The organism is Phytopseudomonas flavescens, assembly GCF_900100535.1.
Classification (GTDB): Bacteria; Pseudomonadota; Gammaproteobacteria; order Pseudomonadales; family Pseudomonadaceae; genus Aquipseudomonas; species Aquipseudomonas flavescens.
Map to the genome: position 1 here is coordinate 57,385 of NZ_FNDG01000020.1, position 56,680 is coordinate 114,064.

The 56,680-nt window shown below is 64.0% G+C and carries 52 protein-coding genes (1 of these 52 cut by a window edge); 18 read left to right on the plus strand and 34 right to left on the minus strand.

The features are described 5' to 3' along the window. From BLR94_RS21425 to BLR94_RS21435, 3 genes are all read left to right on the plus strand, one after another. Window positions 1-288: the final stretch of an aspartate/glutamate racemase family protein gene (locus tag BLR94_RS21425; protein ID WP_084307941.1), read on the plus strand. Its footprint begins 414 nt before the window's first position; only the last 288 of its 702 coding nucleotides appear in the window; its start codon lies off the left edge, out of view; the stop codon is at window positions 286-288. Window positions 289-428: 140 nt separating this feature from the next. Next, a complete protein-coding gene (gene puuE / locus BLR94_RS21430) occupies window positions 429-1,361 on the plus strand; it encodes an allantoinase PuuE (protein ID WP_084307942.1) in 933 nt (310 codons plus the stop codon). Window positions 1,362-1,537: 176 nt separating this feature from the next. Beyond that, window positions 1,538-2,041, plus strand: coding sequence for a GNAT family N-acetyltransferase (locus BLR94_RS21435; RefSeq protein ID WP_084307943.1), 504 nt, complete (start codon window positions 1,538-1,540; stop codon window positions 2,039-2,041). An 8-nt stretch (window positions 2,042-2,049) separates the two neighbouring features. Here the strand turns inward: BLR94_RS21435 and BLR94_RS21440 are convergent, their stop codons facing one another. Then, complete coding sequence (locus BLR94_RS21440) at window positions 2,050-3,060, minus strand: GntR family transcriptional regulator (protein ID WP_084307944.1); 1,011 nt, start codon at window positions 3,058-3,060, stop codon at window positions 2,050-2,052. Window positions 3,061-3,329: 269 nt separating this feature from the next. Here BLR94_RS21440 and BLR94_RS21445 point away from each other — a divergent pair, with 269 nt between their 5' ends. The 9 genes from BLR94_RS21445 (at window position 3,330) to BLR94_RS21485 (ending at window position 11,881) form a co-directional block, all read left to right on the plus strand. After that, window positions 3,330-4,682, plus strand: a complete 1,353-nt coding sequence (locus BLR94_RS21445; RefSeq protein WP_084307945.1) for an amidase — start codon at window positions 3,330-3,332, stop codon at window positions 4,680-4,682. Window positions 4,683-4,755: 73 nt separating this feature from the next. Continuing rightward, window positions 4,756-5,637 carry a polysaccharide deacetylase family protein gene (locus BLR94_RS21450; RefSeq protein WP_084307946.1) on the plus strand — a complete coding sequence of 294 codons (882 nt, stop codon included), beginning with the start codon at window positions 4,756-4,758 and terminating at the stop codon, window positions 5,635-5,637. A 24-nt stretch (window positions 5,638-5,661) separates the two neighbouring features. Next, on the plus strand, window positions 5,662-7,020 hold the full coding sequence (locus BLR94_RS21455) for an MFS transporter (protein ID WP_084307947.1): 1,359 nt from the start codon (window positions 5,662-5,664) through the stop codon (window positions 7,018-7,020). Window positions 7,021-7,037: 17 nt separating this feature from the next. Then, complete coding sequence (locus BLR94_RS21460; protein WP_084307948.1) at window positions 7,038-7,799, plus strand: SDR family NAD(P)-dependent oxidoreductase; 762 nt, start codon at window positions 7,038-7,040, stop codon at window positions 7,797-7,799. Between the two features lie 249 nt (window positions 7,800-8,048). Then, complete coding sequence (locus BLR94_RS21465; RefSeq protein WP_084307949.1) at window positions 8,049-8,798, plus strand: SDR family NAD(P)-dependent oxidoreductase; 750 nt, start codon at window positions 8,049-8,051, stop codon at window positions 8,796-8,798. Window position 8,799: 1 nt separating this feature from the next. Next, window positions 8,800-9,099: a hypothetical protein gene (locus tag BLR94_RS21470; protein WP_042553480.1), complete on the plus strand. Its 300-nt coding sequence runs from the start codon at window positions 8,800-8,802 to the stop codon at window positions 9,097-9,099. Next, entirely contained in the window at window positions 9,096-10,085 is a 990-nt protein-coding gene (locus BLR94_RS21475; protein WP_084307950.1) for a CobW family GTP-binding protein, read from the plus strand. Before BLR94_RS21470 ends, BLR94_RS21475 begins: the two co-directional genes overlap by 4 nt. Next, complete coding sequence (locus BLR94_RS21480; RefSeq protein ID WP_084307951.1) at window positions 10,082-11,254, plus strand: ABC transporter substrate-binding protein; 1,173 nt, start codon at window positions 10,082-10,084, stop codon at window positions 11,252-11,254. Before BLR94_RS21475 ends, BLR94_RS21480 begins: the two co-directional genes overlap by 4 nt. A 96-nt stretch (window positions 11,255-11,350) precedes the next feature. After that, a complete protein-coding gene (locus tag BLR94_RS21485) occupies window positions 11,351-11,881 on the plus strand; it encodes a DUF3617 domain-containing protein (RefSeq protein ID WP_084307952.1) in 531 nt (176 codons plus the stop codon). Between the two features lie 21 nt (window positions 11,882-11,902). Here the strand turns inward: BLR94_RS21485 and BLR94_RS21490 are convergent, their stop codons facing one another. From BLR94_RS21490 to BLR94_RS21580, 19 genes are all read right to left on the minus strand, one after another. Further along, on the minus strand, window positions 11,903-12,670 hold the full coding sequence (locus BLR94_RS21490; RefSeq protein ID WP_084307953.1) for a DeoR/GlpR family DNA-binding transcription regulator: 768 nt from the start codon (window positions 12,668-12,670) through the stop codon (window positions 11,903-11,905). An 86-nt stretch (window positions 12,671-12,756) separates the two neighbouring features. Next, window positions 12,757-14,190 (minus strand): Nramp family divalent metal transporter, encoded by a 1,434-nt coding sequence (locus BLR94_RS21495; protein WP_084307954.1) that lies wholly within the window; start codon window positions 14,188-14,190, stop codon window positions 12,757-12,759. Between the two features lie 36 nt (window positions 14,191-14,226). Next, window positions 14,227-15,171 (minus strand): phosphoglycerate dehydrogenase, encoded by a 945-nt coding sequence (locus BLR94_RS21500; protein WP_084307955.1) that lies wholly within the window; start codon window positions 15,169-15,171, stop codon window positions 14,227-14,229. Window positions 15,172-15,214: 43 nt separating this feature from the next. Beyond that, window positions 15,215-16,228 carry a 4-hydroxythreonine-4-phosphate dehydrogenase PdxA gene (pdxA, locus tag BLR94_RS21505; protein WP_084307956.1) on the minus strand — a complete coding sequence of 338 codons (1,014 nt, stop codon included), beginning with the start codon at window positions 16,226-16,228 and terminating at the stop codon, window positions 15,215-15,217. Further along, the gene (locus tag BLR94_RS21510) at window positions 16,221-17,468 is read right to left on the minus strand and encodes a four-carbon acid sugar kinase family protein (RefSeq protein ID WP_084307957.1); all 1,248 of its coding nucleotides are present in this window, start codon (window positions 17,466-17,468) and stop codon (window positions 16,221-16,223) included. Before BLR94_RS21510 ends, pdxA begins: the two co-directional genes overlap by 8 nt. Beyond that, window positions 17,465-18,625: an iron-containing alcohol dehydrogenase gene (locus BLR94_RS21515; RefSeq protein ID WP_084307958.1), complete on the minus strand. Its 1,161-nt coding sequence runs from the start codon at window positions 18,623-18,625 to the stop codon at window positions 17,465-17,467. The genes BLR94_RS21510 and BLR94_RS21515 overlap by 4 nt, the downstream gene beginning before the upstream one ends. 14 nt (window positions 18,626-18,639) lie before the next feature. Then, window positions 18,640-19,515 carry a 4-hydroxy-tetrahydrodipicolinate synthase gene (gene dapA / locus BLR94_RS21520; protein WP_084307959.1) on the minus strand — a complete coding sequence of 292 codons (876 nt, stop codon included), beginning with the start codon at window positions 19,513-19,515 and terminating at the stop codon, window positions 18,640-18,642. A 569-nt stretch (window positions 19,516-20,084) separates the two neighbouring features. Further along, window positions 20,085-20,495, minus strand: coding sequence for a hypothetical protein (locus BLR94_RS21525; protein WP_084307960.1), 411 nt, complete (start codon window positions 20,493-20,495; stop codon window positions 20,085-20,087). A gap of 723 nt (window positions 20,496-21,218) precedes the next feature. After that, the gene (locus BLR94_RS27305) at window positions 21,219-21,848 is read right to left on the minus strand and encodes a hypothetical protein (RefSeq protein ID WP_139207488.1); all 630 of its coding nucleotides are present in this window, start codon (window positions 21,846-21,848) and stop codon (window positions 21,219-21,221) included. 3 nt (window positions 21,849-21,851) lie between these two features. Continuing rightward, complete coding sequence (locus BLR94_RS21535; protein WP_084307962.1) at window positions 21,852-22,802, minus strand: hypothetical protein; 951 nt, start codon at window positions 22,800-22,802, stop codon at window positions 21,852-21,854. 110 nt (window positions 22,803-22,912) lie between these two features. Continuing rightward, on the minus strand, window positions 22,913-24,352 hold the full coding sequence (gene cls, locus BLR94_RS21540) for a cardiolipin synthase (RefSeq protein WP_084307963.1): 1,440 nt from the start codon (window positions 24,350-24,352) through the stop codon (window positions 22,913-22,915). 313 nt (window positions 24,353-24,665) lie between these two features. Further along, a complete protein-coding gene (locus BLR94_RS21545; RefSeq protein WP_084307964.1) occupies window positions 24,666-25,454 on the minus strand; it encodes an IclR family transcriptional regulator in 789 nt (262 codons plus the stop codon). Window positions 25,455-25,735: 281 nt separating this feature from the next. Beyond that, a complete protein-coding gene (locus BLR94_RS21550; RefSeq protein ID WP_420492703.1) occupies window positions 25,736-26,413 on the minus strand; it encodes a sarcosine oxidase subunit gamma in 678 nt (225 codons plus the stop codon). Beyond that, on the minus strand, window positions 26,413-29,310 hold the full coding sequence (locus tag BLR94_RS21555) for a 2Fe-2S iron-sulfur cluster-binding protein (RefSeq protein ID WP_084307966.1): 2,898 nt from the start codon (window positions 29,308-29,310) through the stop codon (window positions 26,413-26,415). The genes BLR94_RS21550 and BLR94_RS21555 overlap by 1 nt, the downstream gene beginning before the upstream one ends. Further along, entirely contained in the window at window positions 29,307-29,603 is a 297-nt protein-coding gene (locus BLR94_RS21560) for a sarcosine oxidase subunit delta (protein WP_084307967.1), read from the minus strand. The genes BLR94_RS21555 and BLR94_RS21560 overlap by 4 nt, the downstream gene beginning before the upstream one ends. A 13-nt stretch (window positions 29,604-29,616) precedes the next feature. Next, window positions 29,617-30,858 carry an FAD-dependent oxidoreductase gene (locus BLR94_RS21565; RefSeq protein ID WP_042553470.1) on the minus strand — a complete coding sequence of 414 codons (1,242 nt, stop codon included), beginning with the start codon at window positions 30,856-30,858 and terminating at the stop codon, window positions 29,617-29,619. Then, window positions 30,858-31,736, minus strand: a complete 879-nt coding sequence (gene folD, locus BLR94_RS21570) for a bifunctional methylenetetrahydrofolate dehydrogenase/methenyltetrahydrofolate cyclohydrolase FolD (RefSeq protein WP_084307968.1) — start codon at window positions 31,734-31,736, stop codon at window positions 30,858-30,860. Before folD ends, BLR94_RS21565 begins: the two co-directional genes overlap by 1 nt. Further along, window positions 31,733-32,599 carry a formyltetrahydrofolate deformylase gene (gene purU / locus BLR94_RS21575; protein WP_084307969.1) on the minus strand — a complete coding sequence of 289 codons (867 nt, stop codon included), beginning with the start codon at window positions 32,597-32,599 and terminating at the stop codon, window positions 31,733-31,735. The genes folD and purU overlap by 4 nt, the downstream gene beginning before the upstream one ends. Window positions 32,600-33,126: 527 nt before the next feature. Continuing rightward, entirely contained in the window at window positions 33,127-33,726 is a 600-nt protein-coding gene (locus BLR94_RS21580) for a helix-turn-helix domain-containing protein (RefSeq protein ID WP_042553467.1), read from the minus strand. A 244-nt stretch (window positions 33,727-33,970) separates the two neighbouring features. Between BLR94_RS21580 and glnT the strand changes: the two genes are divergently transcribed. The 5 genes from glnT to BLR94_RS21605 all read left to right on the plus strand — a co-directional run bounded on the left by glnT (window position 33,971) and on the right by BLR94_RS21605 (window position 38,763). Then, window positions 33,971-35,305: a type III glutamate--ammonia ligase gene (gene glnT, locus BLR94_RS21585; RefSeq protein ID WP_084307970.1), complete on the plus strand. Its 1,335-nt coding sequence runs from the start codon at window positions 33,971-33,973 to the stop codon at window positions 35,303-35,305. Between the two features lie 72 nt (window positions 35,306-35,377). Beyond that, window positions 35,378-36,292 (plus strand): class II glutamine amidotransferase, encoded by a 915-nt coding sequence (locus BLR94_RS21590; protein WP_084307971.1) that lies wholly within the window; start codon window positions 35,378-35,380, stop codon window positions 36,290-36,292. Then, window positions 36,289-36,972 carry a GltB/FmdC/FwdC-like GXGXG domain-containing protein gene (locus tag BLR94_RS21595; RefSeq protein WP_084307972.1) on the plus strand — a complete coding sequence of 228 codons (684 nt, stop codon included), beginning with the start codon at window positions 36,289-36,291 and terminating at the stop codon, window positions 36,970-36,972. Before BLR94_RS21590 ends, BLR94_RS21595 begins: the two co-directional genes overlap by 4 nt. A gap of 14 nt (window positions 36,973-36,986) precedes the next feature. Next, entirely contained in the window at window positions 36,987-38,309 is a 1,323-nt protein-coding gene (locus BLR94_RS21600; protein ID WP_042553463.1) for an FMN-binding glutamate synthase family protein, read from the plus strand. Between the two features lie 118 nt (window positions 38,310-38,427). Further along, window positions 38,428-38,763 (plus strand): DMT family transporter, encoded by a 336-nt coding sequence (locus BLR94_RS21605; RefSeq protein ID WP_084307973.1) that lies wholly within the window; start codon window positions 38,428-38,430, stop codon window positions 38,761-38,763. Window positions 38,764-38,923: 160 nt separating this feature from the next. Here the strand turns inward: BLR94_RS21605 and BLR94_RS21610 are convergent, their stop codons facing one another. The 11 genes from BLR94_RS21610 to BLR94_RS21660 all read right to left on the minus strand — a co-directional run bounded on the left by BLR94_RS21610 (window position 38,924) and on the right by BLR94_RS21660 (window position 51,390). After that, window positions 38,924-39,262, minus strand: coding sequence for a P-II family nitrogen regulator (locus BLR94_RS21610; protein ID WP_084307974.1), 339 nt, complete (start codon window positions 39,260-39,262; stop codon window positions 38,924-38,926). A gap of 11 nt (window positions 39,263-39,273) precedes the next feature. Further along, window positions 39,274-40,593, minus strand: coding sequence for an ammonium transporter (locus BLR94_RS21615; RefSeq protein WP_084307975.1), 1,320 nt, complete (start codon window positions 40,591-40,593; stop codon window positions 39,274-39,276). 349 nt (window positions 40,594-40,942) lie between these two features. Next, window positions 40,943-41,122, minus strand: coding sequence for a hypothetical protein (locus tag BLR94_RS21620; RefSeq protein ID WP_042553459.1), 180 nt, complete (start codon window positions 41,120-41,122; stop codon window positions 40,943-40,945). 48 nt (window positions 41,123-41,170) lie between these two features. Next, window positions 41,171-42,541, minus strand: a complete 1,371-nt coding sequence (locus BLR94_RS21625; protein ID WP_084307976.1) for an ammonium transporter — start codon at window positions 42,539-42,541, stop codon at window positions 41,171-41,173. A 181-nt stretch (window positions 42,542-42,722) separates the two neighbouring features. Continuing rightward, window positions 42,723-43,742: a methyl-accepting chemotaxis protein gene (locus BLR94_RS28235; RefSeq protein WP_084307977.1), complete on the minus strand. Its 1,020-nt coding sequence runs from the start codon at window positions 43,740-43,742 to the stop codon at window positions 42,723-42,725. A 62-nt stretch (window positions 43,743-43,804) separates the two neighbouring features. Then, window positions 43,805-46,150 (minus strand): trimethylamine N-oxide demethylase, encoded by a 2,346-nt coding sequence (locus BLR94_RS21635; RefSeq protein ID WP_084307978.1) that lies wholly within the window; start codon window positions 46,148-46,150, stop codon window positions 43,805-43,807. 9 nt (window positions 46,151-46,159) lie between these two features. Next, on the minus strand, window positions 46,160-47,530 hold the full coding sequence (locus BLR94_RS21640; RefSeq protein ID WP_084307979.1) for a flavin-containing monooxygenase: 1,371 nt from the start codon (window positions 47,528-47,530) through the stop codon (window positions 46,160-46,162). Between the two features lie 220 nt (window positions 47,531-47,750). Beyond that, window positions 47,751-48,881, minus strand: coding sequence for an aminomethyl transferase family protein (locus BLR94_RS21645; protein WP_084307980.1), 1,131 nt, complete (start codon window positions 48,879-48,881; stop codon window positions 47,751-47,753). A gap of 26 nt (window positions 48,882-48,907) precedes the next feature. After that, entirely contained in the window at window positions 48,908-49,924 is a 1,017-nt protein-coding gene (locus BLR94_RS21650) for a heme-dependent oxidative N-demethylase family protein (RefSeq protein WP_084307981.1), read from the minus strand. Between the two features lie 15 nt (window positions 49,925-49,939). Further along, window positions 49,940-50,866, minus strand: coding sequence for a PDR/VanB family oxidoreductase (locus BLR94_RS21655; protein WP_084307982.1), 927 nt, complete (start codon window positions 50,864-50,866; stop codon window positions 49,940-49,942). After that, a complete protein-coding gene (locus BLR94_RS21660) occupies window positions 50,863-51,390 on the minus strand; it encodes a dimethylamine monooxygenase subunit DmmA family protein (RefSeq protein ID WP_084307983.1) in 528 nt (175 codons plus the stop codon). The genes BLR94_RS21655 and BLR94_RS21660 overlap by 4 nt, the downstream gene beginning before the upstream one ends. A gap of 205 nt (window positions 51,391-51,595) precedes the next feature. On the opposite strand from BLR94_RS21660, the gene BLR94_RS21665 reads away from it, so the two are divergent. Then, window positions 51,596-52,219, plus strand: a complete 624-nt coding sequence (locus BLR94_RS21665; RefSeq protein ID WP_084307984.1) for a LuxR C-terminal-related transcriptional regulator — start codon at window positions 51,596-51,598, stop codon at window positions 52,217-52,219. A gap of 106 nt (window positions 52,220-52,325) precedes the next feature. On the opposite strand, the gene BLR94_RS21670 is transcribed toward BLR94_RS21665, so the two are convergent. The 3 genes from BLR94_RS21670 to BLR94_RS21680 all read right to left on the minus strand — a co-directional run bounded on the left by BLR94_RS21670 (window position 52,326) and on the right by BLR94_RS21680 (window position 56,197). Next, complete coding sequence (locus BLR94_RS21670) at window positions 52,326-53,720, minus strand: purine-cytosine permease family protein (protein WP_084307985.1); 1,395 nt, start codon at window positions 53,718-53,720, stop codon at window positions 52,326-52,328. 273 nt (window positions 53,721-53,993) lie between these two features. Next, entirely contained in the window at window positions 53,994-55,037 is a 1,044-nt protein-coding gene (locus tag BLR94_RS21675) for an LLM class flavin-dependent oxidoreductase (RefSeq protein ID WP_042553448.1), read from the minus strand. A 149-nt stretch (window positions 55,038-55,186) separates the two neighbouring features. Next, the gene (locus BLR94_RS21680) at window positions 55,187-56,197 is read right to left on the minus strand and encodes an ABC transporter substrate-binding protein (protein ID WP_084307986.1); all 1,011 of its coding nucleotides are present in this window, start codon (window positions 56,195-56,197) and stop codon (window positions 55,187-55,189) included. Window positions 56,198-56,680: the final 483 nt, after the last annotated feature.

Consider the following 56,680-nt stretch of genomic DNA (forward strand, 5'->3'; position numbering starts at 1 on the left):
AATATCCATGCGGCGGATATCCCGGTGCTGGAGCTGGAGCGCGATCCCGCCCATTACCTGCGTCTGCGCGACCTGGGCCAGCAGATCCTGCGCGCTGACCGTAGCGAATGCCTGGTGATGGGCTGCGCTGGCATGAGCCAGTGGGCACAGCGCCTGCAGGAGGATCTCGGCGTGCCGGTGGTCGATGGGGTGCAGGTGGCGCTGAAATGGGTGGAGGCGCTGGTGCAGTTGCGCCTGGGCAGCAGCAAGAGCCTGAGTTACGCCTGGCCACGCGAGAAGGCGGTGTAGCGGCTGTGCCGCTGGCACATTATCGCCATTCCGCGCGCCGGCAAATCACGCGCTCACGGCCCCTGCACTGTCTACCCGAGCGCTACGCGGATGCCCTCGGGTCTATCACCTATAAAGCAGCCTAAGGAGGAACATCGTCCATGGTTCAGGCGACTCCACATTATCCCCGTGATCTGCGCGGATACGCAGGCAACCCGCCTCAGGCAAACTGGCCGGGCAATGCGCGAATCGCTGTCCAGTTCGTGCTCAATATCGAGGAGGGCAGTGAAAGTTGTGTGCTGCATGGGGATCCGCAGAGCGAAACGTTTCTTTCCGAGATCGTCGGTGCGCAGAGCTTTGCCGATCGGCATATGAGCATGGAGTCGATGTACGAATACGGCTCCCGTGCCGGGGTGCGGCGCATCCTCGATGAGTTCCAGCGCCGCCAGCTGCCGCTTACCGCCTTCGCCGTCGCCATGGCGCTGGAGCGCTGCCCGGACATCACCCAGGCGCTGGTCGCACGCAACCACGAGATCGCCAGTCACGGCTGGCGCTGGCTGCATTACCAGAACGTGCCGGTCGACCTCGAGCGCGAACACCTCGAGCGTGCGGTCGAACTGATCACCCGCCTTACCGGTGCCGCGCCGCTCGGCTGGTATACCGGCCGAGACAGCCCCAACACACGGCGCCTGGTGGTCGAGCAGGGCGGCTTTCTCTACGACAGCGATTATTACGGCGACGACCTGCCGCTATGGAGCACCGTAGAAACTCGCGACGGTACCCGTCAGCCTCACCTGATCGTGCCTTATACGCTCGACGCCAATGACATGCGCTTCTCGAGCCCGGGCGGATTCAACAGTGGTGAGCAGTTCTTTGCCTACCTGAGAGATACTTTCGACGTGCTCTACGCCGAGGGCGAAACGGCGCCAAAAATGATGTCGATCGGTCTGCACGCACGGCTGATCGGTCGCCCTGGGCGTTTTCTAGCGCTGCAACGTTTCCTCGATCATATCGAAGCCCATGATCGTGTCTGGGTGGCGCGTCGAGTCGACATCGCCCGGCACTGGGTCGAGCATCATCCTTACCAAGCGTAGAAACGCGCTGCTTCGCCAGGGCGGTTGGCTGGGTATTTCGAAAGACGCCTGCAGCAGATAGGAATCAGGGTATCGGGAGCTGCCGAGCCTGAGCGGATTGCCGAATCCACCGCGGGTCATTAGCCTGCGCTCTTTGCCTGGGCCGGGTGGCCCTGACCAACACGATGGATCACGGTATGAGCGAGCAGGTCGAAAACATCACCTACTACCTGGAAATGCACAGCCCCGAACAGGTGCGTGGCAAGGCGTTGCCGGACGACTTGCAGATCGTCGAATGCCGGATCAAGCAGTTCCCGCTCAACCGCTTTCTCTACCAGTTGGTGGGCGGGCCCTGGGAGTGGACGGACAAGCTGTCCTGGTCGGATGCGCAGTGGCGCGAGCTGGTCGAGACTGACACTCATCGTACTTGGGTGGCCTACCACCAAGGCGCTATCGCCGGTTACTACGAGTTGCAGCGTGACGCCGACGGCTCGGTGGAGATTCTCTATTTCGGTCTCGCCGAAGCGTTCTTCGGTCAGGGTTTCGGCGGCCCGCTGCTGACCCACGCGCTGCAATCCGCCTGGGCCTGGCCCGGTACCCGGCGAGTCTGGGTGCACACCTGCACCTTCGATCACCCCAGCGCCCTGGCCAACTATCAGGCCCGCGGGTTGCAGCTGTATCGCCAGGAAGTCGAAGGCTGAGAGGCGTTTCAGCTCAAGCGGATCAGATAACCCGGTAGTGCCGGTTCCGGTAGTACCGACAGCACCTTGAGGCGTTGCAGGGTGCGCTCGCGGGCGCAGCTCAGGTGATGGCGCAGGGCGTTGGCGGCGCGGTCGATATCCTTGGCCAGCAGTGCCTCGATCACCTGATGGTGTTCGTCGAGCATCGCGTCGTCCAGGCTTCTGCGCAAGGCGCCGTGGAGGATGCGGCCGATGTTCATCTGGCTCTGGCATTGGCGGATCAGCGAAGCCATCTTCTGATTGCGCAGGCCGGCCAGGCACTCGACGTGCAGGTCGTGTTCGATGCGTTCGATGGTGGCCCGCTCGGCGCCGTTGCTGGCCTGGCGGGCGCGCTCGAGGCGCTCGAGCATGCCGTGCAGTGCTTCTTGGCTCAGACCTGGCGCGCTCTGCCTCAGCGCCTGCGGTTCGAGCAGGCCGCGCAGTTCGTAGTCGTCGATCACCGATTGCGCCGTGAGCGGGCCGGCCAGCCACTGCGAGTAGGGCTCCTTTTCCACCAGACCACGGTCGCGCAGGCGCATCAGCGCTTCGCGGACCACGCTGCGGCTGACGTTCAGGTGCTCGGCCGCCAGTTGCTCGTCCAGCCGGTAGTGGCCGAAGACCATGAAGGTACCAACGCTGGCGGCGAGGTCTTCATAAGCACGTTCACCCAGCGGCCGCACGTCGATCAGTTCATCGTCCGTTTCCAGGCCCAATAGCTGGCGTGTCAACGGTGTGCGCAGCGGTTCGACGGCGGCGTCGTGCGGGTTGACCAGATAGCCGCGGCCTTCGAAACGGCAGATCAGGCCTTCGTCATGCAGCAGGTTCAGCGCCTGACGTACCGGTACGCGGCTGGTGCCGAACAGCTGCGCCAGCGGGGCTTCGACCAGCACCAGGCCAAGGGCTGCGCGTCCCTGAGTGATGGAGGCGCGCAGGGTGTCGCGGATCATTTCGTAGCGCGAGACCGCAAGGGATTCTTCCTGAGGGGCGCTGGCTGCGGGCATACCGGGTTTCCGGGGACGAGTACGAGGTGGCGATTCTCTCACAGGTTCGGCCCTGCCGATTACGTCGATGGCGGTGCTCCAAAAGGAAGCATCTCCAAAGGCAGCGTTACCTTTTCGCACAAAAATGAATCTTTTTAATTTATATCCATTATTTGTGTTGGCAACCTTCAGTCCCGTGCTTGACGGGCTCGCGAAGCCTTTTTGAAAGGTTGGCATGAAGGCTGCTTTTGTAAACGTACTTTTTTGTATATGTACGTTTTGAGGTGTCCATGCCCGGTCCATCCCGCGCTCTCGAACTCGCCCAAGCCTATGCTGCGGGTTCGACCGATCCCGTCGAGGTGTTCGAGGCCGCATTGGCGAAAGCTGCCGAGCTGCCGGCGGCATTCATCTCGCTGAGCGCCGAGCGTGGCCGTCGCGAAGCGCTGGCATCACGTGCGCGCTGGCAGGCCGGGCAAGCGCTGTCGGTACTGGATGGCGTACCGGTGGCCTGGAAGGATTTGTTCGATATGGCCGGCAGCGTCACCACCGCCGGCTCGGCAACCCGTCGCGAGCTGGCGCCAGCCACTGCTGACGCTGCGCTGGTTGGCGCGCTGACCAGGGCTGGCCTGGTCAATCTGGGCAAGACCAACCTCAGTGAGTTCGCCTATTCCGGGCTCGGCCTCAATCCGCATTTCGGTACGCCGATCAACCCATTCAGCGGGCACGCGCCCCGTGTTCCCGGTGGCTCGTCGAGTGGTTCTGCGCTTGCCGTGGCCGCGGGTGTGGTGCCGCTGGCGATGGGCACCGACACGGCAGGGTCGATTCGTGTCCCGGCGGCTTTCAACGGCTTGGTCGGTTACCGCAGCAGCCGACGCCGTTACGCCTTCGACGGTGTCTTTCCCCTGGCCCGGTCTCTGGACGCCCTTGGCCCACTGGCGCGCACTGTCGAGGACGTCGTGGCAGTGGACAGCCTGCTGCGCGGTCGCCTGGTGTCGCGTTGCCCAACAGCCTGTTCATTGTCTGGCGTGCGTGTGTGCGTCGACCCGGCCTGGGCCGACGATTCGCGTGTACAGCCAGCGGTCAGGCAGAACCTGGAGCGCGCGCTGGAGCGCCTGGCCTGCGCCGGTGCCATGATCGAACGCAAACCCATCAAGGCCATGCGCGAGGCGCTGGCGATGATCGAGCGCGGCGACTGGGTCGGTTCCGCAGAGGCCTTTGCCCTGCACGAGAGCCTGCTCGACAGCGCCGACGCCAAGCGTCTCGACCCGCGTGTGCGCAAGCGGCTCGAAGGGGCGCGCTCGATCCCGGCCAGCCACCAGATACGCCTTTACCAACAGGGTGAAAGCCTGCGCAGGCAACTCGTCGATGAGCTGGATGGAGCCTTCGTGATCACGCCGACCGTCGCTCATGTGGCCCCGCTGCTGGCGCCCCTGGAAACCGACGAGGCGCTGTTCGTGGCCACCAACCTGGCCACTCTGCGCCTGACCATGCCCGGCAGCCTGCTCGACATGCCCGCGGTTGCCTTGCCTAGCGGTGTCGATGAGCACGGCTTGCCCACCAGCCTGCTGCTTGCAGCGCCCAGCGCCGCGGACGACCTGTTGTTACGTGCGGCGCTGGCTGTCGAGGCTGCCTTGCTGCCCTGAATTCGCTTGGGCGAGCAGCGGGGCCCGGCCCGCTTGCCCGTCGCTCACCGATCCGGGCCAAGAGGATTCAACGATGGCAAAAGAAATATTCGTCTCCATCGGCGTCGACGTGGATGCGGTCGCCGGCTGGCTCGGCTCCTACGGCGGTGAGGACTCCCCGGATGACATCTCCCGTGGCTTGTTCGCCGGTGAAGTGGGGGCGCCGCGCCTGCTCAAACTGTTCGAGAAGTACGGTTTGCGCACCACCTGGTTCATCCCCGGTCATTCGGTCGAAACCTTTCCCGAGCAGATGAAGGCGGTGGCCGATGCAGGCCATGAGATCGGCATCCACGGTTACAGCCACGAAAATCCGATCGCCATGACTGCGGAGCAGGAGGAGATCGTTCTCGACAAGTCCATCGAGCTGATCACGGCACTGGCTGGCAAGCGTCCTACCGGGTATGTCGCGCCCTGGTGGGAATTCAGCAACGTGACCAACGAGCTGCTGCTCAAGAAAGGCATCAAGTACGACCATAGCCTGATGCACAACGATTTCCATCCCTACTACGTGAGGGTTGGCGATCGCTGGACCAAGATCGACTACAGCCAGCATCCGGATACCTGGATGAAGCCGCTGGTGCGTGGCGAGGAAACCAGCCTGGTGGAGATTCCGGCCAACTGGTACCTCGATGACCTGCCGCCAATGATGTTCATCAAGAAGGCGCCGAACAGCCATGGCTTCGTCAACCCGCGTCATCTCGAAGAGATGTGGCGCGACCAGTTCGACTGGGTCTACCGCGAGCACGACTACGCGGTGTTCCCGATCACCATCCACCCCGACGTGTCCGGTCGTCCGCAGGTGCTGTTGATGCTCGAGCGCCTTATCGAGCACATCAAAGGCCATGACGGTGTGCACTTCGTGACCATGGACGAAATCGCCGATGACTTCCTGCGTCGCCAGCCGCACACGCGCTGACTAGCCCCTGATGAGTATGCCGACATGACAACAACGCATGCCGCAACACCGACGCACGTCAAACAATCCGGCACCTGGAAACCGGTGCAGCTCTCGTCCAGGGATGTCACCTATTCGACCTGGATCGCTTTCTTCGCCTGGGTTTTCGCCGTCTATGACTTCATCCTGTTCGGCACGTTGTTGCCGGTCATGGGCGGGCACTTCAACTGGAGCGAGGCCGAGCAGGCCAAGATAGCCACCTGGGTCGCTCTGGGCGGTGCCATCGTCGCTTTCGGTATCGGCCCGCTGGTCGACCGCATCGGTCGCCGTGGCGGCATCATGGTCACGATTGGCGGAACGGCGATTTGCTCGGCGCTGACCGCCGTCTGCGCCGGCATGGGCAAGGTGCCGTTGATCCTGGTGCGCTCGGTGGCTGGCCTGGGTTATGCCGAGGAAGCCGTCAACGCCACTTACCTGACCGAAGTGTATGCCGCGTCCACCGATCCGAAACTGATCAAGCGCCGTGGCTTCATCTACAGCCTGGTGCAAAGCGGCTGGCCGGTCGGTGCGCTGATCGCTGCCGGACTCACCGCCCTGCTGCTGCCGCACATCGGCTGGCAGGGTTGTTTCGTGTTCGCCGCGATACCGGCATTGGTCATCGCCGTGCTGGCTTACAAGCTCAAGGAAAGCCCGCAGTTCCAGGTGCACCAGCGTATTTCCCAGCTTCGCAAGGCGGGCCAGGATGCCGATGCCCGTGCTCTGGCCCGTGAATATGACGTGGACTACGAGGAGCATGCCAAGGCTGGCGTGGCGGCTGCGTTTCGCGGTGCTGCGCTGCGCCCGACCCTGGTGCTGAGCCTGGCGATCCTGCTCAACTGGTCGGCGATTCAGGTGTTCAGCGTACTGGGTACCTCGGTGATCGTCAGCGTGCACAAGCTGTCGTTCGAGAACTCGCTGGTGATCCTGGTGCTGTCCAACCTGGTCGGCTTCATCGGCTATCTGTTTCACGGCTGGCTGGGTGATCGCTTCGGTCGCCGCAACACCGTGGCGCTCGGCTGGATGTGCGGTGGTGTCGCCTTCTTCGCCATGGTTCAGGCGCCCAGCGACCTGGCGACCGTCATCGCGTTGTACAGCCTCGGCCTGTTCTTCCTGACCGGTCCGTACTCGGCCATGCTGTTCTTCATGGGGGAAAGCTTCCCCACCAGCATTCGCGCTACCGGCGGCGCCATCGTTCATGCCATGGGCCCGATCGGCGCGATCCTCGCCGGCCTCGGCATCACCGGGGTACTGACCAGCGGCGGCGAATGGCACAGCGCGGCGCTGTGGTTCGGTGCCCTGCCGTGTTTCCTGTCCGGTGTGGTGATGCTGGCCGCGCGTCACGTCGAACCGAACAGCGTCAAATGACCGAGGAGGCTCTTCCCATGACTCTACCCGTTGCCATGATCACCGGTGCCGCCAGCGGTATCGGTCAGGCGCTGGCCGTGGCGTATGCCAGAAGCGGCGTGCGTGTGGCCGGTGGCTATTTCGCCGGCGATCCCCATGACCCTGCCGAAACCCGGCGGCTGGTCGAGGCCGCAGGTGGCGAGTGCATCATGCTCGCGGCCGACGTCACCGACAGCGCCTCGCTGGACGCGCTGGCCGCTGCCGCCGTCGAGCGCTTCGGCCGTCTCGACTATGCGGTGGCCAATGCCGGCCTGCTGCGCCGCGCACCGCTGCTGGAAATGACCGACGAGCGCTGGAACGAGATGCTCGACGTCGACCTGACCGGGGTCATGCGTACCTTCCGCAGCGCCGCACGCTACATTGGCGAAGGGGGTGCGCTGGTGGCGATTTCCTCCATCGCCGGCGGCGTCTACGGCTGGCAGGATCACTGCCATTATGCCGCCGCCAAGGCCGGCGTACCCGGCCTGTGCCGCTCGCTGGCGGTGGAGCTGGCGCCGCAGGGTATCCGCTGCAACGCGGTGATTCCCGGGCTGATCGAAACGCCGCAATCGCTCGACGCGAAAAACTCCCTCGGCCCGCAGGGGCTGGCCCAGGCGGCCAGGGCCATCCCCCTGGGTCGGGTGGGGCGCGCCAGTGAAGTGGCCGATCTGGTGCGTTACCTGACCAGTGCCCAGGCCAGCTACATCACCGGGCAGAGCATCATCGTCGACGGCGGCCTGACGGTGCGTTGGCCGGATTGACGGCTATAAGGCGATAGCCGCCGTAGGGTGGATGACGCTCTTTTCATCCACCATCGCGATCGCAGAGCGGTGGACGGATGAAGCGTCGTCCACCCTACGAATGTCCGCTTTCATCTTTTTGCAGCTGTAGGGTGGGCCGGGCGGCGATCCGCTTCAGCCCGCCAATTGGCGCCCCACAATGAACGGCTGCTTCCGCCTTACTCCAACCCATTGCACCGAGACGGCAACGAACTCCGATAAGGACAGACCATGAAACAGCTACAAGACCGTCGCGCCGTGATCACTGGCGCCGCCAGTGGCATCGGCGCGGCCATCGCCCATGCCTATGCCGATACAGGCGCCCGCCTGGTGCTCTGCGACCGCGATGCCGCCCGCCTGGCGATCATCGCCGGTGAGTGCCGCGAGCGCGGGGCCGAGGTGGTGCAAAGCGTGGCCGACGTCGGCAGCCGCGAAGGTGCCCAGGCCGGTGTCGATGCCTGCGTGCAGGCCTTCGGCGGTATCGATATCCTGGTCAACAACGCCGGCATGCTGACCCAGGCGCCGTGCGTCGAGCTGACCCAGGAAATGTGGGATGACATGCTGCGCGTCGACCTCACCAGCGTGTTCATTGCCAGCCAGCGCGCTTTGCCGCACATGCTCGCCCAGCGGTGGGGGCGGATCATCAACGTCGCCTCGCAACTGGGCATCAAGGGCGGCGCCGAGCTGACCCATTACGCCGCGGCCAAGGCCGGCGTGATCGGCTTCACCAAGTCCCTGGCCCTCGAGGTCAGCAAGGACAACGTGCTGGTCAATGCCATCGCCCCCGGCCCCATCGAGACACCACTGGTCGAGGGCATCAGCCAGGACTGGAAGACGGCCAAGGCCAGAGAATTGCCCCTTGGCCGTTTCGGCAAGGCCAGTGAGGTAGCGCCGGTCGCCGTGCTGCTGGCCTCGGAGCCGGGTGGCAACCTGTTCGTCGGGCAGACCCTCGGGCCGAACTCCGGCGATGTGATGCCCTGACATGTGCGGACTCTGCGGCCTGCTCGGCGAAGAGCTGCACTGGAGCGATCCGCTCGGCGATACCCTGCCTCGGCGCCGCGAGCGGCTGCGTCGGATCGCGGCGATCAATCAGGTGCTGGCCCCATTCCGCCTCACCGTCAGCGACGTACAGGGTGCATCCTATCTGGTGCAGGGGGCGACCGGCCGCCAGGAACTGGCCAGCGGCCTCGACCAGCTCTGGCTGCAGGCCGAAGCGATCCTCGGCCGACCACTGGATCCGCTCGACCCACGGGTGCTCGATCATCTGGAGGCACAGCCATGAGCCTGCCAATCAACGTCGTCACCGGCTTTCTCGGCAGCGGCAAGACCACCTTGCTCAAGCGCCTGCTGGCCGACGAGGCGCTCGGTGACACGGCGCTGCTGATCAACGAGTTCGGTGAAGTCGGTATCGATAATCTGCTGGTCGAGGAGGTCGCCCCGGGAACCGTGTTGCTACCCAGCGGCTGTGTCTGTTGTTCGGTACGTGGCGATCTCAAGCAGGCGCTACTGGAGTTGCACGGCAAACGCAGCCGTGGCGAGGTGCCGGCCTTTCGCCGGGTGCTGCTGGAAACCACCGGGCTGGCCGACCCGGCGCCGATCCTGGCCACCCTGCAACGTGATCCGCAACTGCGTGGCCGCTTCCATCTCGGGCTGCTGGTGACGGTGGTCGATGCGCAGCATGCCGAGCTGCAGGAGCGCCTGCACCCCGAGTGGCTCGGTCAGGTCACTGCTGCCGACCGCCTGCTGCTGAGCAAGATCGATCGGGTGGCAGCCGAGGTGGTCGACCCGCTGCGCTGCAGACTGCTGGCGCTCAATCCATCCGCATCCCTGGCCCTGACCGCTGACATCGTCAGTGGTGACGAACTGCTGCTCGGCGAGGGGCTCAAGGGGCGCGACCCGGATGCCGAGGTGGCGCGCTGGCAACTGTTCGCGCCGCTCGGCAACGACCGTCATGGTAGCGCCGAGGTGTGCTGCCTGGAGTTCGATGGCGCGCTGGACTGGATCGCCTTCGGGGTCTGGCTGTCCATGCTGCTAAGATGCCACGGCGAACGCATACTCCGAGTCAAAGGCATCCTCGACGTGATCGATTCTCCGCAGCCCATCGTCATCCATGGCGTGCAGCATTGTCTGCATGCGCCGGTCCATCTCAACGCCTGGCCGGGTGGTGTGCGCCGCTCGCGCCTGGTGTTCATCGTCCGCGAGCTGGACACCCTGACGCTGCGCCGGTCGTTCAATGCCTTCCTCGCCCGGCTTGGGCGCGCCGCATGATCACCCTGCGCGTACTCGGCACCTCCGTCACCTTGCTCGAACCGATCCGGCAGCGCGCCGAGCAGGAGCTTGGCATTCGCCTGGACTATCAGTTGCACGACACCCAGACCGTACAACGCATCGCAGTGATGCAGCCGGAGAGCTACGACCTCTATGACCAGTGGTTTCACAACGTCGACTTCGTCTGGCCTGCGCGGGCGATTCAGCCGATCGACACGCGGCGGGTGGCGCTCTGGGAAGAGATCAACGACCTTCCGAAGAAAGGCCGCCTGCACCCGGACGATCGGCTGGCCAGCGGCAGCCTGCCGTGCGACCGACTGTTCGTGCAGCCCGACGGCAACCTGGGCAGTGCGCCGACCGACCACATCAGCATGTTGCCGCTGACCCACAACGCCGACAGTTTCGCCTATCTGCCCGCGCACCTGCCCAAGGCCCTGGCTGGCAACGAGGAGAGCTGGGCCTGGCTGGTCGACGAAGGCTGGTGCGGGCATATCGCCCTGCAGAACGACGCCGCCATCGGTGCCCTCGACGCGGCACTGGCGCTTCAGGCCGGAGGCCTGGCGCACTTCGAGAATATCGGCAACCTGCGTCTCGGCGAAATCGACCGCCTCGCCGAGCGGCTGATCGAGAAGCAGCGTCACGGCCACTTCGCGGCGTTCTGGTCGGATGATCGTGAGGCCAGCGAACTGATGCTCGGTCCCAACGTGCATGTGCAGAGCCTGTGGTCTCCGACCCTGATGCAATTGCATCGCGCCGGCGTGCAGTACCGTCTGGCTGCGCCCAAGGAGGGCTATCGCGCCTGGTTCGGCGGCCTCTCGCTGTCGCGTTGCGTCGAGGGCAAGGTCAAGGACGCTGCCTACGCCTACCTCAACTGGTGGCTGGCCGGCTGGCCTGGTGCACTGATGGCCAGGCAGGGGTTCTACATCTCCAATCCGCCCCGCGCCCGTGACCATATGTCCGCTGCCGAATGGGACTACTGGTACGACGGCAAGCCTGCCGCGGAGCAGCTTCCGGGCAGCGATGGGCTGCCATTGATCGAGCCCGGCGAGGTGCGCGAAGGCGGCACCTATGCCCAGCGCATGGGCCACATCGGCGTATGGAATGCGGTCATGGACGAGCACAACTACCTGGTGCGGCGGTGGAGCGACTTTTTGCGTGCGGGGCGCTGAAGGGCTGGCGTGATGCGACAATCAGCGGCGACATCTCGCCCGGGCTGCTGTCCTAATCTGGGCGAGCCACGTCGCGGTCACTGAACGGAGCCTTACATGCCGATGCCCAGTTTGAAGTTCCTGCCACTTTGCCTGCTGGCGCTGCCGTTGATGGCGACGGCCCAGCAGCAGATTCAACCCGGTCTCTGGGAAATCACTTCGAAGAATATGCAACTGGGCGGTCGGGCGTTGCCGAGCAGTGACGTGATGTTGCAACAATTCAAGAACCTGCCCCCGGCGCAGCGCGAGATGATGGAAAGGGCAATGGCCCGGCAGGGCATCCAGTTGGGCGACAAGGGCGTGCAGTACTGCATCAGCCAGGCGCAGGTCGATGCCCAGAATATCCCCCTGCAGGATCCCAACTGCCGTCAGCAGATCACCTCGCGCGACGACGATCGCTGGGTGTTCAACTTCACCTGCCCACAGGGCCAGGGGCAGGGCGAGGCGCATTTCCTCGATGACAAGTCCTTCACCTCCAGGGTCAGTGGCGAATTCGACAGCGGTGCCGGCCGTCAGCAGGGCAGCATGGAGTCGGACGCCCGCTGGGTGTCGGCCGATTGTGGTGCGTTGAAGCCGCGTCAGCCCTGATACGTCTGGGCCAGCGGTAGCCTAGCGCGGCAGTCGCTCCTGAATCACCCGGGGGTCGCTGTCAAAGTCCGCCAACTGGTCGGTCGTGCCGGTGGTGATCAGCGTCCAGCGGGTGTTCAAAGGCGTCCAATACTGCTGCTGATCGCGACCCAGCTTGCTGGCATCGGCCAGCACGAAGACCTCTGCGGCCTGGCGGATCATCAGATCCTTGAGGTAGGCCTGGCTGGCGCTCGCTTCGCACAGGCCGCGCCCGGCAACCACGCCATCGGCGCTGACGAACACCTTGTCGGCGCTCAGCCGTTCGAGCATGGCCATGGCGGCGGGGCCGAAGGTGGCCATGCTGCCGGGTCGCAGATCGCCACCAAGCACCGTCACCCGGCCTTGCGGCAGCTCATGCAGCGACTCCAGTGCCAGCAGGTTGTTGGTGATGACGTGCAGACCGCTGCGTTCGTGCAGCAGCCTGGCCAGGCTGGCTGTCGAAGTGCCGCCGTCGAGCAGCAGGGTGTCGTTGTCTTGCACGTGGGCCAGAGCGGCGCGGGCGATGCGCTGTTTCTCCAGGCTCGAATGGCTGCTGCGCTCTTCCAGCGAAGCCTCTGGCGCGTGCTTGCCAATGTGCGTGGCGCCGCCATAGGTGCGCATGATCATGCCCTGCTCGGCGAGGGAGGTGAGGTCGCGGCGAACCGTGGCCTCGGACACATCCAGCGACTTACACAGGGTCTCGACGTTGACGTTGCCGTTGTTCGAGAGCACCAGTTCGATGATGGCCTGGCGGCGTTTGGCGACTTTCATGGCGGTCCTTCCGGGAGAGGCGGCTGCACTTTACCATTTACGCCGTGGCGCCGGCTCGTGCCGAGCGGGCGCGGTAAAGGCCATGGTCAGCCGATGCTCCAGCCCAGCGCGTTGGCCGTCGAGTACACCCCCAGAACGACGATGGCAATGCTGCTGATCAGCAGCGAAACGGTGAAGAACGCCTGGCGTTTGAAGCGCGCGGGTACCTCGCTGCTTCTGAGGTGCCAGACGGCGATGACCACGGCCACCAAGAAGATGCCGCTGGCGACGCCGCCAATCTGTACCATCAATACGGGGGACTGGATGAGCAGGAAGCCGATGCCCCAGATGATCGGGAACAGCACGGTCATGAGGCGGATGGCGCGTTGGCGCTGCGCCAGGTTGTGCCAGTCGATCACCCCCAGCATGCCCAGGGTGTTGGCCCACAGGCGAGGAACGCTGGCGGTCGAGGCGATCAAGGTGGAACCCAGCGTGGTGATTGCTCCGATCAGGAACAGCCAGTGTGCCCAGGGACCGAGCGTATCGGTATAGATGTGGCTGAGCGTCACGATCATTTGATTGCCCTGAGGGACCAGGCTCTGCGGGTGCAGGACCGCCGCGCCAATGACGTAGAACGCCATGGTGCAGAGCGTACAGATGACCCAGGAGATCAGGACGTCGGTACGCATCACCTTTATCCAGCCCTCGGCGCGCCGGGCCCGTGCCTCGCTGCCGTCGTTGGGCCCCGTCCAGCGGGCGTAGCCTTTTTCGATGCACCAGTAGGTGTAGGTGGTCATCTCGTCCGCGCCGACTCCGGTGATGCCGAACATCGCCACCGCGAAGCCGAGCGCGCCGGCCGGAATGGCGAAGCTCAGCCCATCGAGCAGCATGGAGCCGCTATAGGCGAAGGGGGTCAGCGGAAGCCCCAGGGCCAGCCCGACGGTGATCAAGGTGAAGACCACCACCGAGATGAGCGCCGCTTTTTCGAGAAGGCCATATCGGTTGGTATAGAGCAGGGTGATGACACTGGCGATCAGCAGGATCGTCCAGAAAACCAGCGAGGGGGTTCCCAGCGGTTCGCCGATCACCGGGTAGAGTAGGCTCAGTGCGGCCACGGTGCCGCCAATGATACCGCCGCGCTGCAGGACCTTGGCAAAATCCATGAGGATCCATAACGCATTGATCCAGCCGATGCCGAAGTATTTCGGCCCGACCTGGCTATAGCCCTGCAGGGCAGGCTTGCCACTGAGAATCGCCCATTGGGCGAGTTCCAACTGTACCCATACCTTGACGGCGGTACTGATGATGACCAGCCATAGCAGGGCGAAACCGGCTTTTGCACCGAGGGCCGTTGTGGTGATCAATTCGCCGGAGCCGATCACGGCGGCGGAAATGACGATTCCCGGTCCCAGGTAACGCAGCCGGCCTGCCCAGGTGGTGGGCGGATCCAGTATGTCGTCCGGGCTCAGGGCATAGGGGTCTTTCAGGGGCGTCGTGTAGCGGGTTTCTTCGCGAGCGTTTCTTGTTGTTATCGTCGACATGGCAATGACCTTCTGACAAAGGATTGGCGGGGTGACTCAGTCGCTTACGACATGCATGAGAGGGGTGCCGCGTGCGCTACGGATGACGTTCTCGACGCAAGCGAGGCTCAGGGTGGTCAGGGCTTGTTCCGTGTAACCGGCGATGTGAGAGGTGGCGATCACGTTATCGAGGCCGAGCAACTCGCTGCCGTAGGGCGGTTCCTGCTCGAAGGCGTCCAGGGCCGCACCGGCGAGCCCGCCGGCCCGCAGCGTCGCGAGCAGCGCCTGTTCGTCGACGATGCCGCCACGGGCCGCGTTGATCAGCATGGCCGTGGGCTTCATCCGGGCCAGGGCCTGGGCATCGATGAGGTGGTGCGTGCCGGCGTCGAGGCCGACGTGCAGGCTGATGAAATCGCTACGGCGGCACAGCGCCTCCAGGGTGCAGAACTCGACGCCCAGCTGCTGTGCCAGCTCGGGCGCGGGATAGGGATCGTAAGCGAGCACCGGCATGTCGAAGCCCCTGGCCCGCCGCGCCACTTCACGGCCGATGTTGCCCAGCCCGACGATACCCAGCGTCTTGCCGTGCACGCCTGCGCCGAACAGCCGAGGCCATTGGCCGGCGCGGGTCAGACGATCCGCCTGGGGGATCTGCCGGGCCAGCGCCAGCAGCAGCGCGAAGGTGAAATCCGCCACGGCATGGCGATTGGCGCCTGGTACGTTGCAGACCTTGACGCCGCGTGCGCGTGCGGCAGCGACATCGATGTTGTCCACGCCCACGCCATGCTTGCAGACCAGCCGAAGCTGCGGCAGGGCGTCCAGCACGCGCGCGGTGATGGGCGTGAAGGCGACGATGGCGGCCTGGGCATCGCGAGCCTGCTCGATGAAGGCGTCCTCGTCGAGGTCGGCGGGGAGCCGAACGTGGTCGATGCCGTGCTCGGCCAGCAGCGCCAAGGGCTCCTGGGAGTATTGGGCGAAAGAAGGTGAGGTACTGACGACACGCATGGGAGTCTCCGTTATCGCTGTCGGGGTCAGCGGCTGGCGGCCATCAGGCAACCTGGCTGCTGCGTTGTCGGGTGGCCAGTTCCACCGCCTGGCGCAGGGCCTCGATCAGGCTGCGTTCGTCGGCGATGCCTGTGCCGGCAATGTCGAAGGCGGTGCCATGGTCGACCGAGGTGCGGATCACCGGCAGGCCGATGGTGACGTTGACCCCGGCCTCCAGCCCCATGACCTTCACCGGGCCGTGACCCTGGTCGTGGTACATGGCGACCACCGCGTCGAAGTCGCCACGGCCGGCACGGAAGAACAGGGTGTCGGCCGGCAGCGGCCCCTCCACGCGCCAGCCGCGGGCGCGCAGCTCGTCGATGGCCGGCTGGATCTTGGTGGCTTCCTCGCCGTAGCCGAACAGGCCGTTCTCGCCCGCGTGCGGGTTGATGCCGCACACGGCGATCAGCGGGTTGTCGATACCGGCGCGTACCAGGGTCTCGTGGGCGCGCTCGATGGTGCGGCGTACCAGGCCCGGCTCGATGCGGGCGATGGCGTCGATGATGCCGATGTGGGTGGTGACGTGGATGACCCGCAGGGTCGGCGTCATCAGCATCATCGACACTTCCTCGATGCCGGTCAGGTGCGCCAGCATCTCGGTGTGGCCGGGAAAGAGGTGACCGCCGGCGTGCAGGGCTTCCTTGTTCAGCGGCGCGGTGCAGATGGCGTCGAGTTCACCGGCCTCGGTGAGCTGCACGGTACGCTCGATGTAGCGGAAGGCGGCATCTCCGGCGATCGGCGAGAGCTGGCCATAGGGCAGGTCGTCGGGGATCAGGTCGAGGTCGATGCAGTCCACCACGCCCGGCTGGAAGCGCGCCTGGCGCGGGTGTTCGATGGCGTTGACCTGCAGGTTGCCGCCGACGATGCGGTTGGCATCGGCCAGGCGCCGGGCATCGCCGATGACCAGCGGCCGGCACATGGCGTAGACGCTGTCATGGGCCAGGGACTTCATGATGATTTCCGGGCCGACGCCGGCAGCATCGCCCAGGGTGATGCCGATTACGGGGCGTTCAGACATGGTGAGCTTCCTTCTCGGAGAGGGGCTGGGAATGGCTGGCACCGTGCAGGCGAGCCCAGGCCTGGTAGAGAGTGTCCGGCTGGCCGAAGCCGCCTGCCTTGGTGACGATGGCCAGCTCGCGGCCCTGCCGGCGGGCGCTGGACAGCACTACGCCGGGGGCCAGCTCGCCGTGCAGTTGCAGACTGTCGATGGCCGCGGCGCTTAGCAGCGCGCGGGCGGTTTCGCCGCCCGTGGCGATCAACGCGCCGGCCCGGGCGATGGCCGGCAGCAGCAAGCGCGCCAGGGGAGCGCCAAGCAACGCGGCCTGGACGGGATCGCGGTCATGCTGTTCGAGGCTGACCAACAGGTCGGCACCGCTGGCCATCTGCGCGGCCAGACGAGTGCTCAACGCGTCGCGTCGATCCCCTGCATCGGCCGCCAGCAACAGCTGCGGTTCGATACGTTGCCAGTGCTGGCCGCTGCGTTCGGCGAGCAGCGCCGCCTGGGCCTGGGAATGACGGGACATGCTGCCGACCACGGTGAGCACCGGTAAGGCCGCAGCGGGCAGGGCAGGCGCGACGCGCGTCGTGAGCCCGAGCGCCGCAGGCAACTGCTGGGCCAGGCCAGCGGAGCCGACCCAGAACAGCTGGTCCGCCTGCTCGACCGAAGCCAGGGCCAAGGCTCGCAAGTCGGCGTCTAGCTGGGCGTCACAGACCAGCACCTGGGTGCCGGCCTGCAGATGCTGCACCAGCAACTCGGCCAGCTCGGCGCCGCGTACCTGGTCGAGGCCGAGGGCGGCGCAGCGCAGCCCCTGGGCGTCGAACAATTCGAGCAGGTCGGCGGTGCCGCTCAGCCCTTCGTTGCGCCATAGGTCGCTCTGGTTCACGGCAATGCCGTCGACGTACTGCACGCTACCCAAGGTGATGCGGCCCATGGCCGGAAAGGCCGGCGCGACCAGGGCCATGCCCCTGCCCAGCAGCGCGGCGACTTCACTGACCAGGTTGCCGCGCAGGGTCGAGTCGACCTTCTTGTACAGCGCATGGCCGGCAAAGGTCGCAGCGCTCAGCACGGCGCTGTTCAGGCGGGCCGCCTGGCCGGCTGGCAGGCGCCGGGTGTCCAGATCCAGCGCGGTCACCGGTTGTGCGCGGTGTTCGGCGTGCTGATCCAGCAACACCTGGGTCGCCACATGGCGAGCGAAGCCAGCGGCGCAGTCGGCGGCGCCGGACAGGTCGTCGGCGATCACCAGCAGTGGCCGTTTCATGGCAGCAGGCACCGGTACAGTTGCTGGATATCGTCCAGGCTGAGCGCCTTGGGGTTGTTGACCATCAGCCGGGTGACCTGGGAGGCGGCCACCGCCATGTCCGCCAGGTGCTCCTCGGCCACACCGAAGTCGCGCAGGTTCTGGGGAATCTCCAGGCTGGCGGTCCAGGCGCTGATCTGGTCGATCAGCTTGCGGGCGGCCACCTCGTCGCCGTCCGTCTCTTGCGCCAGGCCGCAGGCGCAGGCCGCCCGCTTCAGCCGCGGCGCGCAGCTGTCGAGGTTGAAGGCCATCACGTGAGGCAACAGCATGGCGTTGGCCACCCCGTGGGTGACGTGGAACTTGCCACCCAGCGGGTAGGCCAGGGCGTGCACGGCGGCAGTGCCGGCGGCGGTCAGCGCCAGGCCGCCGTACATCGAGCCGAGCAGCATGTCGCTGCGCGCCTGCACCGAGCCGGGCTGCCGATAGGCCTCGACGATGCTGCCGGCGATCAGCCGCATCGACTCCAGGGCGAAGGTGTCGCTGATCGGGTTGGCCTTGGTGGAAATGAACGACTCCAGCGAGTGGGTGAAGGCGTCCATCCCCGTGGCGGCGGTGATCGGTCTGGGCAGGCCCAGGGTCAGCATGGCATCGAGAATCACCAGGGTCGGCAGCAGGTGGCGGCTGACCACGCCGATCTTCAGTTCTTCGTCCGGCAGGGTGACGATGGCGTTGGGGGTGACCTCCGAGCCGGTACCGGCGGTGGTCGGCACCAGCACCATCGGCACGCCGGCATTGGGCACCTTGTCGATGCCGAGCATGCCGCGCAGGGGCATGTCGTTGGTGAGCAGCACGGCGAACAGCTTGGCGGCGTCCAGCACGCTGCCGCCGCCGATGGCGATCAGCGCATCCGGGGCGGCAGGTGCGACGGCGCGGCGGAACACGCCTTCGATGTTCTCCAGGGTCGGTTCGATCTCTACGTCATCGACCAGCGTGACGGCGATCGACTTGGCCTGCAGCTGGGCGACCACCCGCTCGGTGACGCCGAGACGATGCATGGCGTTCTGGGTGACCAGCACCACGCGCTGCAGCGGCGTGTCGAGCAGCGCCAGTTTGTCGCCCAGGGCATTCAGGCTGTCGGGGCCGTGGACGATGTGTTTGACGGTCTGGAAGTGGTACATGGGTGTCCTCCGGCTCAGCGCTGATAGGCGGCCAGCAAGCCTTCGAGCTTGTGGACGGTCTGTTCATCGAGTGCGGCGGTGGGGGCTCGGCAGGGGCCCACCGGCACGTTGAGCAGGTCGGTGGCTTTTTTCAGCACGGACGGCATGGTGCCCAGGGCGAAGGCGTCGCGCAGCGGGCGCAGGGCTTCCTGGGCGGCGCGGGCGGCTTCGTGGTTGCCGGCCTGGAACTGGTTCCAGATCTCCATCACCACATGGGGCAGCGCATTGGCGGTGGCTGCCACCGCACCGTCGCCACCGGCCAAGAGGTTCCAGTAGATCAGCGAGTCGGTACCGGCGAACACCGCGAAGTCGTCGCTGCGGTAGCGCATCATCTGCACCAGTGCGTCGAAGTTGCCGGCGCTGTCCTTGATGCCTTTGATCTGCGGGTGCTGGGAGAGCGTGGCGACCGCCTGGACGCCGATCGACATGCCGGTCTTGGCGGGGATGTTGTAGAGCATGATCGGCAGGTCGGAGGCGTCGCCAATGGCCTGGTAGTGATTGATCAGCTCGCTCTGGCTGACAGCGTTAAAGAACGGGGTGATGACCGACAGCGCCTGAACGCCCACATCGCTCATCTTCCTGTTCAGTTCGATCACATCACGGGTGGCGAAGGCGCCGGTGCCGGCGATCACCGGCACCCGGCCGGCGGCGATCTCGACGGTCAGGCGGGCGATGCGTACCTTCTCGGCGTCGGACAGGGCGAAGAACTCGCCATTGGTGCCCAGCACGAACAGGCCATGCACACTGGCGGCGACAAGGCTCTCGATCAGCGCGGCAAGCGCCGGCTCATCGACTTCCTGGGCCGCGTTGAACGGCGTGACGAGGGCAGGGACGATACCGTGGAATTTCATGGCTTATCCTGTTTTATGATTGTTGTGGTCAGCATGAATAGCATTTCTGATTGAATCGATCAAATATTTCTGTATTTTTTCACTTCATCGAATGATTTTGATCGTTTTGATCGTTTCAACTGGCGGATCTGATCGACTTGGTGGGTCCTGGCTGCGCGACCGGGAAGACGCACGCCAGCCCGCCCGCTCGGGCATCGCGGCGGCCTGTTTGCGTAGGTATTTCTTGAGGATGGACGCCTGCCGAGAGCCTCAGTGTTGCGTGGGCTCTCTGCAAGCATTCAGGTTTGGCCGGGCCTTTCTTGCCGGCAGAAGCATCGCTGAGCGTGTGCAAGCGAAGCGCGAGGCTGCTCTGAGTCAGGCAGGGGTGGCTGTCAGCCGGCGCCGGGCACGAACACCGACGTTGAAACGTCAACTGGGCTGCCTGCTACACCAGCTCTGACGCGCTTCGGCCGACAGCCGGCAAACCGCTCGGAGCGGCGTGCTGACTGGCGGTTCGTCCCTCAGCAGGCGACAGCGGTGGGTATGAAGATGCGGCAGGTCTTGCCCGGAGTGACCACGGTCGTCGGGCCCTATTCTTCTGCTGCCTGCTTTGGCAGTGCATGGAGCGCCATCAACCATGATGTCACTGCCCCCAGGCAAAACCTCACGACAGGCTGGGTTTCCATCGGCAGCACCTCACCCCAGAGCAGGGCAACCGTGCCACCGGCGATGCAAACGATGACTACGTGCAGAAGGCAGCGATGAAGCCGGCAACAGGCGTACACCAGCGACAGTCCAAGGGCGGGCACTCCATAGAAAATCATGCTCGTCACGGCTGACAGAATGCCGAACCAGAACGTACCCATCACGGTTTCCACGACGCTCATGCTGGTGGTTCGGCCTATCAACTCCGCCGTGCAGAAATACCCAAATATGAACACCCCCGCCAGCGCCGGGCAGAGAGTGAAGGATGCCACTATGCGTTTGAACGGGTACGTCACAGCCTATCCTCGTAATGAACACGCAGCAGGTCGTTTGAGGCGTTGAGACCCTGGTATCACCATTTCAATGAATTCAAGCCCCCGAAGTGGCTAGATCAATGAAAGCAGTTCGCTCTTGTGGTTCTATGACCTTCACTTTGAGTTCGTCCACTAAGCCATAAAGGAGTGCACCCTCGAATCCTAAGTTTACGTCAGCATACCCAATGCCAGCTGACTCAAGCAGGAGCGTTTTTTATGTAGCCATCCTGAAGGTGTATGTCGAATTGGAAAGCATCGTATCCCTGAGGAACTCCTGCTTCGATAAGCTCAAATAAACGCTGAGCAATCTTGAAATCATCGGCGGTTATAACTTGACTCCCGGATTTTTGACTCAGGTGCGGGACCTGTTTAGGGGAGGGCACAATTTATTGAAAGAAAGGAGTTGTAGTCTATCCGCGAGTCTGCGTACGCATGTTTAGTGCATGACGTATTATTAGAAATGAAGACGCTGCTTCGAGGGATCGGGCATAACGTGAATGCCGCTGCTGTGTATTTGAAGCTGCGCCCCTTGTCGTACCGTGTGGCAATCGTTAGTCGTCGAGATTTACGGTTAATAACTTCAAAATGGTCTGCCTTTTCCACGCTTTGATAACGGCACAGTGCAGTAATCTAGCGCTTCCGATGCTGAGCATTACCAGGGCTGTTTAGGAGGTCGAAGTCATAAAAAGTGTTACCCGTGTAATTTCAAGTTTTGCACCTGCTAACGAGTAGTTCACTATCAGTTAATATGCTGGTGCCGCCCTGACGCCAAAGCTCAAAATAGTTTGAGCAATCTAGCTCGAAGTCCAGCAGGGGCGTTGCGATATACCATGCCAGATAATAGTCAGCGGCGAGGCCATAAAACGCTTCTAATAGTCCGAAGACAGGCCCTTTAGAAAACGGCAAGGCATCCCAGAACTCATCGCTGATATGGTCGAACATCCAACGCTCAGGTAAGTTTCGTTGAAGGTGAGGTAAATCATCGTAGTCTTTAACGAACCTGGATGTGACTGAGCTGGCGATTGAGCTCAAGCGTTGATTTCCAGTAACCTCGCAAAATCTGGCTCTTTCGCTCAACCAATTTTCGGACGCCATCATTAAGGTTTCATCGGAACTGCTCTGTACAGGAATGAGGTAGAGTCGGTCAGCAAATGACCCCGCGTTTAAAACCTCACTCAAACGAAATTGGATAGCGTCTGAGTGGGGGAAATATCTCAAGATATTTACAAGCTCTTCTGGAGTCGAGTGAGACTTTAAAAGTCCAACAAAGTCGGAGCTTTCATGTTTTTCGCTTCCCTCACAATAAGAAACCCATTTTTCCAGCAACGAAGACATTAATCATTTCCTTTTTGGCAGTTCTGGTAGCAGAGAGGGGTTTATGCCCCAGCGATCTCTGAGCGAAACTATCCCAGTGTTGAATTCCTCAAGAGACTTGCTATTGTCGATGATTGATTTTAGCTCGTTGTGGAACTGGCCTGACCCGAGACCACCATGCCCTCCAATCGCCCCATCTTCTGGCCTGATCCATTTTAGCTCATCGGTTTTAGTACGAAAACGCTGGATTTCATCCATAGGTACGCCCCATTCCTTGAATGTCGGGGCGCGACATACCATGCACCACTCATGAAGCCCCCTAGGCTCGCGAATTCTCGACTCGATTCGCGCTTTTATCTTTTCGTCTTTCCAAAGCAGTTCAAGCTCGGCCTGACTAAGGTTGTCGAACCACTCGTTGAATTTACCGCCTTCGGTAGAGGGAACCTTACCATCGGGTAATAGCTCGCTCATTGGACGTACAGAGTCGGGCTTGGCGTGACTTGGCAACTGGGGCGACGCTTCGGTGATAGAATCTGCGTGTGAACTCCCACCTAGCTTCTGCGTGACCCATTTCCCTCCAGTTTTTACTATTCTAAGACCGTACTTGCCGACGTTGCCGGCAATCACCTGAGTTATGTAGTCCTCTCCTTTTTCCATGGCCAGCTGTTCCAAGGTTTTTTCCCCTGAACGAAGTGCCTGGATATCCTGGTAGGCGTCATAGGCGGTCATGCCTTTATCGATCAGCCAGGCAGCACCAATGATGACGGGAACCCAGAACGCATTATTTTCTGCTTCAATTTGCGCCGCAGTATTTGCGATGCCAGCTTCGCCACCCGATGCGGCGGTCACGCCTGTAATCAGAGAGCTGACGATATTTTTGCGAGCTTCTTTTTCCGCTGGCGTCAGTGATCCTCCGGCCTGCTCGGTTATCTGCTCCACCAGGTTGTTGATGACGACGCTAGAGGCCGCGCCCAATGCGCCGCTTCCACAATCGGCGCGTTGTGCCGCGGCTCCAGCACATGCCACTACAGCATGCAGCGCAGTGCGTGCGACTTCAGAGTCTCCGCTGCGGGCGGGCGCGATACTCAGAGTATCGGCGAGATCAGCCGCGCCACGCGCATGCCCAGTTGCTGCAGGCGATGCACCTCGCGGCGGTCGGCGCCGATCAGTTCGCGGGACTGGCTGAAGTCGGTTTCCAGCATGGCCTCGACCTGCCGGGCGAATGCCGTGTCGACCGTTACCAGGGTGATCTCGAAGTTGAGGCGGAAGGAGCGGTTGTCCAGGTTGGCGCTGCCGACCACGCCGATGTCCTGGTCGATCAGCGCGACCTTCTGGTGCAGGAAGCCCGGCAGGTAGCGGAAGATTCTCACCCCCGCGCGCAGTGCTTCCAGGGCGAATAGGCTGGACGCGGCGTAGACGATACGGTGATCCGGCCGCGATGGCAGCAGGATGCGCACGTCGACGCCGCGCAGTACCGCCAGGCGCAGCGCGGCGAACAGGGCTTCGTCGGGGATGAAATAGGGACTGGTCAGCCAGATGCGTTCGCGGGCCGCGTTGAGCATTTCCACGAACAGCAGCGAACAGGTTTCCTGGGCATCCGCCGGGCCGCTGGTGAGTACCTGGCAGAGCATGCCCTCGTCCGGGTAGCGCTCCGGCAGCAGCAGTGGCGGCAGTTTGCGGGTCGCCCAGAACCAGTCCTCGGCGAAGGATTCCTGCAGGCAGGCCACGGCCGGGCCGTGAACGTGCACGTGGGTGTCACGCCAGGGTGACAGGCTCGGTTTCTCGCCGAGGTACTCGTCGCCAACGTTATGGCCGCCCAGGAAGCCCTGCTCGCCATCGACCACCACGATCTTGCGGTGGTTGCGGAAATTCAGCTGGAAGCGATTGAACAGGCCACCGCCGGTAGGGAAGGCATGCATGTGCACGCCGCCTTCGCGCAGGCGCTTGATGTAGCGGCGTGGCAGGGCGTGGCTGCCCACCGCGTCGAACAGAAAGTGCACCTGCACGCCAGCGGCGGCGCGTTCGAGCAGGACCTGCTGCAGGCGCCGGCCAAGCCTGTCGTCGTGGACGATGAAGAACTGGATGAGGATCACCTGACGCGCCTCGGCCAGTGCCTGGAAGATCGCCTCGAAGGTCGCCTTGCCATCGATCAGCAGACTTACCTGATTGTTCGCCAGGCAGGGCATGCGACCCAGCCGCGGCAGGGCACGTAGCTGGCCGTAGGCTTCAGATTCGCCGGCGGCGATGGCTTCCTCGACCCAGGGGCGCCAGTCGAGGGCGGACATGGCCTGGTGCATCTGCTTGTCCACCTGGCGGCGGGCTTCGATGTAGGCGTAAAAACGGCTGCGTCCGAACACCACGTAGGGCAGCAGCGTCAGGTAGGGCATGAAGAACAGCGACAACGCCCAGGCGATGGCGCCCTGAGCGGTACGTACGGTAAGGATCGCGTGCACGGCAGCTATCGCCCCGAGGCCATGGGTGGCCGCGATCAGGTAGCCGAAAAAATGCTGTATGCCGAATTCCATTGCCGTTCGCTTGTTGGCTGCTGTGCCAGCATAGACCACGCTATCGGCGCGACGTCACCGATAAATAGGCACCTCTGAAAACTACCTACGTTGTCATCGCAGCGTTAAAAACAGGCTGGATTGCCAGCCCAGTCAAAATGCTCATTTACAGTTCGTAAACTCCGCTTTTGACTCACTTCGTTCGCCCTGCGGGCCAGCCTTCAGCTGTTACTCCGCTGCGCTACGTTTCGCCTATTTTTGCCTCGCGCTGACTGCCTCGCCTACGTTTTTAGAGGTGCCCGTATACGGGAGTTCCACGTGAAACCCCGGCGATTCAGACCGCCCGGTAGCCGGCGCTTCGCGATATCTGGGCGGCACTGGTCAGAAGGGTTTCACGCAGGGTCTGGCGATTGGCTTCGTCGTCCATCACGGCATCCGGCCCGGACAGGTTGATGGCGGCGACGATATGCCCGCTGTGATCCCGTACCGGGGCGGCGATGGCGGTGGAGTAGTCCGAGCGATGCAGGACGAAACCACGGGCGCGGTCCTCGTCGCTCATGCGCAGCAGCTCTGGCAACGTCTTCGGTGCGGGGGCCGGGTAGCCGTCCAGGCGGACGTGTGCGTAGAGCCCGGCCAGGGCGTTTTCATCCAGTTCGCTGAGCAGTACGCGGCCAAGTGCGGTGACGTGGCATGGCAGGCGCGTGCCGATCGGCACGTTGACCGACAGCCGCTGGGCGGCGAAGGCACGGTACAGATAGACCACCTCGGTGTGCTCGCGGATGCCCAGATGGCAGGACATCGAGGTACGGTCGCGCAGGGTGTTGAGGTGCGGCATGGCGATATCCACCAGGTCGCGACTGGCCAGGTAGGCGAAGCCGTCGCACAGCACCTGGGGGCCGAGTTCGTAGTTGTTGGTGCCCAGCTTGTTCAGGTAACCCATGTCGGTGAGGGTGACGAGAATGCGGTAGATGGCCGAGACGCTGACGCCCAGGCGTTCGGCGATGAGATTGCTGCTCAGGCTGCGCTCGCGGGCATTGAACATCTGCAGGATGCCGAGCCCGCGTTGCAGCGCCGGGACGCGGTAGTCGCTCTCGCGTTCCAGCCCGTTTTCTGGGATGCCCATGGCGTTATCCTCCGGGGTATAGGTGCAGAAATGCCAGCCCGTGGCTTGAAGCGTGAAGAAAACGGCGATTGCTCGCCCCGAGCTCCCGTAGCTGGCTCACAGGGCAGGGTGGATGCAACGGTGGATGGGTGAAGCGTCAGCTGCGCGCCCCGATCCACCCTACGAGTACTGCGCAGTGGATCCATTGACCATCCCCTGAGCTGCGTATTCTTCGTAGCAGCCCGCTTGCGGGCGACCCTCGTGCCGAGGGATCGCGTGCCAGAGAGCGCCTGCAGATATTCTCAGGCCAACCCTTCGATTCCCGCCGGTTTGCCGGCGAACTCGTGCATGGCGTCCAGCAAGGCGCCCCACAGGTAGTGGGCGGAGGCGCGGTCGCAGAGGATGTGGAAGATCGGCAGGGCATCCGTGCCGGCATTGACCACGATGGCATTCAGGCGCGCGACCGAGGTCTGGGCCACCGCGCCGACCGGGAAGGCGTCGGTGCGCAGATCCACGCCGCAGACCTTGGCCAGCAGTTCCGGCAGGTGCGCACCGGTCAGTGCCAGCCAGGCGTGGCTGTCCTGACGGGGCAGCAGGTAGCTTGCCTGGCTATCGTCGTAGCGCCAGCCGGCTTCATCGGAGGCGATGCGGGCACCGCCGTCGGTCAGGCTGCCGAGCAGGAAATACTCGGTCTGCGACAGGCGCAGCACCCGCTCGCCGCTGCTCTGCAGACGCGCCTGATTGGGTGCGTCTGGCAGTTGATAACCCTTGCCCTGCAGATAGGCCGCGCTATCGGTGCCACGCAAGCCGAGCCGTGGCAGATTGCTCAGGTCGATCAGTGCGCAGCGTTGCAGTTGTTCGCTGTCGCTTTGCGAGCCGGCGACGAACAGTCGCTCGCCCAGCAGCGTCAGCGGTGCGTTGCCATACAGGTCGTAGAGAGGGCTGCGTTCGGTATGGTCGCGAATGGTCAGGCTCATGATCACAGCTCCTGGCGTTTGCTTTCAGGGTCGAAGAACGGCAGTTGCACCACCGTGGCCTGGACGATTTCACCGCCTTCCACGCGAATCGGAATCTGCGTGCCGGGCGTGGTTTGATCGGCGCCCGCGTAGGCCATGCCGATGATCGCGCCGACGGTTTCCGAGTACTCGCAGGACGTCACGTTGCCGCTGATATCCGGGCCCTTGAGCACCAGATGGCCTTCCAGGGGGTTGGTGCTGCCCCTGGGCAGGGTGAAGCCCACCAGCTTGCGTTTGAGGGGCTGCGCTTCGAGGATCTCGATGCTGCGTTTGCCGACGAAGAAGGGCTTCTTGCGGCCGATGGCCCAGCCCATGTCGATCTCCGCAGGGTGGGTCATGCCATCGGTGTCCTGGCTGATGATCACGTGGCCTTTTTCCAGGCGCAGCAGGCGCTGGGTTTCCACGCCGAACGGGCGGATGCCTTCGGCCTTGCCCGCCTCCATCAGCGCATCCCAGAGGTGCTCGCCGAAGCGCGCCGGCACGTGGATCTCGTAACCCAGCTCGCCCACGAAACCGACCCGCAGCAGCCGCGCCGGCACCCCGGCAACGCTGCCCTCACGCACGCCGAGATAGGGGAAGCCCTCAGCGCCAAGGTCGACATCGCTGCAGACCTTTTCCAGTACCCGGCGCGATAGCGGCCCGGCCAGGCTGACCGCGGCGAAGGCGGCGCTGACGTTGGCGATGTCGACGTTCAGGCGCCACTGCGCATTCCACTTGAGCATGCTGCGGTAGACGCGATCCACGCCGCTGGTGGTCGCCGATACGTAGAAGTGCTGCTCGGCCAGGCGGCAGGCCACCCCGTCATCGATCACCACGCCATCCTCGGCGGTCATCAGCGCGTAGCGGGTACGGCCGACGGCGAGCTTCTTGAAGCCGAAGGTATACATGCGTTCCAGCAGCTCGGCGGCATCCGGCCCGCGGATGTCGAGGCCGCCCAGGGTGGACACGTCGATCAGGCCGACCTTCTCACGCACATGGCGGGCCTCGGCCTGCATGCAGGCTTCACGATCTTCGGCCTTGCCGTAGAACGCCGGGCGCTGCCAGACGCCTGCGGGCATCAGCCTGGCGCCGAGCTCGACATGACGGCGGTGCATGGCGGTCTGGCGATAGGGGTCGAAGCCGCGGCCGGCGATGTGCGCGAGCTTCTCCGCCGAGAAGGGCGGGCGTGCCGTGGTCACGCCGGTTTCGCTGACGCTGCGGCCGGTGGCATCGGCGACCAGGCGCGCCGTGGGCAGCGCCGAGTGACGTCCCTGGGACGGCCCCATGCCGACGGTGGAGAAGCGCTTGACCAGTTGCACGTCGCGGTAGCCGTGACGGGTGGCGTTGACGATATCGCGGATCTGCAGGTCTTCGTCGAAGTCGACGAATTCCTTGCCCTGGGGGTGGGCGAAGATCGGCCAGGGGAAGTTGACCCGGCTGTCGTCCTTGTCCGCGCCGTCTCCCGGAGCGCCGCCCAGACCGAGGTCGACGAGGGCTTCGCTGGCGGCGCGCTGACCGTCGGCGATTACCCGCTGCAGGTCGTGGCGGCCGTTCACCGAGCCGGCCACGCGGAGCATCTTCGGCAGGTTATGGATCGAGAACGCCGCATGTTCGTCGGCGTAACGCAGGCTGCCGCCGGCCTGGCAGAGCAACTGGTAGACCGGCATGTAACCGGCGGACATGCACAACAGGTCGCAATCGATCCGCGTGCTGGCCTCGGCCACCTTGCCTCGAGCGCTGATACGCCTGACGTCGACAGCGGCGATGTGGCGCGCGTGCTTGTCGGCGAGCGCTTCATACACGGTGTGTCCGGCGTGGCAGGGAATGCCCTTGGCTTGCACCGCAGTGACCAGGCCGGGCGTATCGATACGCTCGCGCATGTCGACCACTGCGGCGACCTCCACACCCGCGTCACACAGATCGAGGGCGGCCAGGTAGCCATCGTCGTTGCCGGTCAGTACCACCGCGCGCTTGCCCGGTTTCACCGCGTACAGGCGCATCAGACGCTGGGCGGCACTGGTCAGCATTACCCCCGGCAGGTCGTTGTTGCGGAAAATCACCGGCTGGTCGAAGGAGCCGCTGGCGATGATGCACTGCCTGGCGCGCACCTTGTACAGGCGGCTGCCCTGGATCACCGGCAGGTAGTTGTCGGCGAACCAGGCGTTGCACAGGGCGTGGTCGAGCACGCGGATATTGGCATGGCCCTTCACCGCACTGACCAGTTCTTCACGCAGGCCCATGGCGGCATTGGCGTCGAGGCCGAAGCGGGCGTAGGTCAGCGAGCCGCCGAGTACCGGGTTCTGTTCGATCAGCAGTACCTTGGCACCGCCGTTGGCCGCGTGCAGGGCGGCGGACAGGCCCGCTGGGCCGGAGCCGATCACTGCCAGGTCGCAGAACAGGTAGGCCTTGTCGTGATAGGTCGGCTCGAACCCGAGGTCGAGCACGCCGAGGCCGGCCTTCTTGCGGATCAGCGGTTCCCAGCGCTTCCACATGCCCTTGGGCTTGTAGAACGCGCGGTAGTAGAAACCTACCGGCATGAATTTGGAGAACTTGCCGAGTACTGCGTCGCGATCCTTCTCCAGGCTGCCGTTGACGTTCTGCGCCGTGACCTCGAGACCGGCTTCGAGCGGGTAGTCGTCCGCCAGCACGTTGGGTTCGTCCGGCAGTTGCACCAGGGTGTTGGCGTCCTGGCCGGCCATGGTCAGCGGGCCGCGGGGGCGGTGGTACTTGAACGAGCGCGACAGCAGCCAGCGGCCATCTCCAGCCAGGGCGCTGGCGACGGTATCGCCGGCAAAGCCCTGGCACGAGCGGCCGTCGAAGCTGAAGGTCAGTGGTCTGTTGCGGTCGATCAACAACCCCATGGGAGCGGGCAGGCGGTTCATTGGGCGGCCTCCGGTGCGGCGAAATCGACACGCTGGTCGAACAGTTCACGAGGGTCGAAGGTACGCAGGATCTCGTCGCTGCCGGTGTGGCGCTCGGCCAGGAACCAGTAGCTCGACGGCGTGTGCATCCACCATTCGGTGACCACACCGAGCGGGTTCTCGCTGTTGAACACGTAGTCGGCCCATTGCGCGACGCTGCAGGTCGTCGGGTCGGGCATGTGCTTGAGTTCGCCGCCGTAGGTGAATTCGCTGATGTTGCGCGGCCCGTTGAGCGGGCAAGTCATGATCTTCATTGGCTGTAACCCGTCAGTGGCTGGCCGCCGTGGCGCCCATTTCGTTGACCTGCTGGAAGCGGCTGAAGCGATCCAGGCCGAACGGTGCGATCAGCTGCGGAACCTTGCCGCCGCTGGCGACCAGCTCGGCCATGGTCTTGCCGCAGATCGGCGTGGCCTTGAACCCCCAGGTTCCCCAGCCGGCATCCAGGTAGTAGCCGTCGATGGGCGACAGGCCCATGATCGGGCTGTAGTCCGGGGTCATGTCGGTGATGCCGGCCCACTGGCGCATCAGCTTGGCGTTGGCCATGAAGGGGAACATTTCCACTGCCGAGGCCAGCAGGCTTTCCTTGAGGTCCAGGGTCGAACGGGTGTTGTACAGCGGGTAGGGGTCGGAACCTCCGCCAAAGACGATCTCGCCACGGCTGGTCTGCTGCACGTAGCAATGCAGGGCCGAGGAGCTCACCAGCGGATCGAGGAACGGCTTGAACGGCTGCGTGACCATCGCCTGCAGCGGATAGGTGTGGATCGGCGCCTTGATATTCAGCTTGTTCATCAGCAGCGAGCTGGTACCGGCCACCGCCTGAACCACGCAGCCGCACTGAATGGTGCCGCGATTGGTCTTCACCGCGCGAATGCGCCCGGCCTCGACGACGAAGTCCTGTACCTCGGTGAGCTGGTGAATTTCCACCCCACGCTTGGCTGCGCCCTTGGCGTAGCCCCAGGCCACGGCGTCGTGGCGCGCGGTGCCGCCGTCGATGTGCCAGAGGCCGGCGAGCACCGGAATATGGCCGGGATCCAGATTCAGGCTCGGCACCAGCTCGCGGATCTGCTGGCGATCGATCATCTCGGTACGCCCGCCGAAGTGCTTGTTCACTTCGGCGCGCTGGCGGAACGCCCGCACGCTGGCGTCGGTGTGGGCCAGGGTGAGCTGGCCACGGCCGGAGTACATGATGTTGAAGTCGAACTCGTTGGAGAGGTTTTCGAACATCCGTACCGACTCGATGTAGAACTTCACACCCTCGCTGGTCAGGTAGTTGGAGCGGATCACCGCGGTGTTGCGCGCGGTGTTGCCACCCCCCAGGTAGCCTTTCTCCAGCACCGCGATGTTGCTGATGCCGTGGTACCGCGACAGGTAGTAGGCGGTGGCCAGGCCATGCCCGCCGGCGCCGATGATGACCACGTCGTAGGAGGACTTGAGTTCCTTCGGTGCGGGCAGGTCGACCTCGACGGGATACTCCGACGACAGGCCGTATTTGAGCAGCGAGAAAGGCATCAGCGAGCCTCCTGAATGGCCTGGCCGGTCTGCTGACGGGCGGCGAGGACGGTGTTGTGCATCAACATGGCGATGGTCATGGGGCCGACTCCACCGGGTACCGGGGTGATGGCCGCGGCCACGGGTTGCACGGCAGCGAAATCCACATCCCCGACCAGGCGGCTTCTGCCGTCTTCTTCGATGCGGTTGATGCCGACGTCGATCACCACGGCCCCGGGCTTTATCCAGCTGGCGTCGATCAGCCTCGGGCGGCCGACCGCGGCGATCACGATGTCCGCCTGGCTGCACAGCTTCTGCGGCTCGATGCTGCGCGAGTGCACCACGCTGACGCTGCAGTTGGCCGCCAGCAGCATCGCGGCCATTGGCTTGCCGACGATGTTCGAGCGGCCGACCACCACGGCGTGCTTGCCGGAAAGGTCGCCCAGGGTGTCACGCAGCAGGCGCATGCAGCCGGCTGGCGTGCAGGGGGTCAGCACCGGTCGGCCCTGGCTCAGGCCGCCAACGTTCTCGCTATGGAAACCGTCGACATCCTTGCCAGGGTCGATGGCCTGCAGCACGCGCACTTCGTCGATGTGTGTCGGCAGTGGCAACTGCACCAGGATGCCGTGCACGGCCGGGTCGACGTTCAGCGCGCCGACCACGTCCAGCACCTCGGCGACACTGGCTTCGGCCGGCAGGCGGTATTCGAGCGAGCGAATGCCGACTTCACCGGCGCGCAGCACCTTGTTGCGCACGTAGACGTGGCTGGCCGGATCGTCACCGACCAGCACCACGGCCAGCGCCGGCTCGATGCCCTGAGCGTGCAATTGCTCGACCTCTGCCTGTACGTCGGCGAGTACGCGGGCGGCCGCGGCCTTGCCGTCGATCAACCGGCTCATCGAAAGATCACCGTGCGGTCGCCATTGAGGAACACGCGGTGCTCGATGTGATATTTCACCGCGCGCGACAGCGCCACCGTTTCGGTATCGCGGCCAATGGCGACCAGGTCGTCAGGTCGCAGGGCGTGATCCACGCGCTGCACTTCCTGCTCGATGATCGGGCCCTCGTCGAGGTCCGAGGTGACGTAGTGGGCGGTGGCGCCGATCAGCTTCACGCCGCGCTCGAATGCCTGGTGGTAGGGTTTGGCACCCTTGAATCCGGGCAGGAAGGAGTGATGGATGTTGATCGCCCGGCCAGCCAGCTGCTTGCACAAATTGTTGGAAAGAATCTGCATGTAGCGCGCCAGCACCACCAGGTCGGTGCCGGTTTCATCGACGATCTTCATCAGCTCGGCTTCCTGCCCGGTCTTGGTGTCCTTGGTCACCGGCAGGTAGATGAAGCGGATGCCTTCGCGCTCGGCCATGGGACGCAGGTCGAGGTGGTTGGAGACGATGGCGGTGATCTCCATGTTCAGCTCGCCCTTCTGGTGGCGATAGAGCAGGTCGGCCAGGCAATGATCGAACTTGCTGACCATCAGCAGCACGCGCATGGGTTTGCGGGTGCTGAACAGGCCCCAGGTCATGTCGAAGGCGCCCGCCACCGCGGCAAAGCCTTCCTCGATCTTCGCCAGGTCATCGGTCACGCCGGTGTTGAAACGGAATACCGCGCGCATGAAGAAGGTGCTGCTGACCTCGTCGTCGAATTGCGACATCTCGCTGATGTAGCACTGATGCTCGGCGAGAAAGGACGCCACCGCGGCGACGATGCCCGACGTGGCCGGGCAACTGATCTTGATCACGTACTGATTCTGGGCGTGCTGCATGTCGGATCCTCTGAAGGGTCGGCGGCAGGGAATTCTTCATGGATGAAGGCACGGTTCGTCTATGAATATTTTTTATTGTGAAGAATCTAATTTTCTCGATAGTGATTTTTATAAGCGAATGTTTTGTTGGTGTCCATGCCTGTGGAGAATTTATTTATCTTCACAGGAATTTTTTGGGTTGTGGTCGCGAGGATAATGGTGAGGGCACCATCGCTTGTTTCCGGCACCAGTGCGCAGCCAGGTTGCGGGTTGGTCTCTGAGGCGAGAAAACGAAAGGAGGCATGGCGCCACCCGTCAACCAGCTCTGTTCGACCGGGCGGGTGTGCGCTGGAAAGAAGGGCGTTGAGTGCGACGTGGGCTGTTTAAAGGCGGAAGCGGTCATTTGCAGGGTGGACCGGGGGCATGGCCGACGCTTCGCCTGCGCGGCCCGATCCGTCCACCAACCTGGCGATCGCGATGGTGGATGAAAGAGCGTCATCCACCCTACATCTGCTTTCGCCTTGATAGCCGCCGAATGAACCCGGTCTTCACTCTTTGCCGTAGTTCATGATCGACAGCAGGCGGATCGGCACCTGCACCAGCTGTTCCGGGCCGTGGGGGACTTCGGCGTCGAAAGTCAGGCTGTCGCCGGCCTGCATGGGGTAGAGCTGGTTGCCGTGGCGATAGACCAGTTCACCTTCGAGCAGGTGCAGGAACTCGGTCCCCGGGTGAGAGAAGGTGGGAAACTCCTCGCTGGCATCGTCCATGCTGACCATATAGGCCTCGAAGCTCTTCTTCGGCCCGCGGGTATGGTTCAGCAGGTGATAGGTGTGACCCTTCTCTGTGCCGCGGCGCACCACTTCCAGGCCTTCGTCGGCCTTCACCAGGAGCGCGCCACTGCCCTGCTGGTCGTATTGGCTGAACAGCTTGGACATCGGCATGCCCAGCACATCGCACAGCCGACTCAGGGTATCCAGGCTGGTGGATACCTGAGCGTTCTCGATCTTGCTGAGCATGCCCTGGCTGATGCCGGCGATGCGCGCGACTTCGGCGATCTTCAGTTCCTGAGCCTGGCGCTGACGGCGGATCTGCATGCCCAGGTATTGCTCGAGTTTCAGACGGGGCGGCGTTTCTGTGGATTTGCTCATGCACGGCCATTTTCTAGTTATGAATAATAAATTCGCACCAGGAATGATCAGGCTGCTTCGCAACGGTGCACGCCGATGGTGTGAAATTCCTGCTATGAAAGCATTTTTCCTCTGCGGATAGAAGAAAACCCGCACGGCAGCTGGCTCGGGTGTGATGTGCTGAAGATTGGCAAGTTGATTGCATTCTTATTGGGAAAGTTAATTTCCTAATCGGAATAATCATCGAGTCGACAGGAGGCACATGATGTTGCCCAGTGAAACCCAGCAGCTCATCGAGAAACATGCGATCAAGTATGTGCTTGCCCAGTTCGTGGATATCCATGGCTCGGCCAAGACCAAGTCGGTGCCGGTGTCGGGCCTCGAAGCGGTGGCGGAAGCGGGGGCAGGGTTCGCTGGCTTCGCCATCTGCGGCATGGGTATGGAACCCCATGGGCCGGACTTCATGGCCAAAGGCGACCTGTCGACCTTGATTCCCGTGCCGTGGCAGCCGGGTTACGGCCGGGTGGTGTGCATCGGGCACGTCGATGGCCAACCCTGGCCGTACGACAGCCGCTATGTTCTGCAGCAGCAGGTGGAGCGTCTCGAGGCGCGCGGCTGGACCCTCAATACCGGCCTGGAACCCGAGTTCAACCTGATGCGCCGTGACGAGACCGGCACCCTGCAGCTGGTCGATGCCAGCGATAACCTCGACAAGCCCTGCTACGACTACAAAGGCCTGTCGCGCTCTCGCGAGTTCCTGGAAAAGCTGACGGAAGCGCTGCAGCCGGTCGGCTTCGACATCTATCAGATCGACCACGAAGACGCCAACGGCCAGTTCGAGATCAATTACACCTACAGCGACGCCATGGAGTCGGCTGACCGCTTCACCTTCTTCCGCATGGCGGCCGGCGAAATCGCCAACGATCTGGGCATGATCTGCTCGTTCATGCCCAAACCGGATCCGAAGCGCGCTGGCAACGGCATGCACTTCCACCTGTCCATCGCCAGTGCCGAGAGCAAGAACCTGTTCTTCGATGCCAGCGACAAGAACGGCATGGGCCTGTCGAAACTTGCTTATCACTTCGCCGCCGGCTTGCTGGCTCACGGCCCAGCGCTGTGCGCCTTCGCCGCGCCGACGGTGAATTCCTACAAACGTCTGGTGGTCGGCAACTCGTTGTCCGGCGCCACCTGGGCGCCGGCCTTCATCGCCTTTGGTGCCAACAACCGCTCGGCGATGGTGCGTGTGCCCTATGGTCGCCTGGAATTCCGCCTGCCGGATGCCGGCTGCAATCCGTACCTGGTCAGCGCCGCGATCATCGCCGCCGGGCTGGACGGTATAGACCGGCAGCTGATGCCCGAGCAGATCTGTAACGAAAACCTCTACTCGCTCGGCCTGGAAGCCATTGCCGCGAAAGGCATCAAGACCCTGCCGCAGTCGCTCAAGGAAGCCTGCGACGCACTGGAAGCCGACCCGCTGTTTGCCGAGGTCATGGGCAAGGAGATCGTCGGTGAGTTCATCAAGCTCAAGCGCATGGAGTGGGTGGAATACAGCCGCCACGTCTCCGACTGGGAGATCAAGCGCTACACCGAATTCTTCTGATCCGACCTTCTCTTCAACCCTTTCCGGCGCCCGCCCGTGGGTAGGGCGCCTTCTGCCCAGGAGTTTTTAGCTATGTGTGGAATCGTGGGGCTTTACCTGAAAAATCCGCAGCTGGAAGCGCAGCTCGGCAAGCTGTTCGAACCGATGCTCGAGGCCATGACCGACCGCGGCCCGGACAGCGCCGGCTTCGCCATCTATGGCGATGAAGTGGCCGATGGCTGGGTCAAGCTGACCCTGCAGGCCACCACGGAGGGCTACGACTTCACCGCTCTGGTGAGCGCCGTGAAGGAAAAGCTCGGTGCCGAGCTGGACTGGTTTCAGAACGCCAGCGCCATCGTGCTCAAGATCAGGGCCGAAGAAGCCACCGTACGCGCTGTGCTGAACGAGCTGGCGCCGACCGTGCGCATCATGAGTGCCGGGCAGAGCATCGAGATCCTCAAGGGCATGGGCTTGCCCAGGGAAATTTCCGAGCGTTTCGGCCTGGCGTCGATGAAGGGCAGCCACATCATCGGCCACACCCGCATGGCCACCGAAAGTGCCGTGACCATGGAGGGCAGCCACCCGTTCTCCACCGGTGCCGACCTGTGCCTGGTGCATAACGGCTCGCTGTCCAACCACTTCCGTCTGCGCCAGGAACTGCGCCGCGAAGGCATTCATTTCGAAACCGAGAACGACACCGAGGTCGCTGCCGGTTACCTGGCCTGGCGTCTGCAGCAGGGCGATTCTCTGAAACAGGCCCTGGACAGCTCACTGGAGGCCCTCGACGGCTTCTTCACCTTCGCCATCGGCACCCGCAACGGCTTTGCGGTGATCCGCGACCCGATCGCCTGCAAGCCGGCGATCCTCGCCGAGACCGATGACTACGTCGCCATGGCCTCCGAATACCAGGCGCTGTCCAGCCTGCCGGGTATCGACAAGGCCAAGGTCTGGGAGCCCGCTCCCGCCACCCTGTACATCTGGGAACGCCAGCAGGAGCACGCCGCATGAAAACCATCGATCTTTCCAGCGCCAGCGTGCGTGACCTCAACCAGGCGCTGCATGACCAGGCCAAGGCGGTCAGCGATCGCGAGTGGGTCGTGGCCCACCCCAACGGCGCCCACAACCTCGCGGTTGGCGTCAACGAAGCCATCTCCATCGATATCCAGGGGCATGCCGGCTATTACTGCGCGGGCATGAACCAGAAGGCTTCGGTCACCGTGCACGGCAACGTCGGCGTGGGCTGCGCCGAGAACATGATGAGCGGTTACGTGCGGGTCAAGGGCAGCGCTTCCCAGGCCGCCGGTGCGACGGCCCATGGCGGCCTGCTGGTGATCGAGGGTGATGCCGGGGCACGTTGCGGCATTTCCATGAAAGGTATCGACATCGTGGTCGGCGGCAGCATTGGCCACATGAGCTGCTTCATGGGCCAGGCCGGGCGCTTGGTCGTATGTGGTGACGCCGGCGATGCGCTGGGCGATTCGCTGTACGAGACCAGGATTTTCGTCAAAGGCAGCGTGGAATCGCTGGGCTCCGACTGCATCGAGAAAGAGATGCGGGCCGAACATATCGAGGAGCTGCAGGCGCTGCTCAATCGCGCCGGCTTCAAGGAAAACGCCGCCGATTTCAAACGCTACGGCTCGGCTCGCCAGCTGTACAACTTCAAAGTCGATAACGCCAGCGCGTACTGATCAGGAGCCTCATCATGAGTGACAAGCAACCCCCCGTGCTGCGCGAGTCGGCCACCTTCGATCGCCTGACCATCCAGGAAATCCAGCGCGCCGCCGAAACCGGCATCTACGACATTCGCGGTGGCGGCACCAAGCGCAAGCTGCCGCACTTCGACGACCTGCTGCTGCTCGGCGCCAGCGTGTCGCGCTATCCCCTGGAAGGCTACCGCGAGAAGTGCGGTACCGACGTCATTCTCGGCAACCGTTTCGCCAAGAAGCCGCTGCACCTGAAGATTCCGGTAACCATCGCCGGCATGAGCTTCGGCGCCCTGTCGGCCAATGCCAAGGAAGCCCTGGGCCGTGGCGCCAGTATCGCCGGTACCAGCACCACCACCGGCGACGGTGGCATGACGCCGGAAGAGCGCGGTCAGTCCCAGCATCTGGTCTATCAGTACCTGCCGTCGCGCTACGGCATGAACCCCGACGACCTGCGCAAGGCCGACGCCATCGAGATCGTCCTCGGCCAGGGTGCCAAGCCCGGCGGCGGCGGCATGTTGCTCGGCATGAAGGTCACCGAGCGGGTGGCGGGCATGCGTACCCTGCCGATTGGCGTGGACCAGCGCAGCGCCTGTCGCCACCCGGACTGGACGGGGCCGGACGACCTGGCGATCAAGATCGCCGAACTGCGCGAAATCACCGACTGGGAAAAACCCATCTACGTGAAGATCGGCGCCAGCCGCCCCTATTACGACGTCAAGCTGGCGGTGAAGGCCGGTGCCGACGTGATCGTCCTCGACGGCATGCAGGGGGGCACCGCAGCGACTCAGGAAGTGTTCATCGAGCACGTCGGTATCCCGATTCTGCCGGCCATTCCGCAAGCCGTGCAGGCGCTGCAGGAAATGGGCATGCACCGCAAGGTGCAGCTGATCGTTTCCGGCGGCATCCGCAATGGGGCCGACGTGGCCAAGGCCATGGCGCTGGGCGCCGATGCCGTGGCCATCGGGACGGCCGCGCTGATCGCGTTGGGCGACAACCACCCGCGCCTGGACGAGGAGCTGAAGAAGATCGGTTCAGCCGCCGGTTTCTACGATGACTGGCAGAACGGCCGCGACCCGGCCGGTATCACCACCCAGGATCCGGAATTGTCCAAGCGCCTCGATCCGGTCGAAGGTGGCCGCCGCCTGGCCAATTACTTGCGTGTGCTGGTGCTGGAAGCCCAGACCATGGCCCGTGCCTGTGGCAAGTCGCACCTGCACAACCTCGATCCCGAGGACCTGGTGGCACTGACCGTGGAATCCGCCGCCATGGCACGGGTGCCGCTGGCTGGCACCAGTTGGGTGCCTGGGCAGGGTTATTGACAGCATCCATCGGCCGGCTTCTCCCTGGGATGCCGGCTTTCCTCAGGCCGTGTGAAAAACGCCACACTCGAGCGGCGGTTTTTCATACGGCCTGTTTCGCGTAGTGGAGGGCATTCGAATGACTGCATCCTGGGCCTGGATGACACTGCTCGCCGCCGGCATCTGCGAAGTGATGTACGCCTCCGCCATTCCTCGTACCCAGGGCTTCACGCGGCTTTGGCCGAGCCTTTACTGCATCGTCTTCATCGCCCTGAGCATGTACCTGCTGGCGCTCTCGGCCCGCTACCTGCCAATGGGCACCGCCTATGCCGTGTGGGTCGGCATCGGTGCGGTCGGCACGGCGATCTACGGCATCGTCTACCTCAACGAACCCGCCACGCTGGCGCGACTCGTTTGCCTGGTGCTGATCATCTGTGGAGTGGCCGGCCTGAAGCTGTTCAGTCCGGCGGGCTGAGCCCGGGGCGATCGATTCGCCCAGGCGCCAGCCCTGAGCGAATTGGCTGCGCATGTGCACCCTCGGTTTCTGTCGTTCAGCACCCAGGCGCAAGCTCCATGCGCGAAGAGGTGCTGGCCGTCAGCCGACCCAGAGCGTGCTCCGGGTGCGGCTGGCAGGCTCAGAGGGCGGCGGCGTCCAGCTCGCCGGTTCTGATCCGCACGATGCTTTCCAGGTTCTGGATGAGTACCTTGCCATCGCCGGTCTTGCCGGTGCGGGCGGTTCTCAGGATGACGTCCACGGCGTGCTGACAGAGGTCGTCCGACACCACCATTTCCAGCTTGATCTTGGGCAGCAGTAGCACCTCGTATTCGGCGCCCCGGTAGACCTCCGTGTGCCCTTCCTGTCGGCCGTAGCCCCTGACTTCGGTGGCCGTGATGCCGTTGACGCCAACGTCGGTGAGCGCTTCACGCACGGCGTCGAGCAGGAAGGGCTTGATGATCGTGGTGATCAGTTTCATCGCGGTGACCTTCAGTTCGAGTACTTGTAGCCGACTTCACCATGAGCGGACAGATCGAGGCCATCGACCTCGGTTTCCTCGTCCACGCGCAGCCCGCCGCAGACCACGTCGGCAATCTTGTAGGCCACCAGGCTGGTGATGGCCGAAAAGAGAATGCTGAACAGGATGGCGCCGCCGTTGGCCAGCAACTGGTCGAGCAGGTCGCGGCCTTCGACGAAGCCCTGGCCGCCGATGGCGGTCAGCGCGAACACGGGAGTCAGCAGGCCGCCAAGGATGCCCGCGACACCATGCACGCCGAACACGTCGAAGGCATCGTCCAGGCCGATCATCGGCTTGAGTTTTTCTACCGACCAGACGCACACCGGACCGGCGATGAAGCCCAGCAGGATGGCGCCCATCGGCCCGATGAAGCCGCAGGCCGGGGTGACGGCCACCAGGCCGGCTATGGCACCGGACAACGCGCCGAACAGGCTCGGCCGGCCACGGTGTTGCCATTCCACGATCATCCAGCCCAATGCGCCGGCGCAGCTGGCGAGCATGGTGTTGACCATCACCAGCATGGCGTAGCCGTTGGCGGCCAGTGCGCAGCCGCCGCAGAAGCCCAGCCAGCCCACCCACAGCAAGGAGCCGCCGGTAAGGGTCATGGTCATGTTGTGCGGCGTCAGGGACGGCGTGCCGAAACCGCGACGGCGGCCCAGCAGCCAGGCACCCACCAGTGCGGCGATACCGACGTTGAGGTGCACCACATTGCCGCCAGCGAAGTCCTGCACGCCGAGATCGAACACCCAGCCACCGCCCCAGGCCATGTGAGCCATGGGGATGTAGTTGATGGTCAGCCACACGGCCATGAACACCATCACCGCGGCGAACTTCATGCGCTCGGCGAACCCGCCGACGATGATCGCCGGGGTAATGGCCGCGAACAGCAGCATGAACAGGAAGTACAGGTACTCCGGGATGGTGCCGACTACCGAGTCCTTGGTGATGCCGGCCATGAACAGCTTGTCCAGGCCACCGATCACCGCGTGCAGCGAGCCGCCGTTGGTGAAGGTCAGGCTGTAGCCGTAGATCGCGAACAGCAGCGACATCAGCGATGCGGTGCAAAACACCTGCATGAGGACCGAGAGGACGTTCTTGGTTCGTGCCATACCCCCATAGAACAGCGCCAGGCCCGGGAGGGTCATCAGCAGTACCACCAGCGAGCAGAGTGCCACGAAGGCCGTGTCGCCGCTGTCGATCGGCGCTGCCGCCTCGTCGGCGAGAGCGGCGGCGCTGGCGAGCAGCAGAGGAAAAACCAACATATTGCGGCCTATCTGTGAACACCGAACCATTGCCTGTTGCCTCCAACCGACGGGGGATTGGGCCGGCCGCTGTCGGTGGCGAACCGGATCCGCTACCCCGCGGAAGGTCAGCGCAGAAGCACCGGCTTATATTCCTGTGGGGCAATTAATTTCCCCTCTGGTAAAGCAATAGGCCTGCCAGAATCGTTGCCGACCACACTGTTTCAGCTAACCCACTGAGCCAAAGAACAATTTGTTACATGTTGGCTGAGGGCCTCGGAATGCCTGGCGTGCGCACCGTGCATTGTCCTGGTGCGCAAGGTGTGGGGCTGCTACTTAGTGGGCAGAGCAAGGGCGTGCTGCGGGGGATGACCGGCGCCGGTTGCCGCCGGTCGAAGGGTCATTTCAGCTTGTCGAGTTCTTCGTCAGGCAGCGCGTAGCTGTGTTTCTCGTGAATGATGGTCGCGATCAGCGCGTAGAGGCTGACGGCGGCGACCAGAAAGCTGATGAAGATCAGGATGGCGGGCTTGTCGGCGAAGGTGAATACGGCGCTGGCACCTTCGTAGGTGGTGATGCTCATGGCGATACTCCTCGGGATGAGCCGGCCGCCCTTGCGGCCGGCCAGGGGTCATTTGGCTGGGGCGGCGGTCAGTGGCGGCTGTGCGGCGTTGCCACCCACCGTGCTGCTCTGCCCGTACATGCTGCTCCACTCCGGATAGGCCTGGGCCGGTACTTCGGTCAGGTCGAGGCCACGTTCCTCGGCATGCGCCGGCACGCGCAGGATGCCGGCCTTGTTGAGGGCGTAGGAGATGCCGTAGCCGGGGAAGAAGCCCAGCGCTGCCATCACCAGCGCGCCGCCGAGCTGGCCGAAGAAACTGACCTCCGGCATGCCGTTCACGTTCGGGTAACCGGCCAGGAAGATGCCGCTGATCAGCAGACCGGCGAAACCGCCGAAGCCGTGCACGGCGAACGCGCCGACGGCATCGTCCAGCTTGAACTTGAGCAGCAGGTTGTTGACCAGCGGCGCCAGGGCGGAAACGCCCATGCCGATCAGGTAGGCCAGCCCGGGGTGGTAGAGGTCCAGGCCGGGCGCCACCGAGATGATGCCGACCAGGCCACCGGACATCATCCAGTAGGGTTCACGGGTGGTCAGGTAGGCGCCGATCAGGCCGCCGGCAAAACCCATCAGGGTGTTGAAGGAGAAGGCGGAGAGGTTGGTCGGCTGGCCGTAGATGTTGATCCACTGAGCGCCCGAGTTGTAGATGATGCAGCCGCCGAGGAAGCCGAAGAAGCCGACGATGATCAGCATCAGGCCGACCACGCTCATCGGCATGCTGTGGCCGACGATGGCGTTGGCGCTGCCGTCCGGGTTGAAGCGGCCGATGCGTGCACCGAGGTTGATCAGCACGCCGAGGGCGAAGAAGCCGGCGATCATGTGCACCACGCCCGCTGCGCCGACGTCATGGTAGCCCCATTTGACGGTCAGCCAGCCTTCCGGGTGCCAGCCCCAGGCCGCCGCCAGCAGCCAGAGAAAGCCGCCTAGCACGATGGTCATGATGATGAAGGCGCTCATCCGCGCGCGCTCGATGATCGCCCCGGAAAGAATCGAACCCGTGGTGGCGGCGAACAGCGCGAAGGCGCCCCAGAAAATACCGGTGGCGTTGTCCTGGATGTTCGGGCCCATGGATTGGCTCCACGGCATGCCGGCCATCAGGGCGTCCATGCGCGGTACCAGGCCATCGGGGAAGGCGTTGTAGACCGCCCAGCCGAGCAGGAACACGCTGGGGACGATGAAGCCGAACGCGAGGATGTTCTTCACGCCCGCCGCCAGGGCGTTCTTCAGGCGCGAGGCGCCGATCTCGTAAGACAGAAAGCCTGCGTGGATGCAGATCATCAACGCCGTACACCACCAATAGAACATCTCCATGTTCAGGGTGTTGGTCATTTCGATCAGGGCCTGCAGCTCTTCGAGCGTAGGCGGGGTCTTCTGTTCTTCCATCACTGAATCCTCGAAAGCGGTTTATTGGAATAAGTGGTGCGCAGGCAGGTCGAGTCGAAGGTTTTATCGTTGATAAAGAAAATTTCTTTTTGGGAAAAGCAATGAGTGTGCCACCAGTAATCGCCATAACTGGGGCGATCGAGGGCGTTAGCCTCTTTTTCTGCACTTTTTCAGTTCGTTTTCATGGCTTGTTGCCTGAAGTTGGTTCGCCCGAGCGCTCCGTCTGCAACATGCCCTGGATCTGCTGCACCGATTCCTGGGTGCGTCGCGCCAGATTGCGCACCTCGTCGGCCACCACGGCGAAGCCGCGACCCTGATCGCCGGCCCGTGCCGCTTCGATGGCGGCGTTGAGGGCCAGCAGGTTGGTCTGCTCGGCAATGCTGCGAATCCCCCCGGCGACCTGGGCGATCTGCGTGTAGGTGTCCTGGATGTTGGCCTGTTCGCGCTGGTGCAGCGTGGCGGCGGTCTTCTCGTCGCTGATCTCGCGCACGGCGCCGGTGACATACAGCAGGCGGCCCTGGGCGTCGCGCAGGCAGCGGCCGCGTTCGCGAAACCACAGCTCGCCACGGGTCTTGTGGCGCATGCGGTATTCGACGGCGTAGAAGCCATCACCGCCGGTGTCGACCATCGAGGCATTGAAGGCCTGCATGACCTGTTTCAGGTCATCGGCGTTGACCACCTTGAAATAGCTGTCCCAGCCATCGGGAAATTCCTGGGTGCTGTAGCCGATCAGCTCGCGGAACTGCTCTGACCAGCGAATCAGGTTCTGCGCATGGTCGGGGTCGCCACCCACCACGTTCATCGCCCAGCTGCCTTCGGTCAGGGTGCGTTTGGTCAGTTCCCAGACCTGGCGTTCTTCGTCCCAATGGGCGCGCTCGGCTTCCAGCTCGTGCAGGCGCCGCTGGCTGTGGTCACAGGCGTGGAGGAGTTCGCCGATCTGCGCCCGGGCCTCGGCGAGGTCTTCGCGGAGTGCGGCGTACTCCTCTGCACTGCAGGGCGGCGGCGCCTGGCACTCGGCCTGCTGGCGAATGCGCTGCAATTCGTCCCAGTCGCGCTGCAGCCGCTGCAGGCTGCTGAACAGCCGGGCGTCGCGCTGCAGATGAGGCTGTGCGGCAGCCACGCTGGGCTGGCCGTCGAACAGGCGGTTGAGCCACTGGCTGAGTTCATCGGCCAGGCTTCGGGATGCATTGCTGAACCACATGGGCCACCTCCGTGAGATCGAATGGCCATCACCAAGCAATTCTCTTTCCACAAGCGATTCGGTTATGCCCGCACCCTGATCTTGCCCGGGTCGTAGGCGACGGTGCTGGCGCTGACCTGGGCGCGAATGCGCTTCTGCTGGCCATCGAGCTTGCCTATCTCGACGACGGTACCCGGCGCGCAGTAGCCGACATCCAGGCGACACAGGGCGATGTTGCGGCCCAGCAGTGGTGAGCGCGTGGCACTGGTGGCCACGCCGACACGGGCCCGGCCGCTGTATACGCCGTCGCCGTGGGCCGCGGTTTCGTTGCCTTCCAGCTGCAGGCCGACCAGCTTGTGGCGGGGTGCTGCGCTGCGCCTTGCCAGCGCATCGCGGCCGATGAAATCCGCCGCCTTGCTCTTGAGTGGCACACAGAAGCCAATGCCGGCCTCGAACGGATCGGTCTGGTCGTCGAATTCGTAGCCGGCGAAGATCAGCCCGGCTTCGATACGCAGCATGTCCAGCGCTTCGAGACCGAGCGGTACCAGGCCCAGGGGTTCGCCGAGCTGCCACAGGCGTTGCCACACCTGCAGCGCATCGTGGGGATGACACCAGATTTCGTAGCCCAGCTCGCCGGTATAGCCGGTGCGCGACACCATCACGGGCGGGCCGTTGTAGTCATCCAGGCGGCCGACCAGAAAGCGGAACCAGCCCAGCTTCTCCAGACTTGGCTGGGTGCCGGGCGTCCAGATCATCTGCGCGAGCAGTTGGCGGCTCAGCGGGCCCTGCACGGCGACGTTGTGGATCTGCTCGGAGGCGCTCTTTATCCACACCTTCATGCCCCGTTTCGCAGCCTGTTCACGCAGCCAGATGCCAGCGTAGTCCTCGCCACCGATCCAGCGAAACGCATCGGCGCCGAGGCGCAGCAGGGTGCCGTCGTCGAGCATGCCGCCGTGCTCGAAGCACATCGCCGAATACACCACCTGACCGACCGCCAGCTTGCGCACGTCGCGGGTCAGGCAGTGGTCGAGCAGCGCTTCGGCGTCGGGCCCGAGCACCTCGAATTTGCGTAGCGCGGAAAGGTCCATCACCGCAACGCGTTCGCGGCAGCCGTGGTATTCCGAGAGGGTGCCGTAGCCATCGAAGCGGGTCGGTGTCCAGAAGCCCCGGTAGTCGACGAACTGCCGGGTGAGGGCCGAGATGCCGGCGTGAAAGCCGCTTTCGCGGGTCAGCACCGGCTCGGCATCTGCTGTTTTTCGAGTGGCCATGGCGAGGCTGAAACGCTCCTTCTCGGAATACACGCGGATATGGATATCGGTGGGCTGCCAGCCATTGGCGGGGTCGATGTCGTCCGGGCAGGAACTGCTGGCGCAGACCAGATCGGTCAGCGCCTTGAGCAGCACGTAATCGCCAGGGCGCGACCAGGGTTCGTCCAGCGTCAGGTGCTGGTGCGCGTCGATGGCGGTGTTGTAGAAGAAATTGATCGCCGGCCAGCCGGCGCGCGGGTCTACGCCGTGAGCGGCCATGGCGCGGCTGATGTTGTCGCTGCAGTTGGCGTGGCCGAAGTAGCCGTGCGCCTCGTAGTAGCGCGCCGCACAGGCCAGGGCGAAGGTATCGTGGCGGCCGACGGTATCGCGCACCACCTCCAGCATGGGTTGCATGTCACGGTCGTAGAAGCGGCTGAACAGGCCCGGCCCCGGGTAGGCGTTGCCGTTCAGGGTACGGGTGACGGTGGGGTCGAGGTCGATCTCGCGCCCGGTATCCAGGCCGGCGCGGTCGAAGGCGACGAAATCCGAACACTGGCGCCCGGCAACGTCGATCACCTGGACGAACTGCCCGGCTGCGACGAGGTAGTCGCGTGCGCTGCCGGGGTGGATGGTGAATTCGTCGATCACCTCGCCCAGCGGCGCGGGAAGTGGCGGCACCCAGAGCCTGCGCGGGTTGGCGCGATGCAGCAGCACGCGGAGTTCACTGGCGCGCTGCTGGCTGTGTACTGCGCTACGCCCGCCAGGGGCGGCGACGATCACGCACAGCGCAGCGTTGGCCAGCAATTCGCGGCTGAAGCCTGCGGGTGTGGCGGCGGGCCACAGCCGGGCGGCGGCCGGCAGGCGGCGACAGTCCACACCACGACGAGTGAGCCCGTTGCTGACGTGAATCGACTCGCGGCTGCCATCGTGCAGCAGGTGGGCGATGGCATCGGCACCAGCGCTGGCTTGCAGGCCCAGTGCCGCCAGCGCTTGGCGGCCATCCTCGGTGAAGGCCAGCAGTTCGGCAGGCTGGTCGCCCTCGAGGTCGATCACCTCCAGGCGATCCCCCGGCTCCAGGGTGAACACCGTCAGCCCGCCAGGAGCCACGCGGTGGCGTTCCAGGTCTGCGGCGCGGGCGAACAGCGCCGGCTCCAGTGGGCGGCTTGTCACAGGCAGGTTCATGGCAGCGCCTCAGCTGGCGGACTTCAGGCGGTCGGTGGGTGCGTCGGCCAGGTAGGCACTCAGCGAATCATCCAGGGCCTCCAGCCAGGGGGTGTGATGCGGCGTGGCCAGGGTGCCGGTGATCAGTGAGCGATAGCACTTGTCGCGGTAGCCCATGATGTTGTCGTACTTGTCTTTCTTCCACTGCAGGAAGGTGGCGTTGACCTCGGCGATGTCGAAGCTCGGGTAGTCGGTTGCGGCGATCAACTGGCGGATGTATTCGCCCTGGAATTCGAACATCTGCTGGGCGCCTTCCAGCGTCTCCTCTTCCTGGCGCCAGGCCAGGTTTTCAGCGTGCATGCCCGCAGCGGCGGGCAGGGCGATGCGCCCGAGAATCACGTCGCGGGCGTACCAGGCCTGGGCGTCGAACATGTTGAAGCTGTACCACTGATCCTGCATGCCGAGGTAGATAAGCCGCGGGTTCTGCTCCCAGAAAACACCCTTGTAGAGGTTCAGCGGCCACAGGCGATTGCCTGTTTTCAGGCGCAGCGCTTCCGGCAGAAAGGGGAAGTGGTGCTTATAGCCGGTGCACAGGATGATGGCGTCGATGTGCTTGCAACTGCCGTCTGCGAAGAACGCGGTGCTGCCCTGCACGTGGCTGAGCAGTGGGCGCTCCTCCCAGTTGGCCGGCCATTTGTAGCCCATCGGCGCGCTGCGGTAGCAACTGGTGATGGAACGGGCACCGTACTTGTAGCACTGCGAGCCGATGTCTTCGGCCGAATAGCTGGCGCCGACGACGAGCACGTCTTTGCCCTTGAATTCCAGGGCGTCGCGAAAGTCGTGGGCGTGCAACACGCGTCCGGCGAAGCGCTCGAAACCGGGAAAGTCAGGCACGTTGGGTGTGGAAAAGTGGCCGCTGGCGACCACCACGTAGTCGAAGGTTTCGCTGTAGGTGCGGTCGTTGGCATGGTCGTGGGCGGTGACGGTGAACAGCCCCTTGGTGGCGTCGTATTCGACGTTGCGCACGGCGGTTTCGAAGCGGATGTAGGGGCGCACGCCAGCCTTTTCCACGCGGCCCTTGATGTAGTCCCACAGCACTTCTCGCGGCGGGTAGGAGCCCATGGGCCGGCCGAAATGCTCGTCGAAGCTGTAGTCGGCGAACTCCAGGCACTCCTTCGGCCCGTTCGACCACAGGTAGCGGTACATGCTGCCGTGCACCGGCTCGCCGTGCTCGTCCAGGCCGGTGCGCCAGGTGTAGTTCCACATGCCGCCCCAGTCGGTCTGCTTCTCGAAGCACACCAGGTCGGGAATCTCCGCCTCGGCGGCCTGGGCTGACTGGAAAGCACGCAACTGGGCCAGGCCGCAGGGCCCGGCGCCGATGATGGCGACACGTTGGTTCATGTTCGGTTCTCCGGTTGGCGAGGCGGTTAACCTGCGGTGTGGTGGTTATAGGGGCTATCCGTAGGGTGGACGACGCTTCACCTACGCGGCCCGACCCGTCCACCGCCCCCACCCTCGCAATCGCAATGGTGGACAAAAAGAGCGTTGTCCACCCTACGACTCCTCATGGTTAGATGGCCGTGGAGCGTTCCGAGCGGTGTTCCCAAGCTTGCAGCTGCAATCAGCCTTTCGCCGTGCGTTTCTTCTTCTCGGGATCGTCGAAGGGTAGGGTGTGGGCGATGGCGCTTACCTGCAGGCTGCCGCGTACCTGCAGCGGCACGCCCTGCTCGGCGATCCCCGGTTCGACCCGGGCGATGGCCATGGAGCGTCCGCTCAGGCGCGAGTACATGGCGCAGGTGATCAGGCCGACCTGACGTCCTTCGTGCCAGAGGCTGTCGCCACCCTCGGCGGCTTGATCGCCATCGAGCAGCACACCGAAGATCCTGAAGCGTTCCCGGCCCTGGCGCCGGTAGTGCTCGGCGGCACCCCGGAAGTCGCGCTTGCCGGGCGACACGGTGAAGTCCAGGCCCAGTTCCCACAGCGTGTCGCCAGCCTTCTGGTCGGCGAAGGGGTACATCTGCGAGTTGTCGTAGGGGAAGAACAGCAGGTAGCTCTCCACGCGCAGCCAGTCCAGGGCGGTGAAGGCGCAGGGGATGATGCCGTGGCCCTGGCCCTGTTCCAGGATGCCGTCCCAGATCAGCGGCGCATCGGCGGCCTTGCAGAAGATCTCGTAGCCGCGCTCGCCGGTGTAGCCGGTGCGCGAGATCATCACCGGGCGGTCGAACAGCCGGGTCTGCAGGTGATGGAAGTAGGGCAGCTCGCGGATGCCGGGTACGTGCTCGGCGAGAAAGTCCACGGCTGCCGGGCCTTGCAGGGAAAGGTCGTGGAGGTCGTCGTCGAACAGTACCGCGACCTGACGACCCTGTGCCGAGCGGACCAGCATCTCGTAGCCGGTGCCGGCGCCGTGCACCACCATGAAGGCGTTGGGGCCGGTGCGATAGACGATACAGTCGTCGATGAAGGTGCCGTCCTCGTCGAGCAGGCAGGCGTACACCGACTTGCCGGGATAGAGCTTGGCCATGTCGCGGGTGGTGGCGTAGTCGAGCAGGCTTTCGGCGTGGGGGCCGACGTAGTGCACCTTCTTCAGGCCCGAGACGTCCATCAGCCCGGCGCGGGTGCGGATAGCCTCATGATGGTCGGCCAGATCGCTGGCATAGGTCCAGGCGGTGCCCATGCCGTTCCAGTCTTCCAGGTTCGAACCAAGCGCCAGGTGGCGTTCGCGCAGGGCGCTGATGCGCCATGAGTTGGCCATGGGAGAATCCTCGTGTAGTGATCGGGTCAGGCTTCGGAATCGAACTGGCGCAGCCAGTCCACCAGGGTCTGGCGGTAGCGGGTCATGCCCTTGTAGTCGGCGATGGCATCCGGCAGGTCGCGCAGCACGCGGTGCAGGCGGCGCGCCCAGGCCGGGTTGCTGACCAGTTCTTGCATGCTGATCAGGTAGGTGCGGATGCTGAACAGCACGGCGTTGGAGCGCGGCAGGCGGGCCATCAGCTGCAGCTCCACGCGCAGGTGCACCAGGCGGCCGACGTTGTCCGGGGTGACCGAGCCGCGGTCGCTGCCCCATTCGTGAAAGGTCTCCGGCGAGGTGTCCAGGCGTGGGTTGATGGTCAGCGTCCAGTTCAGTCTGCGCACCGGGTGGCCGACCTGAATGTTCAGCAGAAACTTCAGGGCGCGTTCGAAGATGCCCATCTGGTTGGCCATCGGTACGGGCGAGTGCCACTGTTTGAAGCTCATTCCGGCGTCAAAGCGTAGCGACCAGTCGGCCGGGCAGGTGACCATGCCGGCGTCCATGAACAGGTCGCCGTCACGCTGGTCGAGCACCGCGAAATCGCCCTGCATCTGCCGGGTGATGTATTCCAGCGGCTCGCACGGCAGGCTGTCGGCCGCGCCGAAGGTGAAGGGCTGATCGATGCCCATGGCCAGGTTGCGCCAGCGCCAGGCGGGGCCGTTGCGTTCAAGCTGGAAGTGCTGCGGGTAGTCAGCGGCCAGCTGCTGCATCAGCATTTCCAGCAGATCCCAGGCGGCCTGGGCCATGTGCGGCATCACCAGGCAGCGCTCGGGGTCACGCTCCAGCACGCGGGCGCGCTCGGCCATCTCCGACAGGTAATGTTCGTCCACATCGAAGCAGTGCTCGAACACCGAGCCCGGATCGCGCGACACCGCTGGCTCGATGTTCACCGAGTACATGTAGGCGTCTTCCGGGAACGGAAACGGGAACCGGGCGATGGCGGCCGGGCTGTTGCGGAAGCTGAAGTCGTCCCGGTAGGTCTCTGCCGGTTTGAAGATCAGGGTCATGGCATGTCTCCGGTATCAGATATCCAGCAGGATCGGGCTGCCGCAGCCACGCGAGACGCAGGGCATCAGGCTGGTGGCGCGCTCGGCGGCGGCGAGAAACAGGTCGCGGTGCTCCACGTCGCCTTTCAGGTAGGGCGTCTGGCACTGGCCGCAGACCCCGCCGCGGCACAGGTTGGGCAGCTCCACACCCGCATCCTCCAAGGCTTCGAGCAGGCTTTGCTCGGCGCCGACAGCCACCTGACGGCCACTGCGCGCCAGTTCCACGATGAAGGGCACACCCGGCTCCGGCGCGGCGAATGCCTCCCAGTGCACCCGCGCCGCTGGCCAGCCGAGGGCCAGGCTCTGTTCGCGCAGGGCATCGAGCAGTGATTGCGGGCCGCAGGCGTAGACGTGAGTGCCGAGCGGGCGATGGCTCAGCAACTGGCCCAGGTCGAGACGTCGGCTGCTGCTTTCGTAAACGTGCAGGCGCTTGCCCAGCCGCTCGCGCAGGGTCTCGACGTAGGCGTCGTTGACCCCGGTGCGGTAGGCGTAATGCAGTTCGAAAGCGTCGCCGCGGCGCAGCAGTTCGGTGCTGTAGGCAAGGAACGGGGTGATGCCGATGCCGGCGGCGATCAGCACGTGCAGGCGCGCCGTGCTGTGTAGCGCAAAGAGGTTGGCCGGCGGCGAGATCCGCAACCGATCGCCGGTCTGCAACTGTTCATGCACGTAGCGCGAGCCGCCCCGTGATTGTGCCTGCTGGCGCACGGCGATCCGGTAGTGGCTGGTGTCGCTCGGGTCGCTGAGCAGCGAGTAGGCGTTGCGCTTGCCGTTCGGCAGGTGCAGCTGCACGTGGCTGCCAGCGGAAAAGGCCGGCAGCGTGCCGTTCACGGGTTCGAGCGACAGTTCGCGGATCACCGGGGTGATCATCCGGGTCTCGCCGACCCGCACCTCGAAGGCAGTCATGGGCGGGCCTGCGCATAGGGCTGGTCGGCATCCGCGCAGACGCCGAGGTAGGCGCCCAGGCGCTCGGAGAAATGCTGGCGCACTTCCAGCAGCACAGCGCAGTGGCTGCAGGCTTGCAGAGCCGCGGATGTACCCACCTGCAGGCTGGCGCAATGCACGCAGAACAGCATGCGGCGGCCGCTTTCGCTGCAGTGCAGGGTGATCTCTTCGGCCAGCAGGCCGGCTGCTCGTGCCACCCCGCGCAGCGACCAAATAAAGGCTTCGTCGCCATGCAGCTCGAGGTGCACCCCGACCCTGGCTTCGCTCAACAGCGTGCCCAGCGCTTCACCCAGCGCGGCTTCGTCGGCGTACTGCGGCAGGGCCAGGTGGCAGAGTTCGCTGGCGTCGATACGGGCCAGCCATTGCGCCTGTCGTTGCTGACCGGCGTCCTGGGTGACCAGAAGCCGAAGGTTCACTCGCTGGGCAGGGTCGCCGCCGGGGTATCGCGGCACGCTGAAGGGATGCAGCTCGGCTGTGCGGGTCATGGCGATCCTTGTTGCTCTGGATTGAAGCGATCAGGTCATATGTTGGTGCAGGGCTGGTGTTTCTCTGTAGGCAAGATAATTTCCTGTCACGCTTACTCGCTCAATCCACCAGAGGAGATAGGCAAAAAGGGGTAGTGCTCACCGGCGAGGCATGGAAGTTGCTGTGGTGATTTGTCCAATCACCGCACAAGACGGGGAGGAGAACATGCGTGCAGCCGGTTTCGCCCCGGCTCCCGTGGCAGCGTCGAACGCGCTGACCGAACGTGAGGAGCAGACCCTGCAGTTGATCGCTGCGGGCAACAGCAACAAGCAGATCGCCCGCGAGCTGGGCATCAGCGACGGCACGGTGAAAATCTACGTGCGCAGCCTGCTGCGCAAGTTTCACCTGCACTCGCGTCTGGAGCTGGCCAGTTGGGTGCATCGGCACACCGGCAAGGCCTCGGCCGGTACCCAGGCCGTCGTTGGGCCAGCGGGTGTCGCCGGGTTGATCAACGACCTGCCGGTGCTGATCTATCGCGGCGACAACGCCCGCACCTGGTACATGGATTACGTCAGCGAAGGCTGCCTGCAGCTGACCGGCTACTGCGCCGAATACCTGACCCGCGATCCCGCTCACAGCTTCGGCTCACTGATCCTGGCCGAGTACGCCGATTACGTCTGGTACTGCGTGCAATGCGCCTTGCTCAAGCACGAGCCCTTTCACCTGCGTTACCGCATCTGCTGCGCCGACGGGCGAATCAAGGAGGTCTGCGAGACGGGTGTAGGCGTGTATTCCGCCAGTGGCGAGGTGCTGGGCGTGGAAGGTGCGATCTTCGAGGTGGCAGGTTGAAAAGCCGTTGACCCTGAACGAAAGGCCCCCGCACGAGGGCGAGGGCTTTCTCATGCCGCTATCCGTTTTCCCGGATCAGCCCGGTAGCCTGGCTTGGCCGCAAGCGTCAGGCCCGCGACAGGGTGGATATCTGCTTGCGCCGGTACAGCGTGTCGCGGCGTGACAGCAGCAGGTACAGCGGTAGGGTAACGACGATCGCCACCAGCCAGGACAGGTCGGCGCCATCGAGCTTGCTGGCCATCGGCCCGGTGTAGATCGGCGTGACCGCGAACGGCAGCTGTACCAGGATGCCCACGGCGTAGGCGCTCACCGCATTGGGGTTGAAGCGCCCGTAGATGCCGCCAGTGGCGTCGAACAGTGAAGGGATGTGGTAGCGCTGTTTCTGTACCAGGTAGAAGTCGGCGAGGTTGATCACCGCCCAGGGCACCAGCACGATCATCATCGCCAGGATCAGTTGCATGAAGCGCGAGATGAAGTCCGCAGGCGCGCTGACCGCGACCACGCAGCAGGCCACCAGCAAAATTGCCGAAAGCGCTACCCGGGCCTGACGGCTGGGTGCCCAGTCGGCGGCGAAGGTCTGCACCGAGGTGATCAGCGCCAACACCGCACCGTACAGGTTCAGGGCGTTGTGGCTGATGATGCTGAGGATGAACAGCACCATCAGTACCGGGCCGAATACCCCGGTGCTCTGCTTGACCGCGTCCATGGTATCGGTGTCCGCGCTCACCGACAGCGCCACCAGGGTGCCGAACACGAAGCACAGCGAGGTACCGAGAACGGCGCCTGTATAGGTGGCGATGAAGGGTTTCCAGATACCCACGTTTTTCGGCAGGTAGCGCGAGTAGTCCGAGGTGTAGGGTGCGAAGGAGATCTGCCAGATGGCGCCCAGCGAGGCCATCGCCAGCCAGCCGGCGAGGTTGAAGCCGCCACGGTTGGCGAAATCCGCCGGCAGGCCGTTGGCGAACAGCGCGATGAACCCGGCGAGCAGGCCGATACCCATTACCCAGGTGCCGATGCGGTTGAGGGTGTGGATGAAGCTGTAGCCCAGGATGCCGATCAGCGTTGCGGCGCAGGCACCGATCAGCACCGCGGCAGGCAGCGGCAGATCCGGCGCCACGGTATGGATCGACTTGCCGGCCAGCACGCAGTTGGAGATGAAGAAACCGATGTACAGCACGGCGGCGATCACCACCACCAGCAGGGCGCCGTAGCGACCGAACTGGCCGCGGCTCTGCAGCATCTGCGGCAAGCCCAGTTGCGGACCCTGGGCAGAGGCCAGACCCAGGACGATGCCGCCGAGCAGGTGGCCGACCAGAATGGCGCAGATCGCCCAGCCAAGGCTGAGGTGGAACACCTGCACGGCCATGGCACCGGTGACGATGGGCAGCGGCGCGATATTGGTGCTGAACCAGAGGGTGAACAGATCACGGACACGGCCGTGACGATCGGCATCGGCTACCTGGCCAACGCTGTTGCTTTCGATGAGCTCTTGCTGGGACATGGACTGCTCTCCTGCGCAAATTGGCGACGGCACGCTGCTCCGCGTGAACGGGGCAGAACCGGAGGGGATGCGTGAGGGGTGGCGGCTGAGCGGGTCAGTTGCGCCTGTCGCGGGAGGGCCCGCAGACGGGGGAGAACGGGCAGGGATAGAGCAGCAAGGTTGTGCGGGACACCATGGGAAAACCTACTTCTTGTCTTTATTCGGATAGGGTTTTGCGTCTCGCCGCAAGGGCGAAGGCCGCCGCCCGGCATGGCCGGGGCAGCGGTTGCGGGCTCAGCGGAAGGCTGGCACCACGTGCTGGATGAACAGCTCCAGGGACTTTTTCTTCTCGGCATGGGGCAGGCTGTTGTCAGCCCAGAAGCTGAACTCGTCGACGCCCAGCTCCTGGTAATGACGAATGCGCGCGATGATTTCCTCGGGCGTGCCGATCATGGTGTTCTTGCGGATGTTCTCCAGCTCGAACTCCGGGCGCTCCTTGAATTTCTCTTCGGGGCTTGGCTCCAGCAGGCCGTCGACCGGGGTGATCTTGTTGCCGAACCAGGCATCGAAGGTGCGGTAGAAGCGCGAGATCGCAGCGGCACCGACCTTCCAGCCCTCGGGGTCGTCTGCCAGGTGTACGTGGGTGTGGCGCAACACCATCAGCTGTGGGCGTGGCACGTCCGGGTTGTTGGCCAGGGCGGCATTGAACTTGTTGTTCAGGTCGACCACTTCCTCGTCGCCCTTCATCAATGGCGTGACCATCACGTTGCAGCCATTGGCGACTGCGAAGTTGTGCGAGTCCGGATCACGTGCGGCGATCCACACCGGTGGCAGGGGTTGCTGCAGCGGCTTGGGCGACGACGTGCTGGTGGGGAATTTCCAGATTTCGCCGTCGTGGGCGTAGTCACCTTTCCACAGTGCCTTGACCACCGGCACCATCTCGCGCAGGTACTTGCCGCCATCACTGGCGGGCATGCCGCCGGCCATGCGATCGAATTCGTACTGATAGGCACCGCGGGCCAGCCCGACTTCCATGCGGCCGTTGCTGATCACGTCGAGCAGGGCGCATTCACCTGCCACCCGGATCGGGTTCCAGAACGGCGCGATGATGGTACCGGCACCCAGACGGATGGTGCTGGTACGGGCGGCCAGGTAGGCCAGGATCGGCATCGGGCTCGGCGATATGGTGTATTCCATGGCGTGGTGCTCGCCAACCCACACGGTGCTGAAACCACCAGCCTCGGCCAGCAGGGTCAACTCGGTCAGTTGCTCGAAGAGCTCGCGATGGCCGACTTCCTGGTCGTAGCGTTCCATGTGGACGAACAAAGAGAATTTCATGTCGCTTTCCTCGATTCTTATAAAGCCCGGTGCGTTTGAGGCGCTGTCGGGACTGGCCGGCGTGCAGGATCACGAGGCTTATGGTTCATGGTATACCATAATATAAAATACTTTGGCGAGCGTCCGGTGACCAGTGTTATCGAAAAGCGTCAGCGGCTGGCTGCCTGCCAGGCGCTCCAGCGTTGCGCGATGCGCTCGCCGTTGACGCTCCAATACTTGAAATCCAGGGTGATCTGCCCGCTTTTGTGGGCACCGGGCTGATTCTCCGCCAGCTTGGGATCCACCAGTGCCGAGGCGCCGAGGTTGACCGGCGCATAACCGGTCAGCGAGGCAAATTCGGCCTGGGGTTTCGGGCTGGTGGCATGGGCAATGAAAGTGCGCGCTGCCGCGACGTTGCGCGAGCCACGGGGGATCACCAGAAAGTCACCGGCCACCAGATTCTGCTGCCAGCTCATGGCCACCGGTGCACCCTGATCGCGCAAGGCGTTGACCCGGCCGTTCCAGAACATGCCCAGGCTGGCGGTGCCGGAGGCGAGTAACTGCTGTGATTCGTCACCACTGCCCCACCAGGCGATATCGCCCTTGATGCTGTCGAGCTTGCTGAAGGCGCGATCCAGATCCAGCGGGTACAGCTTGTCGGCGGCTACCCCATCGGCGAGCAGGGCGATCTCCAGCACACCTGGGCTCGGCCACTTGTAGAGCGCGCGTTTGCCCGGGAAGGCGCGGGTATCGAACAGCGCCGCCCAGCTCTGCGGCGCCTCGCGCAGGACCTGGGTGTTGTAGCCGAGGATGAAGGAAAAATAGAACGAGCCGGCGCCGTAGATGGTGACGAAACGCGGGTCGATGGTGCGCCTGGCGATCTGCTTGAAATCCAGGGGCTCGAGCAGCCCCTCCCGGCCGGCGCGCAGGGCGAAGTCGGCTTCCACGTCGACCACGTCCCAGGTTACCTGGCCACTCTCCACCATGGCCTTGAAGGCGGCATAGTCGGTGGGCCCGGCCTGCTCGACACGGATGCCGGTCTGCCGGGTGAAGGGTTCGCTCCAGGCGCGGGCCTGCGCCGCCTGGGTGGTGCCACCCCAACTGACGAAGGTGATGCTCTGCTCGGCGTGAGCGGTGGACAAGAACTGCAGCCCCAGCAGCATGGCCAGCACTGTACGCATGGAAATCCCTCCCGAACGATAAAGATGCCCTGGCTGCCGACCCGGTGAACTCGCCGCGGTCACGCGCCGTACTGGCACATAGCAAAATGCGCTCCAGATTGCCAAAGGCACCTGGAGAGGCAGTGGCAGCAACCTGCGCTGGGCGGCTCCGCCTTGGGTGGGAAGTGCAGTACCACTTTACTGTGGGCAGGACGTAACGCTTTATGGGGCGGGAACTGCGGTTCGGCGAACCTGTGTGGGATCACGCCATACCGGCGATTCGCGCGCATGGCGAAGCCGTAGGGTGGATGACGCTCTTTTCATCCACCATTGCGATTGCAAGGACGTGGAGGTGGCGGGGCGCCTAGGTACTGGCCCCGGTCCATCCCACGAGCAACCGTTCAGTGACCTTGTGTGGGAGCGGGCCATGCCCGCGATTCGCGCGCATGGTGCATTTCCACAGTGAATGGCGGGCGGTTCACCCAACGGCAACGCGAGCAATCG

Coding starts and splice junctions, on each gene's coding strand:
- puuE (WP_084307942.1), top strand. CDS start 429: ATGGTTCAGGCGACTCCACATTATCCCCGTGATCTGCGCGGATACGCA.
- BLR94_RS21435 (WP_084307943.1), top strand. CDS start 1,538: ATGAGCGAGCAGGTCGAAAACATCACCTACTACCTGGAAATGCACAGC.
- BLR94_RS21440 (WP_084307944.1), bottom strand. CDS start 3,060: ATGCCCGCAGCCAGCGCCCCTCAGGAAGAATCCCTTGCGGTCTCGCGC.
- BLR94_RS21445 (WP_084307945.1), top strand. CDS start 3,330: ATGCCCGGTCCATCCCGCGCTCTCGAACTCGCCCAAGCCTATGCTGCG.
- BLR94_RS21450 (WP_084307946.1), top strand. CDS start 4,756: ATGGCAAAAGAAATATTCGTCTCCATCGGCGTCGACGTGGATGCGGTC.
- BLR94_RS21455 (WP_084307947.1), top strand. CDS start 5,662: ATGACAACAACGCATGCCGCAACACCGACGCACGTCAAACAATCCGGC.
- BLR94_RS21460 (WP_084307948.1), top strand. CDS start 7,038: ATGACTCTACCCGTTGCCATGATCACCGGTGCCGCCAGCGGTATCGGT.
- BLR94_RS21465 (WP_084307949.1), top strand. CDS start 8,049: ATGAAACAGCTACAAGACCGTCGCGCCGTGATCACTGGCGCCGCCAGT.
- BLR94_RS21470 (WP_042553480.1), top strand. CDS start 8,800: ATGTGCGGACTCTGCGGCCTGCTCGGCGAAGAGCTGCACTGGAGCGAT.
- BLR94_RS21475 (WP_084307950.1), top strand. CDS start 9,096: ATGAGCCTGCCAATCAACGTCGTCACCGGCTTTCTCGGCAGCGGCAAG.
- BLR94_RS21480 (WP_084307951.1), top strand. CDS start 10,082: ATGATCACCCTGCGCGTACTCGGCACCTCCGTCACCTTGCTCGAACCG.
- BLR94_RS21485 (WP_084307952.1), top strand. CDS start 11,351: ATGCCGATGCCCAGTTTGAAGTTCCTGCCACTTTGCCTGCTGGCGCTG.
- BLR94_RS21490 (WP_084307953.1), bottom strand. CDS start 12,670: ATGAAAGTCGCCAAACGCCGCCAGGCCATCATCGAACTGGTGCTCTCG.
- BLR94_RS21495 (WP_084307954.1), bottom strand. CDS start 14,190: ATGTCGACGATAACAACAAGAAACGCTCGCGAAGAAACCCGCTACACG.
- BLR94_RS21500 (WP_084307955.1), bottom strand. CDS start 15,171: ATGCGTGTCGTCAGTACCTCACCTTCTTTCGCCCAATACTCCCAGGAG.
- pdxA (WP_084307956.1), bottom strand. CDS start 16,228: ATGTCTGAACGCCCCGTAATCGGCATCACCCTGGGCGATGCTGCCGGC.
- BLR94_RS21510 (WP_084307957.1), bottom strand. CDS start 17,468: ATGAAACGGCCACTGCTGGTGATCGCCGACGACCTGTCCGGCGCCGCC.
- BLR94_RS21515 (WP_084307958.1), bottom strand. CDS start 18,625: ATGTACCACTTCCAGACCGTCAAACACATCGTCCACGGCCCCGACAGC.
- dapA (WP_084307959.1), bottom strand. CDS start 19,515: ATGAAATTCCACGGTATCGTCCCTGCCCTCGTCACGCCGTTCAACGCG.
- BLR94_RS27305 (WP_139207488.1), bottom strand. CDS start 21,848: ATGTCTTCGTTGCTGGAAAAATGGGTTTCTTATTGTGAGGGAAGCGAA.
- cls (WP_084307963.1), bottom strand. CDS start 24,352: ATGGAATTCGGCATACAGCATTTTTTCGGCTACCTGATCGCGGCCACC.
- BLR94_RS21545 (WP_084307964.1), bottom strand. CDS start 25,454: ATGGGCATCCCAGAAAACGGGCTGGAACGCGAGAGCGACTACCGCGTC.
- BLR94_RS21555 (WP_084307966.1), bottom strand. CDS start 29,310: ATGAACCGCCTGCCCGCTCCCATGGGGTTGTTGATCGACCGCAACAGA.
- BLR94_RS21560 (WP_084307967.1), bottom strand. CDS start 29,603: ATGAAGATCATGACTTGCCCGCTCAACGGGCCGCGCAACATCAGCGAA.
- BLR94_RS21565 (WP_042553470.1), bottom strand. CDS start 30,858: ATGCCTTTCTCGCTGCTCAAATACGGCCTGTCGTCGGAGTATCCCGTC.
- folD (WP_084307968.1), bottom strand. CDS start 31,736: ATGAGCCGGTTGATCGACGGCAAGGCCGCGGCCGCCCGCGTACTCGCC.
- purU (WP_084307969.1), bottom strand. CDS start 32,599: ATGCAGCACGCCCAGAATCAGTACGTGATCAAGATCAGTTGCCCGGCC.
- BLR94_RS21580 (WP_042553467.1), bottom strand. CDS start 33,726: ATGAGCAAATCCACAGAAACGCCGCCCCGTCTGAAACTCGAGCAATAC.
- glnT (WP_084307970.1), top strand. CDS start 33,971: ATGTTGCCCAGTGAAACCCAGCAGCTCATCGAGAAACATGCGATCAAG.
- BLR94_RS21590 (WP_084307971.1), top strand. CDS start 35,378: ATGTGTGGAATCGTGGGGCTTTACCTGAAAAATCCGCAGCTGGAAGCG.
- BLR94_RS21595 (WP_084307972.1), top strand. CDS start 36,289: ATGAAAACCATCGATCTTTCCAGCGCCAGCGTGCGTGACCTCAACCAG.
- BLR94_RS21600 (WP_042553463.1), top strand. CDS start 36,987: ATGAGTGACAAGCAACCCCCCGTGCTGCGCGAGTCGGCCACCTTCGAT.
- BLR94_RS21605 (WP_084307973.1), top strand. CDS start 38,428: ATGACTGCATCCTGGGCCTGGATGACACTGCTCGCCGCCGGCATCTGC.
- BLR94_RS21610 (WP_084307974.1), bottom strand. CDS start 39,262: ATGAAACTGATCACCACGATCATCAAGCCCTTCCTGCTCGACGCCGTG.
- BLR94_RS21615 (WP_084307975.1), bottom strand. CDS start 40,593: ATGGTTCGGTGTTCACAGATAGGCCGCAATATGTTGGTTTTTCCTCTG.
- BLR94_RS21620 (WP_042553459.1), bottom strand. CDS start 41,122: ATGAGCATCACCACCTACGAAGGTGCCAGCGCCGTATTCACCTTCGCC.
- BLR94_RS21625 (WP_084307976.1), bottom strand. CDS start 42,541: ATGGAAGAACAGAAGACCCCGCCTACGCTCGAAGAGCTGCAGGCCCTG.
- BLR94_RS28235 (WP_084307977.1), bottom strand. CDS start 43,742: ATGTGGTTCAGCAATGCATCCCGAAGCCTGGCCGATGAACTCAGCCAG.
- BLR94_RS21635 (WP_084307978.1), bottom strand. CDS start 46,150: ATGAACCTGCCTGTGACAAGCCGCCCACTGGAGCCGGCGCTGTTCGCC.
- BLR94_RS21640 (WP_084307979.1), bottom strand. CDS start 47,530: ATGAACCAACGTGTCGCCATCATCGGCGCCGGGCCCTGCGGCCTGGCC.
- BLR94_RS21645 (WP_084307980.1), bottom strand. CDS start 48,881: ATGGCCAACTCATGGCGCATCAGCGCCCTGCGCGAACGCCACCTGGCG.
- BLR94_RS21650 (WP_084307981.1), bottom strand. CDS start 49,924: ATGACCCTGATCTTCAAACCGGCAGAGACCTACCGGGACGACTTCAGC.
- BLR94_RS21655 (WP_084307982.1), bottom strand. CDS start 50,866: ATGACTGCCTTCGAGGTGCGGGTCGGCGAGACCCGGATGATCACCCCG.
- BLR94_RS21660 (WP_084307983.1), bottom strand. CDS start 51,390: ATGACCCGCACAGCCGAGCTGCATCCCTTCAGCGTGCCGCGATACCCC.
- BLR94_RS21665 (WP_084307984.1), top strand. CDS start 51,596: ATGCGTGCAGCCGGTTTCGCCCCGGCTCCCGTGGCAGCGTCGAACGCG.
- BLR94_RS21670 (WP_084307985.1), bottom strand. CDS start 53,720: ATGTCCCAGCAAGAGCTCATCGAAAGCAACAGCGTTGGCCAGGTAGCC.
- BLR94_RS21675 (WP_042553448.1), bottom strand. CDS start 55,037: ATGAAATTCTCTTTGTTCGTCCACATGGAACGCTACGACCAGGAAGTC.
- BLR94_RS21680 (WP_084307986.1), bottom strand. CDS start 56,197: ATGCGTACAGTGCTGGCCATGCTGCTGGGGCTGCAGTTCTTGTCCACC.